The following is a 56,427-nucleotide window of genomic DNA, read 5'->3' as shown; positions in this document are numbered from 1 at the left end:
CGATCAGTTTGCGTACCGGCGCGATCGTGCGGTTCCCGCCATTCGCCACAGTGGACCTCCCAGGGGTTCCAGGGCCAGGCTAGGCCGCCGCGGCGGGCCAGGGAAGACGCAGCCGCCGCGCCGGCGCCGGGACCGGGTCGCTACGCTGACCGTACCCAGCCGAACCCCGTTTGAGTGCGCAGGAGGAACCCAGCGTGTCCAGCAGCAGCCCGGACGAGCGGTCGCTCGTACTGATCAAGCCCGACGCGGTGCGCCGCGGTCTGGTGGGCGAGATCCTGTCCCGTTTCGAGCGCAAGGGCCTGCGGATCGACGCGATGGTGAGCCGGACCATGGACGGCGACTTCGCCGACCAGCACTACGCCGAGCACGTCGACAAGCCGTTCTACCCGCCGCTGAAGACGTTCATGACCAGCGGCCCGCTGGTGGCGCTGGTGCTCTCCGGCGACCAGGTGGTCGAGGTGGTGCGCGCGATGATCGGCAGCACCGACGGCCGCAAGGCCGCCGCCGGCACCATCCGCGGTGACCTGTCGCTGTCGAACCGGGAGAACCTGGTGCACGCCTCCGACTCGGCGGACAGCGCCAAGCGCGAGATCGCGCTCTGGTTCCCCGAGCTGGCCTGACCGACACGCCGACGGCCCCGGCCCGCTCCTGGCGGGACCGGGGCCGTCGTGTGTCAGCGATCAGACCTGCGCCGGCGGCTGCGTCCGGCAGGTCACCGCGACCCGGTTCCACACGTTGATGGTGGCGATCGCCATCACCAGGTCCGCCAGCTCCTTCTCCGACCACACCTTCGCCGCGGCGTCCCAGACGTCATCCGGCACGCCGTGCTCGCCGAGCCGGGTCACCGCGTCGGTGAGGGCCAGCGCGGCCCGCTCCCGCTCGTCGAAGAACGGCGCCTCGCGCCACGCCGCGACAGCGAACAGCCGGCGGCTGTCCTCACCGGCCGCCAGCGCCTCGCGGCTGTGCATGTCCACGCAGAACGCGCAGCCGTTGCGCATCGACGCCCGCAGCTTCACCAGCTCCAGCACGGTGTGGTCCACGTTCGCCCGGACGTACTTCTCCAGGCCCAGCACGGCCTGGTACGCCTCCGGTGCCACCGCCGCCATGTCCATCCGGCTCATCGCCGCCTCCTTGAGGGTTCGGGTACGCGCACAGGACGGGGCACGGTGGGCGCGGTGTGACGGCCCGGCGGTGTGACGGTTGTCATGCCGGAGCGCTGGACAGCAGTCGTTGACGTGCCGGTCACCTCGACCGGAGTTCCCGGCCACCTGCGGCCGGTAGACCGGGCTGGCGACACTGCCGAGACCGGGAGAACCCATGACGCACTTCGATCGACGTACCCTGCTCCGCGCCGGCCTGGTCGCCGGTGCCGGAGTCGCCGGCGGCGCGCTGCTCGGCGCGCCCGGCGCGCCCGCCGCACCCGGCCTGCGGCGCAGCGGCCGGCCGCTGCTCACCCACGGCGTGCAGAGCGGCGACGTGACCGCCGACTCGGCGCTGGTCTGGACCCGCGCGGACCGGCCCGGCCGGATGCTCGTCGAGGTGAGCCGCCGCCCGGACCTGCGCGGCGCCCGCCTGGTGCGCGGCCCGGTGGTCGACCCCACCGGCGACCTCACCGGCAAGGTCCGCCTGCGCGGCCTGCCCGCGGGGGAGCGGCTGCACTACCGGGTACGGGTGGAGAGCCTGGACCGGCACGGCCTGTGCAGCGAGCCGCTGACCGGTTCGTTCGCCACCGCCCCCGGGCGGCACCAGCGGCGTGACGTGCGGTTCATATGGACCGGCGACATCGTCGGGCAGGGCTGGGGGATCAGCACCGACTTCGACGGCCTGGCGATCTTCCGGGCCATGCGGGAACGCCGCCCGGACTTCTTCCTGTGCAGCGGCGACACCGTGTACGCCGACGGCCCGCTGGCCGAGAGCGTGGTGCTGCCGGACGGCCGCACCTGGCGCAACCTGGTGACGCCGGAGAAGAGCAAGGTGGCCGAGACGCTCGCCGAGTACCGGGGGCAGTTCGCGTACAACCTGCTCGACGAGCACCTGCGGGCGTTCGCCGCCGAGGTGCCGCAGATCAACCAGTGGGACGACCACGAGGTGGTGAACAACTGGTACCCGGGGGAGATCCTGACCGACGACAGGTACGGCGAGAAGCGCGTGGACGTGCTCGCCGCCCGGGCCCGGCAGGCGTTCCACGAGTGGCTGCCGGTGCCGTCGGGCGGGCCGATGTACCGCAAGTTGTCGTACGGGCCGCTGCTGGACGTGTTCGTGCTGGACATGCGCACCTACAAGGACCCGAACGACGGCAACACGTACGCGGACCGCAGTCGCGGCCTGCTCGGCACGGCGCAGCGGGAGTGGCTGATCCGGGAGCTGCGCGCGTCCCGCGCCACCTGGAAGGTGATCGCCAACGACCTGCCGATCGGCGTGGTGGTGCCGGACGGGTCAGACGCCCAGGAGGGTGTCGCGCAGGGCGACCACGGCGCGCCGGCCGGCCGGGAACTGGAGTTCGCCGAGGTGCTGCGCGCCTCGCACCGGGCCGGGGTGACCGGGCTGGTGTTCCTCACCGCCGACGTGCACTACACCGCCGCCCACCACTACGACCCGGCGAGCGCCGCCGTGCGGGACTTCAGCCCGTTCTGGGAGTTCGTCTCCGGCCCGGCGCACGCCGGTGCGTTCGGGCCGAACGCGCTGGACGGCACGTTCGGCCCGAAGGCGGTCTTCGTGCACGCGCCGCCGCGCGCCAACACCTCACCGGCCGAGGGCTTCCAGCACTTCGGCGAGGTGACCATCGACGGCCCGTCGGCGGCGCTCACGGTCCACCTGCGCGACCGCTCCGGCGTCTCCCTCTGGACCACCACCCTCCCGGCCCCGTCCCACCGCTGACACACGGGGTGGAGGCGGGGTGGAGGCGGGGTGGGGTGGGGCGGGAGATACTCGGCGGCGCGGTGGGTGGGGGGTCGAGTACGCTTGAACGCACAGGCGACGACCCGGCCATCACCGGCGAGCCTCCGGAAGAACGGCCGGGTCACCGGCTCAGTAGAACCGGACGGGACGGCCCGTCACAGCCGGCCAACGAGCGGGCGGTCGCACCTCGGCCGCCAAGCGGGGTGGTACCGCGGGCCACGCCCGGAACGCCGGTCACGGCGTACCGGATTCGGCTCGTCCTCGCAGACCACAGACGAGTGAGCTGCTGAGGGAGAGCGACAGGCGATGGCCTATCCGTTGCACGACCCGACCGGCGCCGGTGTCCCGGCGAGCCCGGACCTGCCCGCGGTCGAGCGCCGGGTGCTGGAGCACTGGACGGCCGACAAGACCTTCGAGGCGTCGGTGGAGGCCCGCGACGCCGGCCGCGACGGCGAGAACGAGTACGTCTTCTACGACGGCCCGCCGTTCGCCAACGGCCTGCCGCACTACGGCCACCTGTTCACCGGCTACGTCAAGGACGTGGTGCCGCGCTACCAGACCATGCGCGGCAAGCACGTCGAGCGCCGGTTCGGCTGGGACTGCCACGGCCTGCCCGCCGAGGTGGTGGCCGAGAAGCAGCTCGGCATCACCACCAAGGCGGAGATCCTCGACCTCGGCGTGGCCCGGTTCAACGACGCCTGCCGCACGTCGGTGCTGGAGTTCACCCACGACTGGGAGCGGTACGTCACCCGGCAGGCCCGCTGGGTCGACTTCGCCAACGACTACAAGACGCTCGACCTGGACTACATGGAAAGCGTCATGTGGGCCTTCAAGACCCTGCACGACAAGGGCCTGGTCTACGAGGGCTTCCGGGTGCTCGCGTACTGCTGGCGGTGCGAGACGCCGCTGTCGAACACCGAGACCCGGATGGACGACGTCTACCGGGACCGGCACGACCCGACGCTCACCGTCTGGTTCGAGCTGACCGCCGACGAGAACGCGCCGGAACCGCTGCGCGGGCCGGTCAAGCTGGGCGTCTGGACGACCACGCCGTGGACGCTGCCGTCGAACCTGGCGCTCGCCGTCGGCCCCGACATCGAGTACGCGCTGCTGGAACGCGACGGTGAGCGCTACGTCGTCGGCGCCGCGCGCCTCGGCGCGTACGCCAAGGAGCTGGAGGGATACGAGCAGGTCGGCACCGTGTACGGCCGCGACCTGGTCGGACGCCGCTACACGCCGCTGTACGACTTCCTGGTCGAGCCGGCCGGGGAGAACGCCTACCAGGTGCTCGGCGCGGACTTCGTCACCACCGAGGACGGCACCGGGATCGTCCACCTGGCGCCCGCCTTCGGCGAGGACGACCAGAACACCTGCAACGCCGCCGGCATCCCCACCGTCGTGACGGTGGACGACCACACCCGGTTCACCGCACTGGTGCCGCCGTACCAGGGCGAGCAGGTCTTCGACGTGAACAAGCCGGTGATCCGGGAGCTGAAGGAGCGGGGGGTGGTGCTGCGGCAGGACACCTACACCCACTCCTACCCGCACTGCTGGCGCTGCGACACCCCGCTGGTCTACAAGGCGGTGTCGTCGTGGTTCGTCGCGGTGTCGACGTTCAAGGACCGGATGGTCGAGCTGAACCAGCAGATCAACTGGACGCCCGGCCACATCAAGGACGGTTCGTTCGGCAAGTGGCTGGCCAACGCCCGGGACTGGTCGATCAGCCGGAACCGGTTCTGGGGCTCGCCGATCCCGGTGTGGCGCTCCGACGACCCGAACTACCCGCGGGTGGACGTCTACGGTTCGCTGGCCGACATCGAGCGGGACTTCGGCGTACGCCTGACCGACCTGCACCGGCCGGCGGTGGACGACCTGGTCCGCCCCAACCCGGACGACCCGACGGGCAAGTCGATGATGCGCCGGGTGCCGGAGGTGCTGGACTGCTGGTTCGAGTCCGGCTCGATGCCGTTCGCCCAGGTGCACTACCCGTTCGAGAACCGCGAGTGGTTCGAGCACCACTACCCGGGTGACTTCATCGTCGAGTACATCGGGCAGACCCGCGGCTGGTTCTACACCATGCACGTACTGGCCACCGCGCTGTTCGACAGGCCGGCGTTCCGCAACTGCCTGAGCCACGGCATCCTGCTCGGCTCGGACGGCCGCAAGATGTCCAAGAGCCTGCGCAACTACCCGGACGTCTACCACGTGTTCGACTCCTACGGGTCGGACGCGATGCGGTGGATGCTGATGTCCTCGCCGGTGTTGCGCGGCGGCGACATGGCGGTCACCGAGTCGGGCATCCGGGACGCGGTGCGCCAGGTGCTGCTGCCGCTGTGGAACGTCTGGTACTTCTTCTCGCTCTACGCCAACGCCGACGGCTACACCGCGCGTCGCCGTACCGACTCGGCGAACGTGCTCGACCGGTACGTGCTGGCGAAGACGAACGAGCTGGTGGCGACCGTCGGCGCGCAGATGGACGCGTACGACATCTCCGGTGCGTGCGCGACGGTGCGGTCCTACCTGGACGCGCTGACCAACTGGTACGTGCGCCGGTCCCGGGACCGCTTCTGGGCCGGCGACGCGGACGCGTTCGACACGCTGTGGACCGTGCTGGAGACGCTGTGCCGGGTGGTGGCGCCGCTGGCGCCGCTGACCGCCGAGGAGATCTGGCGCGGGCTGACCGGCGAGCGGTCGGTGCACCTGACCGACTGGCCGCAGGCGGAGGAGTTCCCGGCCGACCACGAGCTGGTCTCCGCGATGGACAACGTCCGGGCGGTCGCCTCGGCGGCGCTGTCGCTGCGCAAGGCCAAGGGCCTGCGGGTACGGCTGCCGCTGGCGAAGCTGACAGTGGCCTCGCCCGTCGCCGACCAGCTGCGGCCCTTCGCCGACCTGGTCGCCGACGAGGTGAACGTCAAGGAGGTCGTGCTCACCGGCGAGGTGTCCGCGTACTGCCAGCAGGTCCTCACCGTGGTGCCGCGGGCGCTCGGCCCGCGCGTCGGCAAGGCCGTCCAGCAGGTGATCAAGGCGGTCAAGGCGGGGGAGTGGGAGCTGCGCGACGGCGCCCCGGTCGCCGCCGGGGTCACGCTCGCCGAGGGCGAGTACGAGCTGCGCCTGGTCGCCGCCGACGCCGAGCACTCCGCGCCGCTGCCCGGCGGTGAGGGAGTGGTCGTGCTGGACACCGAGGTCACGCCGGAACTCGCCGCCGAGGGGCTGGCCCGGGACGTGGTCCGGGTCGTGCAGCAGGCCCGCCGCGACGCCGACCTCGACGTCTCCGACCGGATCACGGTGGCCGTCTCCGCCTCCGAGGAGGTACGCGCGGCGGTCGCCGCGTACACCGGGTTCGTGGCGCGGGAGGTGCTCGCCGACAGCATCGACTTCGCCGAGGGCCTCGACGGCTTCGCCGGCGAAGCCGGCGAGGGCGAGCGCGTGACCGTGACGGTCCGCAAGGTGTGAGCGGACCGGGCCCTCCTGCACCCTCTCGGGTGGAGGAGGGCCCGCACCCAGCGAGTGGACTGCGGGCCACCCGCTCGGTGGCGGACGGCCGCGTCGGCTACCGTGACAGCGCCTGTTTCACGTACGACCGCCGGAGGACCCGTGCCCCTGCTCTACACCATCGGCAAGCTCACCGTGGCGCCCGCGCTCCGGTTGGCCTTCCGTCCGCACGTGGAGGGTTTGGAGCACATCCCGGCGACCGGCGGCGCGATCTTCGCCAGCAACCACCTCTCCGTCGCCGACGAACTGCTCCTCGGCACCGTGGTGCCCCGGCACCTGGCGTTCTGGGCCAAGTCGGAGTACTTCACGGGCACCGGCCTCAAGGGCGGCTTCTCGAAGTTCGTGCTCACCGGGCTGGGCGCCATCCCGGTCGAGCGGGCCGGCGGCCGGGCCGCGCTCACCGCGTTCGACGCGGCGATCCCGGTGCTCAAGGCCGGCGACCTGGTCGCCGTCTACCCGGAGGGCACCCGTTCCCCGGACGGGCGGCTCTACCGCGGGCGTACCGGCACCGTCCGGCTGGCGATCGCCGCGGGCGTGCCGATCATCCCGGTCGGCGTGACCGGCACCGACAAGGCCCAGCCCATCGGTACGCGGATCCCGCGACCGGGTCGTGCCAAGATCACCATGAAGTTCGGCAAGCCGCTGGACTTCACCGGCCGTCCCGACGACCGCACGTCGCTGCGCGCGATGACCGACGAGATGATGGCCGAGATCCAGAAGCTCAGCGGCCAGGAGTACGTCCCGCGCTACGCCCCGAAGCGCGCCGACCAGGCCACCGGCGGCCAGACCGGCGGCGATCAGACCGCCTGAGCGGTCAGGACTTCGGCACCACCACGCGCTGGCGCAGGTCGTTCAGCAGCCGTCCGCTGTCGTCCACCGACAGCCGGGTGAACACGCCGGTGGTGAGGCTGCCGTGGTCGGCCGAGACGCAGACCACCACCGAGTCGCCGTCCGCGCGGCCGACGGCGCAGCGCTCGTGGCGTCCCCGTACGCCGGTGTCCACCACCACCGGCTCCTGCAGGGCGTAGTCCCCGGCGAGACGTTCGATCTCCGACTTGGCGTCCGACTCCGGGCTGAACCGCAGCCCGGTGCTGCCGAACAACGTCACCCGCTTGCCGTCGCTCGTGCTGTAGATGCCGGCGAACGTGTCCTCGGCCAGCAGGTTCGACTCGCGTACCCGGGACTTCAGCTCCTCGGCGGCGGCCCGGCTGCTGTCGTCCTGGCGTAGCCGCATCGAGTCGATCTGGTCCGGGAGGGTGGCGCTGGCCGGGTACTGGGTGGAGATCGGCTGGAACCACCAGAGCGGGAGCCCGCAGCAGCAGGCGACGGAGAGCAGCAGCACCCAGGGCCAGCGGCGCCGGCGGCGGGTCCGCTTCGGCGGCTGCTGCCAGCCCGGCGGCGGTGCGACAGGCGGACCGGCCTTGCCCCGGCGCTGCTTCGGCGGCCGCCCGGGCTTCGCCGGCGGCGCGACGGGCGTCGCGGGCGGCAGGGGCCGGGCGGCGGGCTGAGCGGGATGGTGCGGCGGCGAGACCGGCCGGGCCGGTCCGGGGTACGGGGCGCTGTGCGGCGGGGGCGAGACCGGCCGGGCGGCGGGCGGCGCGGGACGGGCCGGTGGCGGGGCAGGGTGCGCCGCCGGTGGCGCCGGGTGGGCCGGGTGCGGATTGTTCGGCACGGCCCAGGGCGCGGTGTACGGCAGCGTCGGCGTCGGTGGCGGCAGCTCCGGGGCGTGCAGCTCCCAGCCGGTGGTGTCCACCCCCGCCCACGGGTCGACAGGCGTGGCGTGTTCCGGCGACGCGAGCGGCGGCACCGGGGTGGGCTCGGCGGACTCGCCCCAGGCGGGCCGGCGTGCCGGCGGTGGCGGGACGGCTGCCGAACCGCTCCAGCGGGGCGCCTCGACCCGGGTCGGGTTCGGGGCGTTCTCCACGCGGGTCGGGTCCGGCGTGTTCCCGGCCCGCATGGATTCCGGGGCGTTCTCGACCTTGGTGGGATCCGGCGTGGTCGCGGCCGGCGGTGGCTGCGCCGCGACGTCGATGCGGGTCGGATCCGGCCGGCCCCCGGTACGCGGAGCGGGGACGGGCGTGGTGCGGCCGGGAACCGCTGCGGATCCGCGCGCCCTGGTCACCGGGACGGGCGGGGTGGCGTCGATGTCGGCAGGTGTTCCGGCGTCGGCGGTCGGTGCCTCGCTGTCCGTGGGCGCGTCGGCCGGCGTTCCGGCGTCGCCGGTGAGGGCGTCGGCGGTCGTCGTGCTCGCCGGCGCGTGCTGGCTCGTGTCGTCGAGCGCGGCGGTGTCGGCCGGGTCTGCCGGCTCGCCCGCCGGTTCGGCTCGTTCGTCCCGCCGTGCCGGTTCGGCCTGCTCGGACGATTCGGGGCGGTCCTCCGGCAGCGCCCGTCCGTCCTGCTGCGCGGGCTCGACCTGCTCCGACTGCTCGGCGGGTGCCGGCTGCGTTCTCCTCGATGCCGGACAGGTCGTCGATCGGCCGGGGGGCGGGGTCGCCGGGCTCGGCGTGACCGGGACGTCGGGCGGGGAGGCGGGCGCCGCGCCGCCGGACGGCTGGTCACCGGGCTCGGCGCGGTGCGGCTGCTCATCCGGCGCGACGGCGGACGGCGGGCGGCGGGGCGTACCGTCGTGCGCCCTGCTCTCGGCGGCGCCGGACGGCTCCTCGGCCGTCCGGTCGTCGGCGCCCTCCGGCGTGGTGGACGGGGACGCCGGAGCCGAGGCGCCGGCGGCGTCCTCGGTGTCGGCGGCGGTCGCCGGCTCGGTGACGGACGGCATCTCGGCCCCGTCGGCCGGCCGGTCCGCCCCCGGCTGCGGCTGCGGCATCGCGGCTATCTCCTCTCGCGCCCGTTGCGAGGTTAGTACCGCCCCGCCACCCGGGACGAATCCCGCCCGCCCCGGGCCCCCCACTCCGGTGATCAAGGAGTTCGTGTCCGGTGGGAGCGCGGGACAGTCCGCGAACTCCTTGATCAACGCGGTGGACACGGGCGCGGGCGCGGGAGAGGGCGGGGGCACCGCGTACGCTTGGGCATCATGAGTGCCCCGTCCACGACCCCGCGTCCCACCGCCGCCAACTCGGTCTGGCCCCGGCTGGAGCCGTTGCTGCCGCAGGTGACCAAGCCCATCCAGTACGTGGGTGGAGAGCTGGGAGCCGTGGTCAAGGACTGGGACGCCGCGACCGTCCGGTGGGCGCTGATGTACCCGGACGCGTACGAGGTGGGCCTGCCCAACCAGGGCGTGCAGATCCTGTACGAGGTGCTCAACGAGCTGCCCGACGTGCTGGCCGAGCGGACGTACGCGGTCTGGCCGGACCTGGAGAAGCTGATGCGCGCCCACGGCGTGCCGCAGTTCACCGTCGACGCCCACCGCCCGGTGCGTGACTTCGACGTGTTCGGCGTCTCGTTCTCCACCGAGCTGGGCTACACCAACCTGCTCACCGCGATCGACCTGGCCGGCATCCCGATGCTCGCCGCCGACCGCACCGACGCCGACCCGGTGATCGTGGCCGGCGGGCACGCCGCGTTCAACCCGGAGCCGATCGCCGACTTCGTCGACGCCGCGGTGCTCGGCGACGGCGAGGAGGCTGTGCTGGAGATCACCGCCATCGTGCGGGAGTGGAAGGCGGAGGGCTCCCCGGGTGGCCGGGACGAGCTGCTGCTGCGGCTGGCCCGGACCGAGAGCGTCTACGTGCCGCGCTTCTACGACGTCGACTACCTGCCGGACGGCCGGATCCAGCGGGTCGTGCCGAACCGCCCGGACGTGCCGTTCCGGGTGCACAAGCGCACGACCATGGACCTGGACGCCTGGCCGTACCCGAAGAAGCCCCTGGTCCCGCTCGCCGAGACGGTGCACGAGCGGTACGCGGTGGAGATCTTCCGGGGCTGCACCCGGGGCTGCCGCTTCTGCCAGGCCGGCATGATCACCCGCCCGGTGCGGGAGCGGTCGATCACCACCGTCGGCCAGATGGTGCAGCAAGGGCTGGAGTTCTCCGGCTTCCACGAGGTGGGCCTGCTGTCGCTGTCGTCGGCCGACCACTCCGAGATCGGCGACATGTGTTCCGGCCTGGCCGAGCAGTACGCCGGCACCAACGTCTCGCTGTCGCTGCCGTCGACCCGGGTGGACGCCTTCAACATCGACCTGGCCCAGGAGCTGTCCCGCAACGGCCGCCGGACCGGTCTGACCTTCGCCCCCGAGGGCGGGTCGGAGCGGATCCGCAAGGTGATCAACAAGATGGTGTCGAAGGAAGACCTCATCCGCACCGTGGTCACCGCGTACTCCAACGGCTGGCGGCAGGTGAAGCTCTACTTCATGTGCGGCCTGCCCACCGAGACCGACGAGGACGTCCTGGAGATCGCCGACATGGCGCACGAGGTGATCCGGGCCGGCCGCGCCGCCACCGGGTCCAAGGACATCCGCTGCACGGTCTCCATCGGCGGGTTCGTGCCGAAGCCGCACACCCCGTTCCAGTGGGCCTCGATGGAGCGGCCGGAGGTCATCGACGGCCGGCTCAAGCTGCTCAAGCAGGCCATCAACAGCGACCGGTCGCTGGGCCGGGCGATCGGCTTCCGCTACCACGACGGCGAGCCGTCGCTGATCGAGGGCCTGCTGTCCCGGGGCGACCGCCGGGTCGGCGCGGTGATCCGCAAGGTCTGGGAGAACGGCGGCCGGTTCGACGGCTGGAGCGAGCACTTCTCGTACCAGCGGTGGGTGGACGCCGCCGCCGAGGTGCTGCCGGCGTACGGCGTGGACCTCGACTGGTACACCACCCGCGAGCGCGAGGAGCTGGAGGTCCTGCCCTGGGACCACCTCGACTCCGGCCTCGACAAGGACTGGCTCTGGCAGGACTGGCAGGACTCGCTGTCGGAGTACGAGCAGGACGACTGCCGCTGGACGCCCTGCTTCGACTGCGGCGTCTGCCCGTCCATGGACACCGAGATCCAGATCGGCCCGACCGGCCGCAAGCTGCTGCCGCTCACCCCGGTCAACGGGCTGAAGCTGCCCGCCGCCGCCCAGGGCTGAGCCCGCCCGCACGCACCGGAGCGCGGGAACCCGACACGGGTTCCCGCGCTCCGTCGTCTCCGGTGACCGCCGTGGTACGCGGGGTGGGGGTGCCCCGACTGGTCCTTCCTCGATACGCTGCGTCCGTAATGGACCGGCCGGGCCGGTAGCGGGGAGGACAGGCAGCATGGGCATCAATCCGCCGGACACCGGCGATCTGCACGTCAGCGTCGAGGACCTGGATGCGGCGGCCGAGTACATCGAGCGCCTCAAGCAGTACGTCGAGGACACCATCTCCTGGGAGATGGAGCGCATCAAGGAGAACATGAAGGGCGACAGCAACAGCCCGCAGATCATGTCCAACGGCACCCCGTTCGGCGCGTTCGCCGACGCCCGGTTGCAGTGGCAGGCGCTGGAACGCTCCACGGCCAACATGGAGGCCCACCTCAAGGGCCTCTCCGCCAAGCTGGCCGGCCTGAAGAAGGGCACCGAGGACATCGCCAAGGCGTTCCGCGACGCCGAGGAGCGCAACGCCGCGAACGGCAAGGACATCGAACGGCTGCTGGAGTCCGCTGCTCCGCCGCCCGGCGGCGCCGAGCCGCCCACCTATCCGTACCCGGCCTGAGAGAGGAGACGGTCATGGCTGGAGCAACCTGGGAACGCTGTGTCCGCGAGGTGACGCTGTCGGCGGATCCGTACACCGTCGGCGTGGTCGGCTCGGGGTGGAGCAACCTCTCCACCGCTCTCGGCCACCTGCGCGACTCCCTCGTCGGCCGGTCGTTCGTCGGTCCGATCGCGGCCGGCCAGGAGCGCCCGCACACCGGCGGCCTGCCCGGGATGCTCGCCGGCTGGAAGGGCAGCGGCGGCGACGCGTACCGCGAGCACCTGTCCGAGATCGGCAAGGACATCGAGGACCTCATCACGCACGCCAGCAACGTCAGTGGCGCGCTGTCGCGGATCGAGGGTGACATCCGCAAGACGGTGGCGAGCATCCCGATTCCGCTGATGGACAACTTCGGCTGGAACGAGTGGAGCCTGCCCGGCGGCACCGAGCTGGACGACGCCCGCGACGGGGAGAGCCAGTCCGGCTTCCTCGCTGCCCTGCGCAGCGACTACCAGGGCAACCAGTCCCTGTACGCCGACGGCGCGTTCCGCGACAAGGCCGACGACCTCGAAGCCACCATGAAGATCGACGGCAACGCCAGCGACCAGAAGCGCGGCGGCTGGTGGGACACCAAGTCGCACCTCGACAACTGGTACAACGACAACCAGAAGGCGGCCAACGCGGCGATGTCGCCGTTGCCGGCCGCGGTCGAGGCCGAGCGCCCCAAGCTGGCCGTACCCCAGCCCAAGAACGACTTCGGCGACGGCTACCGGGGCGACCCGCGTGTTCCCCCGTCGGGCGTACCCGGTGGTGGCCTGCCCGGTGGCGGCGCACCCGGCGGCGGTATGCCCGGCGGCGGTATGCCCGGCGGCGGTATGCCCGGCGGCGGCCCGATGCCGGGCATCGGCAGCACCGGCATCGGTGGTGGCACGCCCGGTGGCGGCTCGTACACGCCGCCCCCCGGTGGGCCCGGCGGCGGTCTGCCGGGCGGCGGCTCCTACACCCCGCCGACCACCGGGGGTATCCCCGAGCTCGGTGGCGCCCCCGGCTCGGGCACACCGGAGTACGGCAGCGGTCTGGCCGGCGCGGGCGGGCCCGGCACGGTCACCGCCGGCGGGCCGGGCACGCTCGGCCTGGGCGCCGGCGGCGTCGGCGGTGGCGCGGGTGGACTGAGCGCCGGTGGCGGCGGCTTCGGCGGCGGGGGCGCCGGCCTGGGCTCGGCCGGTGGGATCGGCGGCGGTGGGATCGGCGCGGCCGGCGGCATGGCCATGGGCGGGCTGCCCGGCATGGTCGGCGGCGGCAACGGCAAGGTTCCGCCGCTGACCAGCGCGGCCAGCGCGCTGAAGGCGGCGGCCGCGGCGGGCCCGGGCGGCGCGGCCGGTGCGCGTGGCGGGATGGCCGGCGCCGGAATGATGGGCGGCGGGATGATGGGCGGTCACGGCGGCGCCGGTCACGGCGGCGACGCGGCAGGGCACTCTTCATGGTTGACTGAGGACGACGATCCGTGGGGCGCCGGTGACGGTGCGTCCCCGGGCATCCTGCGATGAGGACGGACGGATGAAGGTGCACGTCGGCGCGCTCCGGCCGGTGGCTGCCGGCCTGTTTGCCGGACTGATGCTGCTGGGCGCCGCCCAGCCGGCGGTCGCCGCTCCGCGTCGCGCCGAGCAGTGGTACCTGGACGAGCTTCGGATCGACCGGGCGCACCAGATCTCCACCGGCCGGGGTGTCGTCGTGGGCGTGGTGGACACCGGCGTCGACGCGGGGCACCCCGACATGCGGGGCCAGTTGCTGGCCGGGGGAAGCACCCGCGATTCCGGCGACGGGCGGCGCGACCCGGACGGTCACGGCACCCACATGGCCGGGATCATCGCGGCCAACGGGACCGGGGTGGTGGGCATCGCGCCCGACGCCCGGATCCTGCCCATCCGGAAACCTGCCGGCGACGCGTTCACCTCGGACGACTCCGCGCGGGGCATCCGGATGGCCGTCGACGGCGGGGCGAAGGTGCTCAACCTGTCGTACGGCGGTGCCGGCGCCGTGGAGGAGGTCGAGGCGGCCGCGATCCGGTACGCGCTGGAGCGCGACGTGGTCGTGGTGGCCGCCGCAGGCAACGCCCGGCAGGCCGGCCCGGACGTCACCTCACCCGCCAAGATCCCCGGCGTGATCGCGGTGACCGGCACGGTCCGGGGCGGGGGATTCTGGTCCGGATCGGCCTCGGGGCCGGAGGCGGTGATCGCCGCGCCCGGCGACGAGGTCTACAACATCGGACCGGACCGGGGCTACGGCTGGGGTGACGGCACCTCCGACGCCGCCGCCGTAGTCTCCGGCGTCGCGGCGCTGATCCGGTCGAAGTACCCGAAGCTTTCCGCACCCGACGTGATCAACCGGATCATCCGCACCGCCCGGGACGCGGGACCGCCCGGCCGCGACCCCCGGTTCGGCTTCGGCCGGATCGACCCGGTGGCGGCGCTCACCGCCGACGTGCCGGGGGTGTCGGCGAACCCGCTGCTCGGGGCTGCCGTGCCGAGCGCGTCAGCGCCACCGGCCGCCGCCGAGGACGACAACTTCGACGTGACGAAGTACGGCGACCGAGGCGGCCCCACCGACCAGCAGGTGATGGTCATCGGCATCGGCATCGCCGTGGCGCTGGTGGTGCTGCTGGCGCTCGTGGCGTTCCTGATCTGGAACCGCCGCCGTCACCGGCGCGAGCTGGCCCGGGCCGCGATCCCGGACGACGAACTGGACCGGCTGAACGGGCAGGGCCCACCGGTGCCCGCCGGTCAGGCGACCGCCCCGCCGCCCGGCTACGGCACACCCGGCGGCTACCCGCAGCCCGGCGCGCACCCCCACCCGGGCGGGTATCCCCAGCAGGGCGGATACCCCCAGCCGGGGGCGTACCCGCCGCCGGGCGACGGCGCCTACCCGCCCCAGGGGCAGGCCCACCACGCCCCACCCGGCCAGAGCCCCTACGCCCCACCCGGCGACAACCGCTCCTGACCCACCCCGCTACCGCCCGGTCCCGCGCCCACCCCCACCCCCACCCGCACCCGCACCGCACCCGCACGCCCGCGCCCACCCACCCGGCCCGCCTCGGCCCGACGATCATGAAGTTGGCGGCACATTCGGAGATCGACTTCGCCGCTAACTTCATGATCAACGGGGCGGGTGCAGGGCGGGTGCGGGGCTGGTGCGGGGCGAGGGCGGGTGGGGTTTGGGTGGGTTTGGGGTGGGTGGGGTGGCCCCGGGTGTGGGGCGTGGTGGGCGCTGCGTCAGGATGAGACCGATACGCAGGCACAGCCGAGGAGCTCACGATCGCCAGAAAGCCTCAACCCGAGGGCGGCCAGGCCCCTGTCGTCCAGCGGGTCCGTATCCGGTACGCCAAGCGTGGGCCGTTGCGGTTCACCTCGCACCGGGACTTCGCCCGGGCCTTCGAGCGCGCGCTGCGCCGGGCCGGCGTGCCGATCGCCTTCTCCCAGGGGTTCACCCCGCACCCGAAGATCTCGTACGCCTCGGCCGCCCCGACGGGGGTGGCGAGTGAGGCCGAGTACCTGGAGATCGGGCTCCGTGAGCCGGTCGACCCGGCGAAGCTGCGCGAAGCCCTCGACGGCGCCCTGTCGCCCGGACTCGACGTGCTCGACGCGGTGGAGGCCACCGGTGGCAGCCTGGCCGACCGGATCGAGGCGTCGTACTGGCGCATCGAGTTGCCCGAGGTCGACCCGAAGGTGCTCGCGCAGGCGGTGGCGGCCTTCACCGCCGCCGACGAGATCCAGGTCGAGCGGATGACCAAGCAGGGACGGCGTACGTTCGATGCCCGGGCAGCAGTGGTATTCATCGATGTGATGGCTCCGGCTGAGACGCCTTCCGGGGCGGCGGCCGTACCGTGTGCGATACTCGAACTGGTCGTGCGGCAGGTCACCCCGTCCGTTCGGCCCGATGACGTCCTGTCCGGCCTCCGCGCGGTGGCCGCCCTGGAGCCGCCGGTCACCCCGAAGGTGATCCGGGTGGCGCAGGGCACGCTGACCGCGCAGGGCGAGATCGTCGATCCGTTGGAAGCGGATCGCGACGGGGCAACCATCGGAGAGCGCTGACCGTCGGTCAACGCTCTGGCAGGCAGACTTCGGCGGTCGCGCGTTTGCGCGCCCGGCGGAAACACCTTTGCGGCAACCCTGCGTGGCAGCGCTCACCCGCGCCCGGGGCGGCCAGAACTGGAGAACGTCCATGCTCGAGAACGAGCCCGAGGGCGGCGAACGGACCGGCGCAGAGCCGACCGGGACGACCGCCGACAGTGCCGCCACCGCCTCCGGCAGCGCCGCGAGCGCGACCCCGGCCGGCGCCGAGGGAGCCACCACGGAAGGCACCGTGGAGGGCGTCGCCGAGACCAAGCCGCCGGCCCGTAAGCGGGCCAGCCGCCGCAAGGCCGCTCCGCTGAACCAGCCGGAGCAGACCGACGCGCCGGTCGAGGCGTCCACCGCGGTGACCGGCAGCGGCGAGTCGCCGCAGGCCGAGGTGTTCGCACCGATCGCCGGTGAGTTGGACACCGCGCCCAAGACCACCCGGCGGCGTCGTAAGGCGACGCCGGCGAAGGCGGTCGAGGAGCCGGTGGCCGCAGCCGGGGTGGAGGCCGCCTCGGAGGAGGTCGTGCCGCCGGTCAAGGTGACCCGGACCCGTCGCCGCAAGGCCACGCCGGCTGCCGAGACCGTCGCCCCGGACGAGGCCGCCGCCGCGGGGCAGATGCCCGCGGACGGCATGATCGACGGGCCGGTGTCCGCGCCCGGTGGCGATCTGATCGCTGAGGGACGCGCCGACATCGACGGCGGCGAAGCCACCGCCCCGGGCGGGACCGCCACCGAAGAGAGCGCCGCCGGGACCGGCGGGCGGGCCCGTACCCGCCGGCGCGCCGCCACCGAGACCACCGCCGCCGGCGACAAGACCACCAGCGGGAGCAGGGCCGCCGCCGGTACGGCGAGCACCGGCGCCGCCGAGAGCACCGTCGAGGACGTCGAGGACGAGGACGCCGAGAGCGGGACCGTCGAGGACGCGGGCGCCGCTGCCGCGCGTACCCAGGAGGTCGACCTGGCCCGCAGCGGCGGCCCGGCGGACGCGACGGGCGCCGTGTCGACGGGCGCCGCCGTGCCGCGCGTGGCCGAGGAGCCGGCCGAGACGCCGCCGCCCACCAGCCGCCGCCGTCGTGCCGCGCTCTCCGCGCCGACCGTCCTGTTCATGGCGCCGCAGCCCGACGAGGCGCCCGCCGTCCAGGTGACGTACCCGGCGGCGGAGGAGCCGATCGAGGAAGCGGTCGAGACCGGCCGGCGCCGCCGTCGCGGCCGCCGTGAGGTCGAGCCGGTCGAGGCCGAGGTCGAGCCGGAGGTCGCCGAGGAGGAGTCCGCCGCCGAGGCCGAGGAGGCCGTCGAGGGGGACGAGGACGACGAGACGGCCGCGGGCCGGCGTCGCCGTCGCCGGGGCCGCCGGGGTCGTGGCCGGGGCAAGGGCGGCGCGGACGAGGCAGACGACGAGGACGGCGAGGAGCCCGTCGCGGCCGAGACCGCCGAGGGCGAGGCCGAGGAGCCCGCGGAGGACGAGGAGGCCGAGGGCGAGGGGATGACCCGTCGCCGTCGCCGTCGTCGCCGCCGGGGAGCCGGGGAGGCGGACACCGCCGCCGAGGACGGTGTGCCGACCGTCGTCAAGATCCGTGAGCCGCGCAAGCCGGTCGACGAGGTGCAGGGTGTCTCCGGTTCGACCCGGCTGGAGGCCAAGCGGCAGCGGCGGCGGGACGGCCGCGAGCAGCGGCGTACCCGGCCGCCGATCCTGAGCGAGTCGGAGTTCCTGGCCCGCCGCGAGGCGGTGGACCGGGTGATGGTGGTCCGCCAGCGCGGCGACCGCACCCAGATCGCCGTGCTCGAGGACGGCGTGCTCGTGGAGCACTACGTCACGCGGAACTCGTCCGGCACCATGGCCGGCAACGTCTATCTGGGCAAGGTCCAGAATGTCCTGCCGAGCATGGAGGCGGCCTTCGTCGACATCGGGCGCGGGCGCAACGCGGTCCTGTACGCCGGTGAGGTCAACTGGGACGCCACCGGCCTGGAGGGCCGGGCCCGCTCGATCGAGCAGGCGCTGCGCTCCGGCGACTCGGTGCTGGTGCAGGTGACGAAGGACCCGATCGGGCACAAGGGCGCGCGGCTGACCAGCCACATCGCGCTCTCCGGCCGGCACCTGGTCTACGTGCCGAACGGCAACGCCTCCGGGATCAGCCGCAAGCTGCCCGACACCGAGCGCAAGCGGCTGCGGGACGTGCTGAAGAAGCTGGTGCCGGACGGCGCCGGGGTGATCGTCCGGACCGCAGCCGAGGGCGCCAGCGAGGACGAGCTGGCGCGTGACGTCAAGCGGCTCCAGGCGCAGTGGGAGGACATCCAGGCCAAGGCGACCGAGGGCGGCGCCCCGGTGCTGCTCTATGAGGAGCCTGACCTGGTCATCCGCGTGGTCCGGGACCTCTTCAACGAGGACTTCCGCGAGCTGGTCATCGAGGGCGAGCCGGCGTACGACCTGGTCGAGTCGTACCTGTCGCACGTGTCGCCGGACCTGGTGGCGCGGCTGCGTCGGCACGCCGGGGTGGCGGACGTGTTCGCCGAGTACCGGATCGACGAGCAGATCCTCAAGGGGCTGGACCGGAAGGTCTTCCTCCCGTCGGGCGGCTCGCTGGTGATCGACCGCACCGAGGCGATGACTGTCGTCGACGTCAACACCGGCAAGTACACCGGCTCCGGGGGCAACCTGGAGGAGACGGTCACCCGCAACAACCTGGAGGCGGCCGAGGAGATCGTGCGCCAGCTGCGGCTGCGTGACCTCGGCGGCATCGTGGTGATCGACTTCATCGACATGGTCCTGGAGTCGAACCGGGAGCTGGTGCTGCGCCGGCTCACCGAGTGCCTCGGCCGGGACCGTACGAAGCACCAGGTCACCGAGATCACCTCGCTCGGCCTGGTGCAGATGACCCGTAAGCGCATCGGCGCGGGCCTGCTGGAGGCGTTCAGCGAGACCTGCGAGTGCTGCAAGGGCCGGGGCGTGATCATCCACACCGAGCCGGTGCCGGAGAAGCCGCGAGGCGGGGCGGGGGAGAAGGTCAAGGCGGTCGCCTCGGCTGTCACCGCGCCGGCCGAGGAGAAGAGCGGCCGGCGCCGGGGCCGCAAGGCCGCCGCGGACAAGCCCGCCGGGGAGGCCGCGCCGGAGGCCGCAGCCGCGCAACCGCCGGCCGCCGAGGCGCCTGCCGCACCGGCCGCCCCGGAGCGGACCGTCGCCGAGGTGGTCGAGACCGACGACGACTACTACGACACCCAGGGCTACGACCTGTCCCGGTTCGAGACGGACACACCGGCCGCGCCGGCGGTCGCGGACAGCCAGGAGGGCGACTCGGCCCGGCTGGCCGCCGCCGACGACCCGGACGCGATCGGTGACGGCGACAACGACGACGACAGCGGCGCCCCGCGCCGGCGGGCGCGCCGTGGTGGCGCCCGGCGGCGTACCCGGCCGTGAGGCTCTGACCTGCTCGAACAGGACCCCTGAATCCGGACGCTATGGGTGGATTCAGGGGTTCTGTCGTGTCCGCCGGCCACCGGGAGGGCGCGGACCGCGGGCCCGGTTTGGGGGCCGGGCCGGGTATGGCGTACGCTTGCCTGCGGCGCACTTTGGTGTGCCGAGTTCCCGCGTGCCCGCGCTGCCGGTGTCACGGCTCCCGGCGAGACGCCGTGGGAACGACCGCGAACGGTGTGACAGCCGACTGCGGTGGAATAGACGCCAGTAGCCTCAACGACAGGGAGTCCGCCTCCGATGTACGCGATCGTCAAGACCGGCGGCAAGCAGTACAAGGTCGCCGAGGGCGACGTGATCGAGGTCGAGAAGCTCGCCGGTGCCCCCGGCGACGCGGTGAAGCTCACCGCGGTGCTCCTCGTCGACGGTGACGACCTGGTGACCGACGCGGCGAAGCTCGCGAAGGTCGCGGTGTCCGGCGAGATCGCCGCGCACACCAAGGGCCCGAAGATCCGGATCCACAAGTTCAAGAACAAGACCGGCTACCACAAGCGCCAGGGTCACCGCCAGCCGCTGACCCAGGTCAAGGTGACCGGCATCTCCAGCGGGAAGTAGGTCGTCCTCCAATGGCTCACAAAAAGGGTGCGTCCAGCTCGCGTAACGGCCGTGACTCCGCGGCCCAGCGACTCGGCGTGAAGCGCTTCGGTGGTCAGGTCGTCAGCGCGGGTGAGATCCTCATCCGTCAGCGTGGCACCAAGTTCCACCCCGGTGACCTGGTCGGCCGTGGCGGCGACGACACGCTGTTCGCGCTGGCCGCCGGTTCGGTGCAGTTCGGCACCAAGCGCGGTCGCAAGACCGTCAGCATCGTGCCGCAGCAGTAGTTCTCCTGCGAAGCGGGCCGCGGACCTCGAGTCCCGGCCCGCTTCGCTTTTCCCCGTGCGGGGCGGACCCCGCTGGAAGGATTGGCGTCGTGACGACGTTCGTTGACCGGGTCGTCCTGCACATGCAGGCCGGCGACGGCGGGCACGGCTGTGTCTCGATCCACCGGGAGAAGTTCAAGCCGTTCGGCGGGCCGGACGGCGGCAACGGCGGCCACGGCGGCAGCGTGTCGCTGGTGGTCGACGCGCAGGTCACCACGCTGCTCGACTTCCACTTCCGGCCGCACCTGAAGGCCGAGAACGGCAAGGGCGGCGCCGGCTCGAACCGGGACGGCGCCAACGGCCGCGACCTGCTCATCAAGGTGCCGAACGGCACCGTCGTGCAGAGCCTCGACGGCGAGGTGCTGGCCGACCTGGTCGGCGTCGGCACCACGTTCGAGGCGGCTCGAGGCGGCCGGGGCGGGCGCGGCAACGCCTCACTGGCGAACGCCCGCCGCAAGGCGCCCGGCTTCGCCGAGCTGGGTGAGCCCGGCGACCGGCTCGACGTCGTGCTGGAGCTCAAGAGCGTCGCCGACGTGGGCCTGGTCGGCTTCCCCTCGGCCGGCAAGTCGTCGCTGATCTCGGTGATCTCCGCGGCCAAGCCGAAGATCGCCGACTACCCGTTCACCACGCTGGTGCCGAACCTGGGCGTGGTCCGGGTCGACAACCACACCTTCACCGTCGCCGACGTACCGGGCCTGATCCCTGGTGCGGCCAGCGGCAAGGGCCTGGGCCTGGAGTTCCTCCGCCACGTCGAGCGCTGCGCCGTGCTGGTGCACGTGATCGACACCGCGACGCTGGAGCCCGGCCGCGACCCGCTCGCCGACATCGACGCCATCGAGTCCGAGCTGTCCCAGTACGGCGGCCTGGCCGACCGGCCCCGGCTGGTCGCGCTCAACAAGGTCGACGTGCCGGACGGCAAGGACCTCGCCGACATCGTCCGCCCCGACCTGGAGGCGCGCGGCCTGCGCGTCTTCGACGTCTCGACCGCCACCCGCGAGGGCCTGCGCGAGCTGATGTACGCGATGGCGGAGCTGGTCGACCAGGGCCGCCGCGCCGCCCCGCCCGCCGAACCGACCCGGATCGTGATCCGCCCGAAGGCGGTCGACGACGCCGGCTTCACCATCGAGGCCGAGCCGGACGGCTCGTACACGGTGCGCGGCAGCCGGCCGGAGCGCTGGGTCAAGCAGACCAACTTCGACAACGACGAGGCAGTGGGCTACCTGGCCGACCGGCTGGCCCGCCTCGGCGTCGAGGAGAAGCTCGCCAAGGCCGGCGCGCAGGCCGGTGACCTGGTGCGCATCGGTGACCGGGAGTTCGACTGGCAGCCGACGCTCTACGCCGGTGTCGACTTCGTGCCCGGCAACCGGGGCACCGACGTGCGGCTGGAGGAGAAGTCGAACCGGCCGTCGGCGTCCGACCGGCTGGCGGCCCGCAAGGCCCGCCGGGTCCGGCCGGAGGACGAGGTCGAGGCCGCGCCTGCGGCGGAAGCGGACGCCGAGTAGCCGTTTCCGGGCCGGTGGCGGGAAACGTGCGCGAAATCCGGCCGATCTAGCGTACGGGCATGTTGATCGAGTCCCGTCCCGCCACCGATCCGGAGATCGCCGCGCTCGTCGTCGCCCAGCAGCGTGAACTGCGCGACGCGGACGGCGGGCTGGACGGGCAGGTCACGGTCGTGCACACCGACATCCACTACCTGGCCGCCGTGGTGGGCGGCCGGGCGGTCGGCTGCGGTGGGCTCCAGGCGCTCGACGCCGAGACCGGCGAGCTGAAGCGGATGTACGTGCGTCCGGCGTACCGGGGGCGGGGCATCGCCCGGCAGTTGCTGGTTGCGCTGGAGGAACTGGCGTTCCGGCACGGGCACCGCACGGTGTGCCTGGAGACGGGCACCTACCTGCCGGCCGCGATCGCGCTCTACCGATCAAGCGGTTACGAGCCGATCCCGGTGTACGGCGAGTACGTGGACAACCCGTACAGCGTCTGCTTCGCCAAGCGGCTGCCGGTGGCGGCCTGATCGGCGGCCTGACGCTCAGGCGCTGGTCTGCGCGTGCGGCGCGGTGACCGGCTTCGACTCCGGGCTGGCGTGCTGGCGCAGCACGACGCTGAGCAGGATCAGCACGCCGACGGCGAGGAACTCGCTCTGCCAGTTCTGCATCGACTGGAACCAGAAGTCGCTGGTGCCGAGGAACTGCCACGCGCTGATCGGGGCGGCGCCGCTCTCCAGCGTCTGCTCCTGGTTGTAGGCGGCCACGCCACCGAACAGGTGCCCCAGGAACGCGCCCCCGAAGATCATCAGGAGTGCGATGGCGAGACTGTTCCGGTAGACCACGAGCGGCAGCCCGCCGACGCGTACCGGCCACGGCGAGTCGGGGCCGGCGTGGTCGCGGTTGTCCTCCGGCCGGTCCGTCTGGTCCTCCGGCTTCGACTCGGCCGAGCCCTTCTGCACCAGGTACGCGGTGAGCAGCACGTAGCCGCCCATCTGGAGGAACTCCGACTCCCAGTTCTCGAACACCGCCTCGGCGAAGTGCCCGGTGCCGAGGTAGGCCCACCAGCTCAGCGGCTCGGCGCCGTACCGGCTCAGTTCCTCGTTGTGCACCTGCCAGCCGAAGACGCTCTGCAGCAGCAGGAAGACCAGGAACGCGCCGAGCATGGCGACCGAGAGCATGTTGTCGCGCAACCACCGTGGCATCGCCGGACCTCCTCGACCCGTTCGCGGTGGTCCTCCTGCCCGGCGACGGCCCGCGGCAAACGCCCGCTCGGCGTGTCGCGCCTGGTCAGGGGCGGTCGAAGGGTGCCTCCACCCGGGTGCCGGTGCCGAGGCTGTTGTTCAGCAGCAGGCCGGCGGCGAGCATGCCGAAACCGAGGACCAGGTGCAGCCAGTTGTCGGCGTCGTTCACCGGCACGAAGTTGGCAGCGGTGTCCCGGTCGATGGCGAACCCGTACAGCCACAGCACCAGGTAGAGCGCGCCGCCACCGGCCAGGAAGACCCGTGCCCCGGCCAGTCGCCGGGCCATCACCAGACCGACCAGCCCGAACAGCAGGTGCACCAGGTTGTGCAGCACCGACACCTGGAACACCCCGAGCAGCTTCGCCTCGGAGTGGTGCCCGGCGAACGTCAGCTCGCCGTAGTGCGTGGTGATGCCGGGAATGAAACCGAGCACGCCGATGAGCGCGAACAGGGCCGCCGCCGCGAGGGCGACCTTCTGCACCGCAGGCCGGGCGGTCGCGTGTTCGCGCAGGTCACGTGCCATCCCTGTCACCCCCGTGGAACTCGCCGCCGCCCGGGCGGGCGCGCACCCCATTGTCTGACCGGGGTGGGGCGCTCCCGCAGAGAATTCACGAATCAGGCATGGAGCCGTCGACCTGGGGTAGGGCGATTGTCACGCGGAAACAAATCCGCGTACCCCCCGAAGACACCCGCTGGGAACCACGAGCGGAAGGGACACCATGACTCAGGATCTTTCCCCCAGTTCGGCCACGTACCAGTCGACGAACGGTGGTGGTGGCGTACGTGACCAGGCCCGCCAGGTCGGCTCCGACGCCGCGAACGCGGGCGGCGCCGTGGCGCAGACCGCCAAGGAGCAGGGCCGGGAGGTGGTGGGCGAGGCCAAGCGGCAGGCCCGCGACCTCTACGGCGAGACCCGCAGCCAGGTCACCGCGCAGGCCGGTCAGCAGCAGCAGCGCGCCGCCAGCGGACTGCGCTCGCTCGCCGACGAGATGCGCACCATGGCGCAGCAGGGCGGCGGCTCCGGCCCGGTCACCGAGCTGGCCCACCAGGCGGCCGAGCGGGTGCACGGCGTGGCCGGCTGGCTGGAGCAGCGCGAGCCGGGCGACCTCCTCCACGAGGTGAAGAGCTACGCCCGCCGCAACCCGGGCACGTTCCTCGTCGGCGCGGCGTTGCTCGGCGTGGTCGCCGGACGGCTCACCCGCAACATCACCGCGCTCGGCGACGACAGCGCGGCGCGGCCGGCGTACGACCCGGACCGCACCGCCGTCATCCCGACCGCGCGTGAGATGCCGGACCAGGTGCCGCCGGGCGGCTACCTCGACCCGACGCCGGGCAGCTACGCCGAGCCGGACCCGGGCTACTCCGCGCCGGGCGCGACCTACCCGACCGGCGGCGCCCCGAACACCTGGGCCGACCCGGCGGGCGGCACCGGTCAGCCGCTGCCGCCGCCGGAGCGCACCGACCCGCTGCCGGGTGTCCCGTCGACCGGCGCTCCCCGCCCGTGACCGGCCGCACCGGCAGAAGGGAGGCGACGGCATGACCGTACCCACGCAGGACCCCGGCTATCAGGCGGCGGGTGCCCCGCCCCACGCCGACGAGGTGCGCGGCAGCTCGCTCGGCGACCTGATGCGTCAGGTCACCACTGACCTGTCCACGCTGATGCGCCAGGAGGTCGAGCTCGCAAAGGCGGAGATCCGCCAGGAGGGCAAGAAGGCGGGCAAGGCCGCCGGACTGTTCGGCGGCGCCGGCTTCGGCGGCTACATGGTGGCGCTCTTCGTCTCGATCGCGATCTGGCAGTTCCTCGACAACGTCATGGACTCCGGGCTGGCCGCGCTGATCGTGGCCGTCATCTGGGCCGCTGTCGCGGCGGTCCTGTACTCGATGGGCAAGAAGAACGCCGAGCGGATCCGCGGCCTGAAGCAGACGAACGACAGCGTGCAGCGCATCCCCGACGCGCTCAAGCCGCACCCGGAGGGAGTGACCCGATGAGCACCGATCCCGAGCAGATCCGCCGCGAGATCGAAGCCACCCGCAACAACCTCAGCTCGGACGTGGACGCCCTGGCGTACAAGGTCAGCCCGAGCCGCATCGTCGACGACCGCAAGCAGCGCGTCCGCAGCGCGCTGACGAACGTGAAGGACAAGGTGATGGGAACCGCATCGGATCTCGGCCACGGCACCGGCCACGCCGCCCACTCGGTGGGCGACCACGCCTCCTCGATGGCGTCCACGGTGGGCGACAAGGCGCAGTCCGCCGCCGCCACGGTGAGCGACGCCGCGCACCGGGCGCCGCAGGTGGTGCGGCGCAAGTCCGAGGGCAACCCGATCGCCGCCGGCGTGATCGCCTTCGGTGTCGGCATGCTGGTCTCCTCGCTGATCCCGGCCACCCGCCGCGAGCAGCAGGTCGCCGCGCAGGTCAAGGAGAAGGCCGCCGAGCACGGCGGGGTGGTGAAGGAGAAGCTGGGCGAGTTCGCCGGTGAGCTGAAGGACGAGCTGCGCGAACCGGCGCAGCACGCCGCCGAGTCGGTGAAGGCCACCGCGCAGGACGCCGCGCACACGGTCAAGGACGACGGCCGCGCCGCCGCCCAGGACGTCCGGCACAGCGCCGAGCAGGTGCGGTCCTGAAGGTCCGCGCCTCCCGTTAGGAAGGGCCCCTTTTCACCGCCCAGGCGATGAAAAGGGGCCCTTCCTTACACCTCGGCGCGCAACGGTGGTGGGGGCACCGCCCCGGTCTCCACCCAGAGCACCAGGTCGTCGGGGCGGCGCCGGGTCATCCGTCGGCGGAGAACCCGTGTGGAGTTGGCCGCCGTCCGCACCTGGGCGCCCGCGTAGGGCACCCCGCCGCGCAGCCGCCGGCCCACCGCCAGCCAGGCGCACAGCCCGCGTTCCAGCACCCAGGCGGGCGCGGCCAGGCTCGTGTGCGCCGGGAAGACCCGGGTGCCGCCGGCCCGCCGCCGGCCCAGCTCCGCCACTGCGACGGTCGCCAGCCCGGCCCGCAGCAGCAGCCCGGGCCGGCGGGTGGCGAGCGCGACAGCCGTCGCCGGCAGCACCGCCAGCGCGGCCAGCAGCCACACCGGCCGGGCCGTCTCGTCGTACGCCTGGCGGACGCGCTGCCCGAGGAAGTGCCCGACGGTGGGCGGCAGTCGTCGCACGTACAGCCACGCCGGGGTGGCGGTGCTGCCGCCGTACGCGCGCACGGTGCGGACCAGTTCCAGGTTCTCGAAGAGCACGTCGGGGTCGTAGCCGCCCATCGCCAGGAACGTGCTCCGCCGCACCGCGAGCGTGCCCGGCCAGTCCCCGCCGAACACGCGGGCCAGCAGCGTCCGGCCGGTGTCCCACCAGGCGTGCCAGGGCAGCGGTTCGAAGTGGTTCTGCGGCCGGACCAGGTCCATCCCGTCCAGCAGCTGGTGCACCGCGCACAGGGCCGCCCGGTCGTACCGCACGTCGTCGTCGGCGATCACCACGTGCTCGTGCCGGGCCAGCGCGACGCCGGTGAGCACGCCGAGCACCTTGCCGTTGCGCCCGCGCAGCGCCGGGTCCGGCGGTACGTGCCGGACCAGCCCACGCCAGGCGTCGGCGTGCCGGGCGAACAGCTCCGGCGCCGATCCGTCCACCACCACCACGTCGACCCAGCGGCTCAGCTCGCGCAGGTACCCGGTCAGCTCGTCCAGGCCCTCGCCGTCGCGGGCGCGCAGCGGCAGGACGTACGCCATCGGCAGCCGGACCGGCGCGGACGCGGCGCCCTCGTCGTGCGGGTGTGCGGCGGCAGGTCGGTTCACGTCGCCTCCCCCTCGTGTCGGGTCACGCGACTTGCCCGGAATGCGGCTGCTGAAACCGTTTCGGGCGGGCTGTGTCGGGTAGCGCAGCCGGATACGGACGGTCCGAGTCGGAGGGAGACGTGATGCCCAGCAACGCGACGAGATGGACGCTGGCCGGCGCTGCCGCGGTGGCCGCGCTCGGAGTCACCCGGACGGTGGCCCGTCGGCGGCACCGGCACCAACCCGACCGGGAGGACGGCTGGTACGTGGTGCGCCGCGGGATCACCGTGAACCGGCCGGTGGACGAGGTGATCGGGTTCTGGACCGACCGGGAACGGCTCGACCGGGGGCTGGCCGAGTGGGCCACGCTGGAGCAGCTCGACGCGAACCGGTGGCGCTGTGTGGCGGCCGACCCGGCCGGCGGCGGCACCGAGTGGCGGGCCGAGATCACCGTCGACGGACCGGGCCGGTTGAGCTGGCGGGTCACCGACGGTCCGGTCGCCCAGCGCGGCCGGGTCGAACTGGCCGCCGCCCCCCAGGACCGGGGCACCGAGATCCGGGCCGAGCTGCGGTGGCGTTCCGGGCCGATCCGGCGGGCGGTCGGCCTCGTCGGCGGCAGCGACCCGGACCTGGGACTGCGCACGGCGCTGCGCCGGATCAAGTCGCTGGTCGAGACCGGCCAGGTGCTCGACACCCGGCACGACCCGTCCGGGCGCAGCCCGCGCCAGGAACGGGCGACGGACAAGGTACGCGAGAAGCTGATGGCGGGAGGACGACCGTGAGGGCGTTGTGCTGGGAGGGCGTCGGCAAGCTGGCCGTGCGGGACGTGCCGGAGCCGACCATCAGGTCCGGCGGCGACATCATCGTCAAGGTGCGCGCGAGCAGCGTCTGCGGCTCCGACCTGCACCTGATCAACGGTTACCTGCCGGCGATGCGCGAGGGTGACATCCTCGGCCACGAGTTCATGGGCGAGGTGGTCGAGACCGGCCCGGACGTGCGCCGGATCTCCGTCGGCGACCGTGTCGTGGTCGGATCCGTGGTGGCCTGCGGCTCGTGCTGGTACTGCCGCACCGAGCAGTTCTCGCTGTGCGACAACTCCAACCCGCAGCCGGTCTTCACCGAAAAGCTGTGGGGCCACTCGCCCGCCGGCATCCTCGGCTACTCGCACGCGGCGGGCGGCTACGCGGGCAGTCACGCCGAGTACATCCGGGTGCCGTTCGGCGACGTCGGCGCGTTCACCGTGCCGGACGGGGTGCCGGACGACTCGGTCGTGTTCGCCTCCGACGCGATGCCGACCGGCTGGATGGCCGCCGACTTCTGCAACCTCAAGGGCGGCGAGGTGGTGGCGGTCTGGGGTGCCGGTGGCGTCGGCCAGATGGCGGCCCGGTCCGCGCAGATCCTCGGCGCCGAGCGGGTCGTGGTCATCGACCGGCTGCCGGAGCGGCTCGCCACCGCCGCGCAGCGCCTCGGCGTGGAGACGATCAACTACGCCGAGACCGACGTGCTGGAGGCGCTGCGGGAGATGACCGCCGGGCGCGGCCCGGACGCCTGCATCGAGGCCGTCGGCATGGAGTCGTACGACGTCGGCCCGGTCTACGCGTACGACAAGGCCAAGCAGACGGTACGCGCACAGACCGACCGCCCCACCTCGGTCCGGCAGGCGATCATGGCGGCCCGCAAGGGCGGCACGGTGAGCATCGTCGGCGTGTACGGCGGTCTGGTGGACAAGTTCCCGCTCGGCGCGGCCATGAACAAGGCCCTGGTGCTGCGGATGGGGCAGATGCACGCCCAGCGCTACATCCCGATGCTGCTGGACCGGGTAGCGGCCGGCGAGATCGACCCCGGCTACCTGGCCACCCACCCGATGTCGCTGGAGCAGGGCGCCCGGGGTTACGAGATCTTCGAGAAGAAGGAGGACGGCTGCCTGCGTACCGTGCTGCACCCGCAGGCCGCCTGACCGTGCCAGGGGTGCGCCCGGTTCAGCGCAGCGGGCGTACCCCACCGGCCGGGCGTGCGCCGTCGGCCGGGCGTACCCCGTCGAGCACCAGGCCGCCGGGCGGCAACGCCGGCATGGCGCCGAGGTCGAGCGCCAGGTCCTGCGGCGGTACGCGGTAGCTCATCGCGCCGGTCAGGTTCGTCACCGCCCGTTTCATCAGCTCGATCGTGATCCACTCACCGGCGCAGCGGTGGCCGGTGAAGTGGTCGCCGCCGCCCTGCGGGACCAGGCCGAACGGGTCGTCGCGCCAGCCCACGAAGCGCTCCGGGCGGAACCGTTCCGGCTCCGGCCACACGTCGGGGTGGTGATTGGTGCCGTACAGGTCGAGCAGCACCCGCCGGCCCTGCGGGAACGCGTACCCGCGCCACTGGAACGAGCGGCGGACCCGGGCCGCGGCGACCGGGAAGAACGGGTAGTAGCGGCGTACCTCCTGCACGAACTGCTCGGTCGCGGCGTCATCGCCCGGTAGCCGGTCCCGCCAGTGCGGGTGGTCGTGCAGCGCCAGCGCGGCGAAGACCACGTACCGGTCCACCGCGACGGTGGGGCGCAGCACGTTCAGCAGCTCCACAGCGGCGATCCGGCGCGGCAGCGGCAGCCCTCGTTCGTCCCGGTGCCCGGCCACCACCGCCAGTGCGCTGCCCTCCGGGGCGGATACCGCGCCCGCGCGTACCCGCTCGATCAGCTCGCCGGCCCAGCGTTGCGCGTGCCGGCGGCCGCGCCGTCCGCGCCAGTGCCGGGGGCCCACCGCGGCCGGCGCCTCGATCATGGCGTGCATCTCGGCGGTGCGGCGCGGCACGTCTGCCTCGGCCAGCGGAACCCCGGCCCAGGCCCAGACCGTACGGGTCAGGATCCGGCCCACCTCGTCGTAGAGCACCACCGGGCCGTCCTGCGCCCAGACCGGGATCCGGGCCTGCCACTGCTCGTCGAAGATCTCCCCGAGGCGGCGGATCGCGGCCGGCGTCATGATCGACATGAACATCGCCTTGCGGACCTGGTGGGCCTGCCCGTCGAGGCCCTGCACGCCGCCGACGCCGGTGAGCGTGCGCTGCCCGCGCATCGGCATGGCGCCGCGCCGGACGAACCGCTCCTCGTCGTAGAACAGCTCGGCTGCTTCCCGGCCGCGCAGGCAGATCGTCGGCTCCAACAGCAGCCGGGTCTGGAAGACGTCGCTGCCGAGGCGGTCGCAGCGGGAGCCGACGAAGCGGTAGCCCTCCCGGAGGAACGCCAGCGTGCTGTCCGGGCTCCGGTCGCTCGGCATGGTGCTCATCTCGGCTGCTCCTGACGCGGTTCGGCGGCGCTGCCTACCTACCCGGGCCGACGCGGCCGAACCCTCCATTCCAGCAGCTCCGGCCCCCTGGGGGAGGGGCCGGCCACGCGGGCGGGCGCTGGCCCCTCCCCGGGCCCGGAAAAGCTGGTTGGCTCGGGTTCGCGGACCGGCGGCGACCGGCCCGCCGCCCGCCGGCGCGACGTCCGGGGGCGTCATCGACGACGGGGGAGGGTACCGATGCGTGACGACAGGGCGGCACGACGGCACCGCGAGGCACCGGCCCGGCTGCGCGGCGACGGCCGCGACGGGCCGCTGATCGGCACGCCCCGGCGCGCCGCCGCCCGCCCGCCGCGCTACTTCACCGTGCACCTGGGCTTCGCCGCCGACGATCCGGCGGTCGCGCGCGAGCACGCCGTGGCGTACGCCGAAGCGCTCGGCCTGCTCCGCCCGGAGCTGGCGCTCGCCGCGGCGGCGCTGTCCCCGGCGGACGCCTGGCACCGCGCCGAGCGGCTGTTCTGCGACGCCGCCGGGCCCGACGGCGAGCGCTGCGCCGACGTGGCCGGTCACCCCGGCTTCCACCACGCGCCCGGCCCGGGCGGGCTCGGCTGGGGCGACGGTGACTGAGGTGCGCTCAGTCCAGGTCGAACTCGCCGTCCTGGGCGCCCGCGACGAACGCGTCCCATTCGGCCTGGGTGAAGACCAGCACCGGCCCGTCCGGCTCGGCGGAGTTGCGCATACCGATCAGGTCGTCGACGAAGGCCACTTCGACCGCTCCCTCGGAGGTGTCGCCCTCAGCCCGCTGCCAAACCGCCCGGGAGAGGTCGAAATCGCCCTTGGGGTGCTGACCCATCGCTGCTCCTCCATCGCCATGCGTAACGAGGCGGCCCGAGCGGACCACATCGGGCAGGATAAGCGGATGCCGAGCCTCACCCGTGCAGAGGCGACCGCGCGCCGCGCGTCGATCACCGTCGAGTCCTACGATGTGGACCTCGACCTGACCGGCGACGCCGAGCGGTTCCGCTCCGCCGTCACCATCCGGTTCCGGGCCACCCCCGACGCCGAGACCTTCGTCGACGTCAAGCCGCGCCGACTCCTCGCCGCCCGCCTCAACGGCAACGACCTCGACCCGGCCCTGCTCGCCGGCGACCGGCTGCCGCTGACCGGCCTGGCCGAGGACAACACGCTCACCGTCGAGGCCGAGATGGCCTACTCCAACACCGGCGAGGGGCTGCACCGTTTCGTCGACCCGGCCGACGGCGAGACCTACCTCTACGCGCTGTCCTTCCTGGACGACGGGCCGCGCATCTTCGCCGCGTTCGACCAGCCCGACCTGAAGGCCCCGGTGACGCTGACCGTCACCGCGCCGCCGGAGTGGACCGTCGCCGCCAACGGGCCGCTCGCCGACCGGCCCGCACCGGGGCGCTGGGAGTTCGCCACCACCGAGCCGCTGGCCACCTACTTCGTCTCGCTGATCGCCGGGCCCTGGCACGTGCTGCGCGCCGAACACGACGGCATCCCGCTCGGCCTCTACTGCCGGCGTTCGCTCGCCGAGCACCTGGACGCCGACGCCGAGGAGATCCTCACCGTCACCCGGCAGTGCCTCGACCGCTTCCACGAGCTGTTCGCCGAGCGCTACCCGTTCGGCAAGTACGACCAGGCGTTCGTGCCCGAGTTCAACGCCGGCGCGATGGAGAACCCGGGCCTGGTCACGATCCGCGACGACTACGTCTATCGCTCAGCGGTCACCGACACCCAGCGGGAGCTGCGCGCCACCACCATCGCCCACGAGATGGCGCACATGTGGTTCGGTGACCTGGTCACCATGAGCTGGTGGGACGACCTGTGGCTCAACGAGTCCTTCGCCGAATACCTGGGCACCCGGGTCACCGCCGAGGCGACCCGGTTCGACCGGGCGTGGACCACGTTCGCGAGCCACCGCAAGGCCTGGGGCTACACCGCCGACCAGCGTCCCTCCACCCACCCGGTGGCGCCGGAGGAGGTGGCAGACGCCGCACAGGCGCTGCTGAACTTCGACGGCATCTCGTACGCCAAGGGCGCCAGCGTGCTGCGCCAGCTCGTCGCCTGGCTCGGTGACGAGGCGTTCCTGGCCGGGCTGAACGCGCACTTCGCCGCGCACCGGTTCGGCAACGCGACGCTCGCCGACCTGCTGGCCGCCCTGGGTACGGCGAGCGGCCGCGACCTGGACGGCTGGGCGGAACGCTGGCTGCGCCGCGCGCAGGTGAACACGCTGCGGGTCGACACCGCCGTGGACGCCGACGGGCGGTGGACCGACGTGGCGATCGTGCAGACCGCCCCGGCGAGCCACCCGGTGCTGCGGCCGCACCGCATCGGTGTGGCCCACCACACCGCGGACGGCCCGGCGTACCGGTTCGAGGTCGACCTCGACCCCGACGCCGACGGCGGCCGGACGCCGCTGCCCGAGCTGGTCGGACGGCCCGCCACCGGGCTCGTGCTGCCGAACGCCGGTGACCTGACGTTCGCGAAGATCCGCCTCGACCCGGCCTCGGCGGACGCGGTGCCGCTGCTGCTGCCGGGGCTCGACGACTCGCTGGCCCGGGCGCTGCTCTGGGCCGAGACGCTTGACGCGGTCACCGACGGCGAACGGCCGGCCGGCGCGCTCGCCGGGCTGATCGCGGCGGCGCTGTCCGCCGAGACCGAGGTGACGATCGTCGAGGACGTGCTGCTGCTCAGCCGCCGGCTGATCGACCGCTACCTCGACCCGCTCGCCCGGGCCGCGGCGCTGGTGCGGGTGGCGACCGCATGTGGGGCGCTGCTCGACTCGGCGCCCGCGGGTGGCTCCCTGCAACTGGCGGCGGCGCGGGGTCTGATCGGCGCGACAACCGACACCGCCATGCTGACCGGCTGGCTCGCCGGCAAGGACGTGCCGCCGGGTCTGGCGGTCGACGCCGACCTGCGCTGGGCGGTGCTGCGCCGACTCGTGGTGCTCGGGGCCGCCGGTGCGCCGGAGATCGACGCCGAGGCCGACGCCGACCGCAGCGCCACCGGCGCCGAGCAGGCTGCCGCGTGCCGGGCCGCGTTGCCCGACGTCGACGCGAAGCGGGCCGCGTGGGAGATCGTCACGCGCAGCACCGAGCTGTCGAACCGGCTGGTCGAGGCGACCGCCGAGGGCTTCTGGCAGCCCGAGCAGGCCGAGCTGACCGCCGGGTACGTGGAGCGCTACTTCACCGACATGCCGGCGGCGGCGCGGCTGCGTACCGCGTGGGTGGCCGACGCGGTCACAGTGGCCGCGTACCCCCGCTACGCCGTGTCGCAACCCACCCGGGAGATGGCCGCGGCGCTGCTGGCCCGCGACGACCTCACGCCCGGCCTGCGGCGATGGGTGACGGACCTGGACGACGACATGCGCCGGGCGCTGGTGGCCCGGACGGCGGTGGCCGCCGCGTCGGCCTGACCGGGGCACGCCGGGCGGGGCCCACCCGCCCGGCGTGGCCGACCCCGCCCGAGCCCGCCCGCCGCGCGGCCTACGATCGCGGGGTGGAGGAAGACATCCGGCGGGTCGGCATCATGGGCGGCACGTTCGACCCGATCCACCACGGGCACCTGGTGGCGGCGAGTGAGGTGGCCGACCGGTTCGGTCTGGACGAGGTCGTGTTCGTGCCGACCGGGCAACCGTGGCAGAAGGCGGAGGAAGCTGTCACCCCGGCCGAGGACCGCTACCTCATGACGGTGATCGCCACCGCCTCCAACCCGCGCTTCCAGGTGAGCCGGGTCGACATCGACCGGGGCGGTCCCACCTACACCGTCGACACGCTGCGCGACCTGCACGCCGAGTACGGCCCGAAGGCCCAGCTGTTCTTCATCACCGGCGCGGACGCCCTGGAACGCATCCTCTCCTGGAAGGACCTGGACGAAGCGCTCGAACTGGCCCACTTCATCGGCGTGACCCGGCCCGGTTTCGAACTCACCGACAAGCACCTGCCGGCCGACTCGGTGAGCCTCGTGCAGGTGCCCGCGATGGCGATCTCCTCGACCGACTGCCGCGCGCGGGTCGCCCGGGGAGAGCCGGTGTGGTACCTGGTGCCCGACGGTGTGGTGCAGTACATCGCGAAGCGGCGTCTTTACCAGCGGTGATTCGCCCCTGTGTGTCCCGGTTCATGCCTGAAATCGACCAGAACTGACAAGTCGCCGCACCGCCGGGTGTGAGACGCTTGGAGGGTCGCACGGTTGATCGAAGGAGAACGGTGACAGTTTCCGAACGCGCGCACGAGCTGGCGATGGCCGCCGCCCAGGCCGCGGCCGACAAGAAGGCACAGGACATCGTCATCATCGACGTGGGCGACCAGCTCGCGATCACCGACGCGTTCCTGCTGGCCGCCGCTCCGAACGAGCGTCAGGTCCTCGCCATCGTCGACGCCATCGAGGAGCGCCTGCTGGAGCTGCCGGAGAAGGCCAAGCCGGTGCGCCGCGAGGGCGAGCGGGGTGGCCGCTGGGTGCTGCTCGACTACGTCGACATCGTGGTCCACGTCCAGCACACCGAGGAGCGCGAGTTCTACGCCCTCGACCGGCTCTGGAAGGACTGCCCGCAGATTCCCTTCGAGGACCGCGACCTGGCCGACTCGGCCGCCGGCACCGCCACCGCCGAATGACCCGCCTGATCGTCTGGCGGCACGGCAACACCGACTGGAACGCCGGAAGCCGCGTCCAGGGCCAGACCGACGTGCCGCTCAACGACCTCGGCCGGGAGCAGGCACGTGCCGCCGCGCCGGTGCTCGCCGCGCTGCGCCCGGACGCGATCGTCGCCAGCGACCTGCGCCGGGCCGCCGACACCGCCGCCGCGCTCGCGGCGCTGACCGGGCTACCGGTCCGCTCCGACGCCCGGCTGCGCGAACGGCACTTCGGCCAGTGGCAGGGCCTCACCCTGACCGAGGCGGCCGAGCGGTTCCCCGACGAGTACGCCCGCTGGCGGGCCGGCGACCCCGACCCCGGCGCCGGCATCGAGCCCCTGGGCGACCTGGGCGCCCGGCTCGGCGCCGGGTTCCAGGACGCCGCAGGCCTCGCCGTCGGCGGCACCGTCGTGGTGACCACGCACGGTGGCGGCGCCCGGCAGGGCGTCGGGCACCTGCTCGGCTGGGACCACACGGTGCTGCGCAGCCTCGGCTCGCTGGCGAACTGCCACTGGACCGAACTGCGCCACGACGACGTGCGGGGCTGGCACCTGCGCGCGCACAACGTCGGCCTGATCACCCAGCCGGCGCTCACCGACGCGGTCTGACACCTCCGGCCCCGGCACGTCACAGCGCCATCGGCTAGCGTGCCGGTCATGCCCGTCGCGGTCGTCACCGACTCCACCGCCTACCTGCCCCCCGACCTGATCCGCGCACGCGGCCTCACAGTCGTCCCGCTCACAGTCGTGCTCAACGGCGCGGAAGGACTGGAGGGCGTCGAGACCTCCCCGGCCGACGCCACCCGCGCGCTGAGCGGCCGGCGGGTCTCGGTGAGCACGTCCCGGCCCGCGCCCGAACAGTTCGCGCAGGTCTATCGCAGATTGCTCGCCGAGGGCGCCGACGGCGTGGTGTCGGTGCACCTGTCCGCCGAGCTGTCCGGCACCGTCGAGGCCGCCCGGCTGGCCGCCGCCGAGGTCGGCGACGACCGCGTCACGGTGGTCGACAGCCGATCCACAGGCATGGGCCTCGGCTTCCCGGCGCTCGCCGCCGCTGCGGCCGCCGCGCAGGGCGCCGACCTGACCGGGGTACGCGACGCGGCGCTGGACGCGGTCACCAGGACCACCATCTACTTCTACGTCGACACGCTGGAGTTCCTGCGCCGGGGCGGCCGGATCAACGCGGCCGAGGCGCTGCTCGGCACCGCCCTCTCGGTCAAGCCGATCATGCACATGCCGGACGGCGCGATCGTGGTGAAGGACAAGGTCCGCACCGCCAGCCGGGGCGTGGCACGCCTGGTCGACCTCGCCGTCGAGGCAGCAGGTGACGCCCAGGTGGACCTCGCCGTGCACCACCTCGCCGCGCCGCAACGCGCCGAGCAGTTGCTGACGGCGCTGACCGAGCGGCTGGGCGATCGCCTGCACGACACGTACGTCACCGAGGCCGGAGCCGTCGTCGCCGCGCACGCCGGGCCCGGGCTGGCATGCGTGGTGGTGCACCGCCGCACCCCATAGGGTGGCCGGATGAGCGCTCTGTCGTACGTCGTCACCGGCGGCGGGCGCGGCGTCGGACGGGCCGTCGTCGAACGGCTGGCCGCAGACGGCGGCACAGTGGTCGTGGTCGAGCGGGACACCAGCGCGCTGGACTGGCTGGCCCGCCACCCGCTCGCCGACCGGCTGCACGCCCTGACCGGCGACGCCGGTGACGAGGCGGTCACCGGCCGGGCCGCCGACCGCGCCGAGGCACACGCGCCACTGGCCGGCTGGGTCAACAACGCCGCCGTCTTCCGCGACGCCGACCTGCACCGCGCGCCCGCGAGCGAGGTCGTCGACCTGATCGCGCTGAACCTGCGCCCCGCCGTGGCCGGGGCTGCGACCGCCGTACGCCGGTTCCTGGCCGCACGCACCGGCGGCGCGATCGTCAACGTCTCATCCCACCAGGCCCGCCGGGCGGTGCCGGGGGCACTGCCGTACGCCACCGCCAAGGCCGCGCTGGAGGGGCTGACCCGGGCGCTCGCCGTCGACTACGGTCCGCGCGGGATCCGCGCCAACGCGGTCGCGCTCGGGTCCATCCACACCGAACGGCACGCCGCCTACCTGGCCGGACTCGACCCGGCCGGGGTGGAGCACGTCGACGCGGAGATGGCCCGGCTGCACCCGCTCGGCCGGATCGGGCGTACCGACGAGGTGGCCGAGGTGGTCGCGTTCCTGCTCTCCGACCGCGCCTCGTTCGTCAACGGCGCGACGGTGCCGGTCGACGGTGGGCGGGCCGCGCTCGGGCTGGACCCGGAGGCACGCTGAGCTTCGCCTTCCGGCCGCCCTAGCACAGTCAGGGCTGATCGGGCTCCTGTCCACAGCGCGCTGGCTGTCCACAGGTGGGAGTTCACCGGCCGACGGTCGACGAGCCGTCGCCGTAGCGTCCCGAGCCGTGCCAGACGACCAGGAGACGACGGTACGGCGGCGGCTCGCCCGGCTGTTCGGGTTCACGGATGCCGTCGCTGTTCCGTCGATCCGCGCCGGCCGGCTGGGGGAGTCCGGCCATCGAGCCGGAGAGGCCCAGCCCGGCCCGGATCTCGTCGAGCAGGGCGGCCGGCCGGCGCGGTCCTCCTGGCCGCCCGGCCTTTCCCTGCCCGGGCCGGACGGTGCCGTGCCGATCTTCACCGGCGGGTCCGGCGCGAGCCTCGGGGATGCCCCTTGCCGGGCCGGCACCCGCGACCCACAGCCGCCGGGCGAGCAGGACGCCGGTCCGCCTGCTCGGCGTCGGCCCGGTGCCCGAGGGCGGCTCGGGCGTGGGCCGGACGAGATCGAGCCGGGTTTCGGGCTGCGCCCCGGATTCCCGGAGCGCGACGGCGGGCGGGAGCATCCGTTCGGGGCTGATCCGGCCTCCGACGATTCGGACGCCGACGGCACAGGCGACGCTCCGGGATCCGGGCATGGGCTCGCGTCGCGGCTGCCCGGTCCTGGGGCGTTCGATCCCGGCCGCCGGGGTGTACGCGCGCTCGCGGCGGTGGCCGCAGTGGTGGTCCTGGTGGCCGCCGTCTGGGCGTGGCGCGCGCGTCCCAGCGCCGAGCCCGTAAAGCCCGTCACGGCGTCCTCCGAGGCGCCGGTGAGCGCGGCGACCGAAGCGGCTCCCGGAGCGCCGGTGGCGGTCGGCTCACCCGGTCAGGTGGTCGTCGCGCTCGCCGGCAAGGTCCGGCGTCCCGGCCTGGTCCGCCTGCCGGCCGGCGCGCGGGTGGCCGACGCGATCGAGGCGGCCGGCGGCGCGCTGCCCGGCGTCGACGTGGCGCTGCTCAACCCGGCCCGCAAGGTCACCGACGGGGAGCTGATCCTGGTCGGCGTCACCGCCCCACCCGGGCAGGCCGCGGCCGGTGGTGGTGCACCGGGTGGCTCGGCGGCACCGGCGGGCCCGGTCAACCTGAACACCGCCACGCTGGCCCAGCTCGACGCGCTGCCGGGCGTCGGCCCGGTGCTCGCCCAGCGGATCCTCGACCACCGGGACCGCAACGGCGGGTTCCGGTCCGTGTCCGACCTGCGGCAGGTCGACGGCATCGGCGACGCCCGGTACGAGCAGCTCAAAGAACTGGTGACGGTGTGACCGCCGGACGCGGGCCACGCCCCGCGCCCCTCGACGGTGACGTGGCCGGCCGCGACGTGCCCGACCTGCGGCTGGCCGGGCTGGCGGTGGCGGCCTGGCTCGCCGCGTTGGCCGGGCTGCACCTGAGTGTCCGGTCGAGCGTGTGGGTGGCCGCCGTCGCCGCCGCGCTCGCCCTGCTCACGGGCCTGCACCTGGCCGGCGTGCTCGGCCGGCCGGGCGTGACGGCCAGCCGCTACGGCTGGATCGCGGTCGCCGTACTGCTCGGCGTCCTCTGCGGGGCGGCGGCCACCGGCGCGCGGGTCGCGGTCCGCGACGCCGCCCCGGTCCGCGCGCTCGTCGCCGACAGCGCCCCGGTCACTGCCGAGCTGGTGCTGCGCGACGATCCCCGCCCGGTACGCGGCGCGCCCGGCCGGCAACCGATGCTGTTGGTCCGCGTGGATCTGATCCAGCTCACCGGCCCCGGCGGCGCCCGCGTCACCGGCCCGGTACGCGCCCTGGTGCTCGCCACCGACCCGGCCTGGCGTCCACTGCTTCCCGGCCAGCGTGTCGCCAGCCGGGGGAGGCTGGCCGCCCCGCGCGGCGGTGACCTGACCGCCGCCGTGCTCTCCACCGCCGAACCGCCCACGCTGCGCGGCGACGCGTCGTGGCCGCAACGGGCGGCGGGGGTGCTGCGGGCCGGGCTGCAACGGGCCTGCGAGCCGCTGCCCGACGCGCCGGGCGGGCTGCTGCCGGGTCTGGTGGTGGGCGACACCAGCCGGCTGCTGCCGGAGGTGGAGGAGGACTTCCGGGCCACCGGGATGACGCACCTCAACGCGGTGTCCGGGTCCAACGTGGCGATCGTCGTGGGAGCGGTGCTGCTGCTGGCCCGCTGGGCGCGCGCCGGTCCGCGTACCGCCGCCGTGCTCTGCGTCCTCGCGCTCGTCGGGTTCGTCATCCTGGTGCGGCCATCGCCGAGCGTGGTGCGTGCCGCCGCGATGGGCGCGATCGGGCTCGCCGCGCTCGCCGCCGGGCGGTCCCGGTCGGCACTGCCGGCGCTCGCCGCCGCTGTCACCGGGCTGGTCCTGTACGACCCGGACCTCGCGGGCGACCCGGGTTTCGCGTTGTCGGTCTGCGCCACCGGGGGACTGCTGCTGCTCGCGCCGGGATGGCGGGACGCGTTGCGGCGACGGGGTGTACCGGCCGGGCTGGCGGAGGCGCTCGCGGTGCCGGCCGCTGCGCAACTGGCCTGCGGCCCGGTGATCGCCGGGCTGTCCGCGACGGTGAGCCTGGTGGCGGTGCCGGCGAACCTGCTCGCGGTGCCGGCCGTCGCGCCGGCCACCGTGCTCGGCGTGCTGGCGGCGGTGCTGTCGCCGGTGTGGCCGGGCGGTGCGGAGTTCCTGGCCTGGCTGGCGAGCTGGCCGGCGCGCTGGCTGGTGGCGGTCGCCGCGTACGGGGCGGACCTGCCGGCCGGGAACCTGCCGTGGGCGGGCGGGGTGGCAGGAGCCCTGCTGCTGGCGGCGGTGAGTGTGGCGCTGCTGCTCGCCTTCCGGCGACGCCGGGCGCGGCGGCTGATCGCTGTCGTCGTGGTGGCGGTGGTGCTGGGTGCGGTGCCGATCCGGCTGCTCGCCTCGGGCTGGCCGCCGCGCGGCTGGGTGGTGGTGGCGTGCGCGGTGGGGCAGGGGGACGCGGTGGTGCTGCCGGTCGCCGCCGGCCGGGCCGTCGTGGTCGACGCCGGCCCGGAGCCGTCCGGCGTGGACGCATGCCTGCGCCGCCTTCGCGTACGCGAGGTGCCGCTGCTGGTGGTCAGCCACTTCCACGTCGACCACGTCGGCGGTGTGGCCGGGGTGTTCCGCGGCCGGCGGGTGGGTGCGGTGGTGGGTCCGTCCTGGTCCGAGCCGCCCTTCGGTGTCGCCCAGGTACGCGAGGCGGCCCGCGGGGCCGGTGCGCCGCTGACCCCGGTGCAGGCGGGCTGGCGGTGGTCAGCGGGCGCGGTGGACCTGGTCGCGGTCGGGCCGCCGTACCCGCTGCGGGGCAGCCGGTCGGATCCGAACAACAACTCGCTGGTGCTGGCCGCCACCGTGGGCGGGGTACGGATCCTGCTCACCGGTGACGCCGAGACGGAGGAGCAGCGGGCGATGCTGGAGACCACACCGGCCGCCGCGATCCGGGCCCACGTGCTGAAGGTCGCCCACCACGGGTCCGCGTACCAGGCGCCGGAGTTCCTGGCCGCGGTGCGTCCGGCGGTGGCGCTGGTGAGCGTGGGCGTCGGCAACGACTACGGGCACCCCAACGCCGGGTTGCTGGACCGGCTGACCCGGGCTGGTGCGCGGGTGCTGCGTACCGACACCGACGGGGACGTCGCGGCGGTCCGGGTGGATGCCGGCCTCGCAGTGGTGAAACGCGGCGCCGAGTCGGGACCGCCACGCTGAACCAGGGGAATCTTGTTGCGATAGATGGGGAATCAAGTCAAATGTCTGGATTTGCGCTGTGTGCGGGCTGCGCCGTCACAGTCCCCGATGAGCAGGCCCGGCCGGGTCGGAGGGCGTGCGAGTATGGGCGACGTGACCCCCGCCGACCTGCCTCCTATTGTGCTCGTCCTCGGCGACGAGGAGCTGCTCGCCACGCGAGCGGTCACCGAAGCCGTCGCCCGGGCCCGCGAGGTCGACCCCGACGTGGACGTACGGGAATACCAGGCCGGCACGCTCACCGTCGGCGAGATCGCCGAGATGCTCAGCCCGTCGCTGTTCGGCGGTCGCCGGGTGCTCGTGCTCCGCTCCGGGCAGGACGCCCGCAAGGACCTGTCCACAGCGCTGCTCGCGTACGCGAAGAACCCCGACCCGGACGTGCAGCTCGTGGTGCTGCACCTGGGCGGGGCCAAGGGCAAGGCGTTCGCCGACGGTCTACGGGCTGCGGGCGCCACAGTGGTGCCGGCGGTGAAGCTGAAGGGCGACCGGGAGCGGGCCGCCTTCGTGCGGGACGAGATCCGCCGCATCGGCGGCAAGTGCACGCCCGACGCGGCCGACGCCCTGGTCGCCGCCGTCGGGAACGACATGCGCGAGCTGGCCGCCGCCTGCTCGCAACTGGTCGCCGACACCGACGGGCGGATCGGCGCGGACACCGTCGCCCGCTACTACCGGGGGCGGGCCGAGGTCACCGGCTTCACCGTCGCCGACGCGACGATGGTCGGTGACGTACCAGGTGCGCTGGAGGCGCTGCGATGGGCGCTGCACGTCGGCGTCGACCCGGTGCCGATCGCCGACGCGCTGGCCGACGGCGTACGGACCGTCGCCCGGGTCGCCGCCGCAGGGCGGGGCAGCGCGTTCCAACTGGCGAAGACGCTCGGCATGCCGGCCTGGAAGATCGAGAAGGCCCAGGTACGCGCCCGGGGCTGGACGCCGGAGGGCCTGGTCGAGGCGATGCGGGTGGCGGCCGAGTGCAACGCGGCGGTCAAGGGCGGCGCCGACGACCGGGCGTACGCGCTGGAGCGGGCCGTGTTCTCGGTGGCCGCGGCCCGGCAGGGCGGCGCCCGGTGACCCGAGCGTGGTCGACGGTGGCCACGGACGAGGAGCGGTACCGCCCGCTCTACGCCCGGGTGCTGGGGCTGCGTTTCGTCAACCCGGGTGGGGTGCTCTGCTTCCTGTTCTTCGAGGGCGCGGTGGCGCTGGCCGTCCTGCTCGCGCTCGCCGAACTGGTGAGCTGGTGGGCGGTGCTGGTGCTGCCGATCGCGGTGGCCGCGATGGTCAAGCTCAACGACGTGGTGGCCGAGATGGTCGTCCGCACCGCGGCGCAGGTGCCCGAGCAGGAGCGGGATCGCTTCCGCCGCCAGATGGAGCCGGTGGTCGGCCGGGCCCGGGTGCCCACGAGCGCCCGTGCGTTGCCGGGCGGCGCGACGAGCATCGGGTCGCTGCCGCGCGGCGCGGCGAGTTCCCGTGCGTTGCCCGGCGGCGTGACCGCGGATTCCCGGGGCGTCCGCTACCACCATCCGCAACGCGCGACATTCGACCGCCCGAACGAGCGATAGCCGCAGCCACCGGGGTGCGCTCTCCCGCCGCCTCGCGCTGCGCCCTCCGGAGGTACCGCGGGCGCGCCGCCGGGGCGTGACACTCCAGGTCGGCGTTGTGCCGGCAGTCGCACGGAGATCTTGGACGATTTCGGCCCCTATGGGGGCCATTTCGTACCAAGATCTACGGGGTGATCGCACCGCGGCACGCGCGCGGCGCGGTGCGTGGCGGGCACCGCGGCGCTGCGGGGGAGTGCGGACAGGCGGAAGCCCCGTGGGCTCGTGGCCCCGGGGCTTCCGGTGGAATCTGTAGCGCTGGTCAGGCAGAGAACGAGGCGACGCGCTTGGCGATCGCCGACTTCCGGTTGGCCGCCTGGTTCGAGTGGATGACACCCTTGCTGGCAGCCTTGTCCAGCTTGCGGGTGGCCTCACGCATGAGCACGGTGGCCTTCTCGGTGTCGCCCGCCTCGGCAGCCTCGTGGAACTTCCGGATGGCGGTCTTCAGCGACGACTTGACCGACTTGTTACGCAGCCGGCGCTTCTCGTTCTGCCGGTTGCGCTTGATCTGGGACTTGATGTTCGCCACGCGACAGCCTCGTCTTGATAGCTCGGGTTGGTCTGCTTTCGCGCACGACGAGCATGCGTCATCGCCGCGCGAAAAGCCAGGCTACCAGGTCGGCCCCGGACGAGCCAAAACGCCTCCGGCCGGGGCCCACCCGACCCTCGTCACCAGCATGCCGCCGCACTCATGGACGCCGCCAGGCCGACCGGCGTTCCCAGGCTGGTTGGGCGGCGCGCCAGTTCGGGGAGGTGGCGGGGTCAGAGCCCGTGTGATGCCGCCTTTTCCCCGTGCTGGTGTGGATCAAGGGTGAGGGTCGGTGGACTGATTCGCCAGTTCGGGGAGGTGGCGGGGTCGGGGGCAGTGTGATGTGACCACTTCCCCGTGCTGGTGTGGATCAAGGAGGCGGTGGGATGCGGCCGCCTTGCCGAACCGGGGTGGATCACGGGGAACCGGCGGGGTGGGGCCGGCTCGCGGACCAGGTTGCTTGTTGACATGGCTGTCCCTCGTCAGTCAGGACCAGCCCTGCCGCTCGGCCAGCCAGCCGAGCGCCTGCTCCCCGCTCCACAGCTGGTGGGCGCGCAGGTGCGGGGAGGCGTTCGACGGTCCGGCGGCGGCACCGGTCAGGAAGTACCCGGCCAGTGCGGCGAGCGTCACGTCCAGCGCGTCGGCCGGCGCTCCCGCCGTCGCCGGGTGACCGGCGAACGCGGCGTCCGCGTCCAGGCCGCCGGCGTACGCGGTGAGCAGCAGCCCGGCCAGGTCGAACCAGGCCGGCCCGTGGCAGAGCCAGGGCCAGTCGCACAGCCAGGCGCGGCCGTCGGGGTCGATCAGGAGGTTGTCCACCCGCAGGTCGCCGTGGGCCAGCCCGGGGGCCGCGTCGGCGTACCCGGGCAGCCGCGACTCCAGCGCGACCAGCTCGGCCAGCGGGGCGCCGGCGGCCTGCTCGGGCGGCGGCTCCCGCCCGGCGGCCACCTCGCCCCACCAGAGGATGTCGTCGCGGGCCAGGTCCGCGAGGCGGGGTAGCCGGAGCGCGGCCAGCTCCGCGGGCGGCTCGGCGAGCGCGGCGGCCACTTCGGCGTACGTGGCGAGTGCGGCGTCCAGCTCGGCCGGCGCCCAGGGCAGCGCGGGGGTGTGCCCGTCGATCGCGTCGAGCGCGAGCGCGTACCAGCCGGACTCGGTGAGCGCCCAGCGCGGCCGGGGCACCGGCAGGCCGGCCGGGAGCCGGGCCAGGACCGCCGCCTCGTGGGCGTACCAGTCGACCAGGTGTCGTTGCCCGTGCAGCGCCGCCGCCTTGACGAACACGCTCTCCCCGGCGGGGCCGGTCAGCACGGCGGCGAAGCCGCTGGTGAATCCGCCACCCGTCACCCGTACCGCTGACGGTTCGCCGCCGATCCGGGCGGACAGCGCATCGCGCAGCCCGGCCGGCAGGTCGGCCCAGCCGGGCCGGACGGCTGTCGACCCGTACGGGACGGGCGGTAGGGAGATCGGGCGCACCGCACCATGCTGCCGCACCGGCGGCGCGCGGCGGACCGGCGTGTCGGTGGGCTCTGCCAGACTGCCTGCCATGAGGACCGACGAGTTCTGGCAGTTGATCGACGACGCGCGCGCCGGCGCCGGGGGAGAGCCCGACGCGGTGGCCGCCCGGGCGGTCGCGCTGCTGGCCGAGCGCGACCCGGAGGAGATCGTCGGCTACGCCCACCACCAGCGGCGGGTGCTCGCCGCCTCATACAAGGTCGACCTGTGGGGCGCGGCCTACCTGATCAACGGGGGTGCCTCGGACGACGGCTTCGAATATTTCCGGGGTTGGCTGATGACGCAGGGGCGGGCGGTGTTCGCGCGGGCGGTCGGCGATCCGGACGCGCTGGCCGAGCTGCCGCAGGTCCGGGCCGCGGCGCTCAGCGGCGAGGAGTTCGAGTGCGAGCAGATGCTGGCGGTGCCGTGGGACGCGTACCGGAAGGCCACCGCGTCCGACCTGCCGGCCGAGCGTGACCCGGTTCCGGTGCCCGACCTGAACGACTTCTGGGACTTCGACGACGAGGAGGAGGCCCGCCGCCGCCTGCCGCGGCTGGCCGCACTCTTCGTCGAGCCACCCGTGGAATAGCCGAGCCACCCGTGGAATAGCGGTGGAGTGAAGGGGGAGCCCGGGCGCGCGCCGGGCGACGTGGGACCATGGAGGGGGCCGGCGGCGCGCCGGCCCGCTCACGTCAGCCGACCAGAACGGACCGCTGTGCCACCGACGCTCGATCCCGGCGCGAACGCTCCTGGTGCCACCGACCCGGCGCGCATCCGGAACTTCTGCATCATCGCCCACATCGACCACGGGAAGTCGACCCTGGCCGACCGGATGTTGCAGCTCACCGGTGTGGTCGACCCGCGGCAGATGCGCGCGCAGTACCTGGACCGGATGGACATCGAGCGCGAGCGCGGCATCACCATCAAGAGCCAGGCCGTGCGGATGCCGTGGACGATCCGCGAGGGCGACCGGGCCGGTGAGAGCGCCGTGCTCAACATGATCGACACCCCGGGCCACGTGGACTTCACCTACGAGGTGTCCCGTTCGCTCGCCGCCTGCGAGGGCGCGATCCTGCTCGTCGACGCCGCGCAGGGCATCGAGGCGCAGACGCTCGCCAACCTCTACCTGGCGCTCGAGAACGACCTGCACATCATCCCGGTGCTCAACAAGATCGACCTGCCGGCCGCCCAGCCCGAGAAGTACGCCGAGGAGCTGGCGCACCTGATCGGCGGCGACCCGGCGGACTGCATCAGGGTCTCCGGCAAGACCGGCGAGGGCGTGCCCTACCTGCTGGACGAGATCGTCCGGCAGTTCGTGCCGCCGGTGGGCGAGGCCGAGTCGCCGGCCCGCGCGATGATCTTCGACTCGGTGTACGACGTCTACCGGGGCGTGGTCACGTACGTCCGGGTGATCGACGGCCGGATCTCGGCCCGGGACCGGATCAAGATGATGTCCACCGGCGCGGTCCACGAGCTGCTGGAGATCGGCGTCATCTCGCCGGAGATGGTGAAGGCCGACGCGCTCGGCGTCGGCGAGGTGGGCTACCTGATCACCGGCGTGAAGGACGTGCGCCAGTCCCGGGTCGGTGACACGGTCACCATCAACAACAACCCGGCCAAGGAGGCGCTCGGCGGCTACAAGGATCCGAAGCCGATGGTCTACTCGGGTCTCTATCCGATCGACGGCTCGGACTACCCGAACCTGCGCGAGGCGCTGGACAAGCTCAAGCTCAACGACGCCGCGCTGGTCTACGAGCCGGAGACCTCCGGCGCGCTGGGCTTCGGTTTCCGCTGTGGCTTCCTCGGCCTGCTGCACCTGGAGATCATCCGGGAGCGGCTGGAGCGGGAGTTCAACCTCGACCTGATCTCCACCGCGCCGAACGTGGTCTACCGGGCCATCCAGGAGGACGGCGAGGAGATCGTGGTCACCAACCCGAGCGAGTACCCGACCGGCAAGATCGCCGAGGTGTACGAGCCGACCGTGCGGGCCACGGTGCTGACCCCGAACGACTACGTGGGTGCGGTAATGGAGCTGTGCCAGGGTCGCCGGGGCAGCCTGCTGGGCATGGACTACCTCTCCGCCGACCGGGTGGAGCTGCGGTACACGCTGCCGCTGGCCGAGATCATCTTCGACTTCTTCGACCAGCTCAAGAGCCGCACCAAGGGTTACGCCTCGCTGGACTACGAGCCCTCCGGTGAGCAGGCGTCCGACCTGGTGAAGGTCGACATCCTGCTGCACGGTGAGCCGGTCGACGCGTTCAGCGCGATCGTGCACAAGGACAAGGCGTACACGTACGGCACGACGATCGCGGCGAAGCTGCGCACGCTGATCCCGCGCCAGCAGTTCGAGGTGCCGATCCAGGCGGCCATCGGCAGCCGGGTGATCGCCCGGGAGACCATCCGCGCGATCCGCAAGGACGTGCTCGCCAAGTGCTACGGCGGTGACATCAGCCGGAAGCGCAAGCTGCTGGAGAAGCAGAAGGAGGGCAAGAAGCGGATGAAGATGGTGGGCCGGGTGGAGGTCCCCCAGGAGGCGTTCATCGCGGCGCTGTCGTCCGACTCCGGCGACGGCAAGCCCGCCGGCAAGAAGTAGGTCGCCAGAGCCCACGAACCGGCCGGCGTCCCCTCGCAGGGGCGCCGGCCGTTCGCGTACCCAGGAAATTTTCAGCTGCTGGCAGCGCTCCCACCTGCGGGTTCGTCCCGGCCGGGGGAGCGGCGGTCGTTGCCGCCGGTTTCGGTTTTCGATGCGTCGGGCACTTAGCGGTCACGACAGCAACCGCACAGAACGTGCGAAATCGCTTTAGGAGGACCGACCGTGGAGTTCACCGTCTGGGGCATCATCACCGCGCTCGTCGTGGGTCTGATCGTCGGCGCGCTGGGCCGGCTGGTCGTGCCGGGCCGGCAGAACATGCCGATGTGGCTGCACATGGTGATCGGTGTCGGCGCGGCGCTGCTGGGCACCGTCCTGGCCCGTGCGCTCGGCATCGCCACGCAGACCGCCGGTATCGACTGGGCCGAGCTGGCCGTGCAGGTCGTGCTCGCCGCCATCGGTGTGGCCCTGGTGGCCGGCGTCGGCCGCCGCCGCAGCGTCTCGCGTTACTGATCGACGCATCACGCGCCTCGACGGGCGCCCGGCCCCACGGCCGGGCGCCCGTCGGCGTATTCGGCGCATTGAACCCCGTCGGTGTGCCGGGCCCGCCCGCCGCGCCGGGTTTCGGGGAGAAGCAGCAGGTCAGGGTACGTCTGAACAATTCGTCATCGGAGTCGGTTTGGATTTCCGGACGGTCGGGAACTTAGCGATCACGACAGTAACCACACAAAAACGTGTGACCGGATCTTAAGGAGGAGGGCGACCATGGAGCTCACCGTTTGGGGCATCATCACGGCGCTGGTCGTTGGTCTGATCGTCGGCGCGCTGGGCCGGCTGGTCGTGCCGGGCCGGCAGAACATGCCGATGTGGCTGCACATGCTGATCGGCGTCGGCGCCGCGCTTCTGGGCACGATCGTGGCCCGGGCCTCCGGCTTCGCCGAGACCGCCGGCATCGACTGGCGCGAGCTGATGCTGCAGGTGCTCTTCGCCGCGATCGGCGTGGCCCTGGTGGCCGGTGTCGGTCGTCGCCGCGGCGTCTCGCGCTACTGACCCCGCACTACGCGCCTCGACGGGCGCCCGGCCTCACGGCCGGGCGCCCGTCGCCGTGTGCGGCCCCTTGAACTGCCCGGACGGCATCGATGTCGGCCGGGCCTCCGGCTGCGATACGGTCGCCTGTGCCCTCCGTCACGAACACCCCCTGTTGTAAAGGAAATTTTCCTACTAAGGTGCGGCGGAGAAGGTTAGTGCCAAACGGCCCTGAGGGAGATATGGCGTGAACAGGTGGAAGCGGCTGGCTCCGGTCACCGCCATCGTGGCGTCGGCCGCGTTGGTGCTGACCGCGTGCGGTGGCTCCGGCGACGACGACAAGGCCGCCGACAACAGCAAGCTCACTGTGTGGATGATGGGTGAGGGCGGCGACGCCCAGACCAAGTTCCTCGACAGCGTCGAGGCGGAGTTCAAGAAGAAGCACCCCGAGACCGACGTCGTGGTGCAGTACATCCCCTGGCTCGAGGCGCCGAAGAAGTTCCAGGCCGCGCTCGCCGGCGGGGAGGGTCCGGACGTCACCGAGCTGGGCAACACCGAGACCCAGGGCTGGGCCGCGCAGGAGGCCCTGGCCGACGTCTCGGACAAGTTCAACGGCTGGTCCGAGGGCAAGGACATCCTGCCCGACCTGGTCAAGAACGCCCAGCTCGACGGCAAGCAGTACGGCGTGCCGTGGTACGCCGGCGTGCGCGCCGTCTACTACCGCACCGACTGGTTCGCCGAGGCGGGCGTGAAGACGCCGACGAACTGGGACGAGATGGTCGCCGCCGCGAAGGCCGTGCAGGCCAAGAAGCCCGGCACCTACGGCATCGCCCTGCCCGGCAACTCCGAGCTGCCGTTCTACTCCTTCCTCTGGGGTGCCGGCGGGGAGATCGCCACCAAGGAGGGCGACAGCTGGAAGTCCGGCTACAACACCCCCGAGGCGCAGAAGGCGGTCAAGTTCTGGACCGACCTGGTCACAGTGCACAAGGTCGCCCCGCCGGCCGCCGCCGGCTGGAACGAGGTCGACGCCCGTACCCAGTTCGCCACCGGGAAGGCCGCGATGGCGTTCGCCGGCAGCTGGCAGGGCGGCGCGATGAAGAAGGACAACCCCGACATCGAGAAGGTGTGGGGCACGTTCCCGATCCCCGGCCCGGACGGCAAGGCCGCCCCGGCGTTCGCCGGTGGCTCCGACATCGCCATCTGGAAGGACAGCGAGCGGCAGGCGCTGGCCTGGGACTACATGACCGTGCTGCTGAGCAAGCAGAAGGACAAGGAGTTCGCCAGCAGCCTCGGCTTCTTCCCGGTCTACCAGGACCTGGTCAGCAGCGGCGACTACGCCAACGACAAGGTGATGGCCGCGTTCGCGACCGCCATCCAGAACACCAAGCTGACCCCGCTCACCCCGAAGTGGGTCGAGGTCAGCCGGACCAAGACGGTGACCCAGGCGATGAACAGCTCGGTCATCAAGGGCCAGAAGACGGTCGAGAAGGCTACCGCCGACGCGGCCACCGAGATGGAAAGCATTCTCAACGCCAAGTGACCACGCTGACCGAGGCCACCGGCGAGGCCGCCGCGCGGGAGACCCCCGCGCGGCGGCGCCGTCGCCGGGTGGACCACCTTCCGTACCTGCTCCTCCTGCCCTGCCTGGCGATCATCGCCGTGCTGCTGCTCTGGCCGCTCGGCCAGGTCGTTTGGATGTCCTTCCACAAGCTGGACAGCGTCCGGCAGTTGCGCGGCGACCGCGAGTGGCCGTGGGTCGGCCTGGCCAACTACGCGCAGATCCTCGGCGACCCGTTCTTCCGTACGGTGCTGCGCAACACGGTGCTGTTCGCGCTCGCCAACGTGGCGCTCACGATGATCCTCGGCACCCTGGTCGGGCTGCTGCTCAACCGCCTGGGCAAGGGGATGGCCACGTTCGTGGCGAGCTGCGTGATGCTCGCCTGGGCCACTCCGGCGCTGACCGGCACGATCGTCTGGAAGTGGATCTTCGACGACACGAGCGGCCTGGTCACGTGGCTGTTCAACAAGCTCCCGGACGGGCTGTCCACGGCCCTGTTCGGGCGCAGCGACTGGACCGGGTACGGCTGGTTCAACGACCCGCTGCTGTTCTTCGCCATCCTGACGCTCGTGGTGGTCTGGCACTCGTTCCCGTTCATCGCGGTGAGCGTGCTGGCCGGGCTCAAGAGCGTGCCGACGGAGTTGCAGGAGGCGGCCCGGGTCGACGGCGCCGGGCCGTGGAAGGTGTTCTGGTCGGTGACGTTCCCGGTCCTGCGGCCGGTCTTCGGCATCCTCGTGGTGCTCTCCACGATCTGGGACTTCAAGGTCTTCACCCAGCAGTTCGTGCTGGCCGGCGGCACCCAGGACCGGTCCACGTTCATGCTGTCGATCTACTCGTACGCGGAGGCGTTCTCGCCGCCGCCGAAGTACGGCCTCGGCTCCGCCATCGCGGTCATCCTCACCGTGATCCTGCTCGTGGTGACCGCCCTGTACGTCCGCATGGTGCTGCGGCAGGAGGACGAATGATGAAGAAGATCGCCCTCAACGGCGCGGGCCTGCTGGTCGCGCTCTTCGCCGCGTTCCCGGTCTACTGGATGGTGGCGACGTCGCTGAAGCCCAACCGGGAGATCTTCTCGTCCACGCCCCGGCCGGTGCCGGCGGAGCCGACGCTGGAGCACTACCGGGAGATCCTCACCGGCAACCTGATCCCGGGCGTCACGTTCGCCGACTTCTTCCTCAACAGCGCGCTCGTCGCGCTGGCGACGGTGCTGCTGAGCGGGCTGGTCGCGCTGCTCGCCGCGACAGCCGTGGCCCGGTTCCGGTTCAAGCTGCGCACCACGTTCCTGATCATGCTGCTGGTGGTGCAGATGATCCCGCTGGAGGCGCTGGTCATCCCGCTGTTCCTGATGATCCAGCGGCTCGGCCTCTACAACACGCTGCCCAGCCTGATCCTCACGTACCTCGGCTTCTCGCTGCCGTTCGCGGTCTGGATGCTGCGTGGCTTCGTCGCCGCGGTGCCGAAGGAACTGGAGGAGGCCGCCGCCATCGACGGCGCCAGCCGGGCCCAGACGTTCCGCAAGGTGCTGTTCCCGCTCGTCGCGCCCGGCCTGGTCGCCACCAGCATCTTCTCGTTCATCACCGCGTGGAACGAGCTGATCTTCGCGTTGACCTTCATCAACGACCAGCAGAAGTACACGCTGCCGGTGGCGATGACGTTCTTCTTCGGCCGGGACGACACCGCCTGGGGCTCGGTGATGGCCGCGTCCACGCTGTTCACCCTGCCGGTGATCGTCTTCTTCCTGCTGGTGCAGCGCCGGATGGTCTCCGGGCTGGTCGCCGGAGCCGTGAAGGGCTGAGGGCCGCGGCCGGTCAGGCCGCGGCGAACACCTCGGCCCGCACCTCGGTGGCCGGGTCGCCCTTCACCCGGGCCCAGGAGCCCTGCTCGGCGGTCCACTCCAGGTTGCCGAAGCGGACCTTCTTCACGCCGTGGTCGTCGGCGTGCGAGACCAGCCAGTGCGCGTACCGCCAGCCGTTGCGGTCGCCGCCGGCCGGCAGGGTGAGCGCGGTCAGGTCGGTCGCCGTGGGCAGCCGGGGCAGCCCCCAGTCCAGCGACAGACTCTCCAGCACGGCGCTGGCGGCGGCCGGGCCGCGCATCGTCGGCGGCGAGGAGACAGTGCAGGCCACCGCGCCGGTCGCGTGGCCGAGCAGCGCGCGGGTCAGGACCTCCGACTCGTCCGCCCACTTCTCGTACGCCTCGGGGAACGCCGACCGCTGCACCCGCTGGGCGGCGTCGGTGACCCGCATCCGCTCCCAGCCCTTGACCTTCTTCAGCGCGGCGTAGAACTTGTTCGCCGCGTACCGCGGGTCCTGGACCTGCTCCGGTGTGCCCCAGCCCTGGCTCGGGCGCTGCTGGAACAGGCCGAGCGAGTCGCGGTCACCGTGGGCGATGTTGCGCAGGTGCGACTCCTGGTACGCGGTCGCCAACGCCACCACCACCGCCCGCTCGGGCATCCGGCGCTGCATCCCGATGGCCGCGATGGTGGCCGCGTTCGCCATCTGGTCGGCGCCGAGCACCACCTCGCCGTCCGCCTTCACGGTGCAGGTCCGGCTGGACAGGGGGAGCCGCAGGTGCTCGCCGAACTGCTTGGTCACGACATAGACCGCGAGCAGTGCCAGCACGCACACCGCCACCCCAGATGCCACGATCGCCGCTCGCGTCCGCACCCGCACCCCCTGTCCCGACAGTCCGACAAGCGTACGTCCCACCCGCACCGGCGCGTCTCGGCCGACCGGCGGGCCCCACCTCGGCCGCAATGGCTCCCGCGGGGCCCGCCGCGCACCTCAGTCTCCGGCGGGCACCCAGGCGGCGGGACGCTTCTCCCGGAACGCCATGACGCCCTCGCGTCCCTCGTCGGAGAGGAAGTACCCGGTCGACAGCGCGGCCAACTCGGCGATCTCGGCCCGCAGGTCGGTCCCGGCGGGCCGGCGCAGCAGCTCCTTCGCCCCGGCCAGCGCCCCCGGCGCGCCCTTCACCAGCGAGTCGCAGTAGCGCCCGACGGCGGCGTCCAACTCGTCGGCCGGCACCGCGGCGGTGACCAGGCCGATCTCGGCGGCGCGGCGGCCGTCGAACGTGTCGCCGGTCAGGTACAGCTCGGCGGCGGCCCGCTGGCCCAGCCGCGGCAGCACGGTCGCCGAGATCACCGCCGGAATCACGCCGATCCGCACCTCGGTGAACGCGAACGTCGCCTCCTGCGCGCAGACCGCCAGGTCGGCGGCGGCGATCAGGCCCAGCCCACCGGCCCGGGCCGGCCCGGCGACCTTCGCCACCACCGGCTTCGGGCACTCCCGCACCGCCACCAGCACGTCGCCGAGCATCCCGGCGGGCACCGTGCCGCTGGCGTACGCGGCGGCGGTCTCCTTCAGGTCGGCGCCGGAGCAGAAGACCGGGCCGGTGTGGTCGAGCACGATCGCGCGTACCGCGTCGTCGGCGACCGCGTCGGCCAGCCCGGCCAGCAGCTGGGTCATCAGGGGCGTGGAGAGCGCGTTGCGGTTGTGCGGGCTGTCCAGGGTGAGGGTGGTCACCCCACGGGCCGTGGCGACTCGCACGAGAGCGTCCGGAGAGGTCATGCCGGGCACACTAGTGGCCATGCCCGGCGTCCTTCCAGAAGGCGAACCCGTCCCGCGCGACGGATCGCTGCCCGCCACCGCCCGCCGCGACGTCGGCGCGCGCGGTTTCGGCGTGTACGTCCACGTGCCGTTCTGTGCCAGCCGGTGCGGTTACTGCGACTTCAACACGTACACCGCCGCCGAGCTGGGCGGCGGGGCGAGCCGGGAGACGTACGCCGACTCGGTGCTCGCCGAGCTGGAGCTGGCCGCCCGGGTGCTGGGCGACTCGCCGCCGCCCCGGGTCGACACCGTCTTCGTCGGCGGCGGCACGCCCACCCTGCTGCCCGCCGACGACCTGGCCCGGATCCTCGACGGCATCGACCGGGTCTGGGGGCTGGCCGCCGACGCCGAGGTGACAACCGAGGCCAACCCCGAGTCGGTGAGCCCGGAGTCGCTCAAGACGCTGCGGGCGGCCGGCTACACCCGGATCTCGCTCGGCATGCAGTCCGCCGCTCCCGGGGTGCTCGCGGTGCTGGACCGGCGGCACAGCGCGGGCCGGGCCACCGCCGCCGCGCTGGAGGCGCGCGACGCGGGATTCGAGCACGTGAACCTGGACCTGATCTACGGCACGCCGGGCGAGACGGCCGACGACTTCGCCGCCTCGCTGGCCCAGGTGGTCGACGCGGGCGTGGACCACGTCAGCGCGTACGCCCTGATCGTGGAGGACGGCACCCGGCTGGCCGCGCGGATGCGACGCGGCGAGTTGCCGTACCCCTCCGACGACGTGGCAGCGGACCGCTACCTGGCCGCGGAGGCCGCGCTCGGCGAGGCCGGATTCTCCTGGTACGAGGTGTCGAACTGGGCCCGCTCGGCGGCGGCGGCGTGCCGGCACAACCTGCTCTACTGGACCGGCGCCGACTGGTGGGGCCTGGGCCCGGGGGCGCACAGCCACGTCGGCGGCGTGCGCTGGTGGAACGTCAAGCACCCGAGCGCGTACGCGGCGCGGCTGGCCGAGGGCGCCTCGCCCGCGCTGGCCCGGGAGCGGCTCACTCCGGACGAGCAGCACATGGAGGACGTGATGCTGCGGGTACGGCTCGCCGCCGGCCTGCCGCTGGACGTGCTGGACGAACCCGGCCGGGCGGGCGCCGAGCGGGCCCGGGACGCCGGGCTGCTCGACGCCGGGGCGTACGCGCGAGGGCTCGTGGTGCTGACGCTGCGGGGCCGGCTGCTGGCCGACGCGGTGGTACGCGACCTGCTGCCGTGACCGGCACCGGCCGGCCGCCCCCTCGGCCGGCCGGCGGTGTCACTTGATGAAGTTGTAGGTCATCGGGTAGCGGTAGAGCACACCCTCGTTGGCCTTGACCCCGCCGATGATGCCGAAGATCAGCGGCACCAGCCAGACCAGCATCGGGACGAAGAACAGGATCCCGCAGGTGATGACCGTGATCACCCAGGCGAGCACGCTGGCGATGGTCCAGGTGATCTGGAAGTTCAGCGCCGAGACCGCGTGGGCGCGGACCGTCGGGGACTGCTGACCCCGGGCCATCATCGCGATCAGCGGGGCAACCCAGCCGAGCAGACCGCCACCGACGATGACACCGGCGGCGCCGCCGAAGTGCGCCACCAGGGCCCACGTCTTCTCGTCGTTGTTGGCGTAGGAGGCCGGGCCGTACCCGCCACCGGCGGGGTAGCCGGGCGTGCCACCCGGCGGGGGGTAGCCGCCCGGCGGGGGGTAGCCGCCCGGCGGGGGGTAGCCGCCCGGCGGGGGGTAGCCGCCGCCCGGGGGCGGGTAGCCGCCCGGGGGCGGATAGTCACCGGGCGGGGGATAGCCGCCGGCGCCCGGCGCCCCGGACAGTGGAGCGGTGGGCGGTTCGCTGCCCGGCGACGAGCCGTAGGGCGCCGACGGGTCGGGCTGGGGGCCGGAGTCCCCTGCCCCTGGAGGGCGAGGAGGTTCTGTCATGGTCGCCACGGTAGGGGCACCGGTCAACTCGCACCAGAGCGACACAGACCGACGATGACCGGCTGTTCGGCCCTGGTGGGCGGCGCTGTGTGGTGGGCCGCACCGCAGGTCCGTCAGGCGATCATCGCGTCGGCGGGGGTGCCGACGTAGACTGGCACTCGCTACAGTCGAGTGCCAGCCGCCCGGCGGATGCCGCGTGCCGGCCCGGCCGAGGTGCGTCAGGAGGTGGGGAATGGGTCTCGACGACCGCAAACTCGCCGTGCTGCGCGCGATCGTCGAGGACTACGTCGCCACGCAGGAACCGGTCGGCAGCAAGGCCCTGGTCGAGCGGCACCAGCTCGGCGTCTCGCCCGCCACCGTGCGCAACGACATGGCGGTGCTGGAGGAGGAGGGCTACATCCGGCAGCCGCACACCAGCGCCGGCCGGGTGCCCACCGACCGCGGCTACCGCCTCTTCGTCGACCGGCTGTCCCGGGTCAAGCCGCTCAGCCCGGCCGAGCGCCGGGCGATCGAGCGCTTCCTGGTGGGCGCTGTCGACCTGGACGACGTGGTGCACCGTACGGTCCGGCTGCTCGCCCAGCTCACCCGTCAGGTGGCGGTGGTGCAGTACCCGAGCCTGGCCCGGTCCAAGGTGCGCCACCTGGAGCTGGTGCCGATCTCCACCACCCGGCTGATGGTCGTCATGATCGCCGACACCGGCCGGGTCGAGCAGCGGCTGGTCGAGCTGCCCGCCCCGGTGCCCGCCGACGACGTGACCGACCTGCGCCGGCTGGTGAACGAGAAGCTGGTCGGCAGCCAGCTCGCCGAGACGCCGCCGCTGGTGCAGGCGCTCGTCGACGAGTCCGCGCCGCACCTGCGCCCGGCCATGACCACGCTGTCCACCGTGCTGCTGGAGACGCTGGTCGAGCGGCACGAGGAACGCCTCGCGCTGGCCGGCCAGGCCAACCTCACCCGGGGCGGCCTGCTCGACTTCCAGGGTTCGCTGCGCCCCATCCTGGAGGCGCTCGAAGAAGAAGTAGTGCTGCTCAAGCTGATCGGCGAGACCGAGCCGAGCACCACCCGGGTGCTCATCGGCGACGAGAACGAATTCGACAACCTGCGGGCCGCCTCGGTGGTCAGCACCGGGTACGGACCGGGCAGCACGATCGTCGGTGGACTCGGCGTGCTCGGGCCGACCCGGATGGACTACCCCGGCAATATCGCCATGGTGAGGGCCGTGGCACGCTACGTGGGCGAACTGCTGGCCCAGAACTGACCAGTCAGGGCCGACGGCCGGTTCCGGCCGACG

53 protein-coding genes (1 of these 53 only partly in view) are annotated in these 56,427 nt (G+C 73.1%); 39 read left to right on the top strand and 14 right to left on the bottom strand.

The annotated features are described in order from the left end of the window. On the bottom strand, positions 1-49 hold the start of the coding sequence (locus tag IRY44_RS23545) for a VOC family protein (RefSeq protein WP_194802383.1). Its footprint begins 1,295 nt before the window's first position; 49 of the gene's 1,344 nt are visible here — the first part of the coding sequence; the start codon lies at positions 47-49; its stop codon lies beyond the left edge, outside the window. 145 nt (positions 50-194) lie between these two features. On the opposite strand from IRY44_RS23545, the gene ndk reads away from it, so the two are divergent. Next, positions 195-620, top strand: a complete 426-nt coding sequence (gene ndk, locus IRY44_RS23540; RefSeq protein WP_013288023.1) for a nucleoside-diphosphate kinase — start codon at positions 195-197, stop codon at positions 618-620. 60 nt (positions 621-680) lie between these two features. On the opposite strand, the gene IRY44_RS23535 is transcribed toward ndk, so the two are convergent. Further along, on the bottom strand, positions 681-1,121 hold the full coding sequence (locus IRY44_RS23535; RefSeq protein WP_013288022.1) for a carboxymuconolactone decarboxylase family protein: 441 nt from the start codon (positions 1,119-1,121) through the stop codon (positions 681-683). Positions 1,122-1,317: 196 nt separating this feature from the next. On the opposite strand from IRY44_RS23535, the gene IRY44_RS23530 reads away from it, so the two are divergent. The 3 genes from IRY44_RS23530 (at position 1,318) to IRY44_RS23520 (ending at position 7,200) form a co-directional block, all read left to right on the top strand. Beyond that, entirely contained in the window at positions 1,318-2,877 is a 1,560-nt protein-coding gene (locus tag IRY44_RS23530; RefSeq protein WP_194802382.1) for an alkaline phosphatase, read from the top strand. Between the two features lie 327 nt (positions 2,878-3,204). Beyond that, positions 3,205-6,351, top strand: coding sequence for an isoleucine--tRNA ligase (ileS, locus tag IRY44_RS23525; RefSeq protein ID WP_194802381.1), 3,147 nt, complete (start codon positions 3,205-3,207; stop codon positions 6,349-6,351). A gap of 141 nt (positions 6,352-6,492) precedes the next feature. After that, a complete protein-coding gene (locus tag IRY44_RS23520; RefSeq protein WP_194802380.1) occupies positions 6,493-7,200 on the top strand; it encodes a 1-acyl-sn-glycerol-3-phosphate acyltransferase in 708 nt (235 codons plus the stop codon). Between the two features lie 4 nt (positions 7,201-7,204). Here IRY44_RS23520 and IRY44_RS30810 read toward each other — a convergent pair whose 3' ends face one another. Further along, positions 7,205-9,211, bottom strand: coding sequence for a hypothetical protein (locus IRY44_RS30810; RefSeq protein WP_269697490.1), 2,007 nt, complete (start codon positions 9,209-9,211; stop codon positions 7,205-7,207). Between the two features lie 207 nt (positions 9,212-9,418). Here IRY44_RS30810 and IRY44_RS23510 point away from each other — a divergent pair, with 207 nt between their 5' ends. The 10 genes from IRY44_RS23510 (at position 9,419) to IRY44_RS23465 (ending at position 22,439) form a co-directional block, all read left to right on the top strand. Further along, on the top strand, positions 9,419-11,404 hold the full coding sequence (locus IRY44_RS23510; RefSeq protein WP_194802379.1) for a TIGR03960 family B12-binding radical SAM protein: 1,986 nt from the start codon (positions 9,419-9,421) through the stop codon (positions 11,402-11,404). A gap of 166 nt (positions 11,405-11,570) precedes the next feature. Next, positions 11,571-12,008 carry a hypothetical protein gene (locus IRY44_RS23505; RefSeq protein WP_135241614.1) on the top strand — a complete coding sequence of 146 codons (438 nt, stop codon included), beginning with the start codon at positions 11,571-11,573 and terminating at the stop codon, positions 12,006-12,008. A gap of 14 nt (positions 12,009-12,022) precedes the next feature. Then, entirely contained in the window at positions 12,023-13,534 is a 1,512-nt protein-coding gene (locus tag IRY44_RS23500; protein WP_194802378.1) for a hypothetical protein, read from the top strand. 10 nt (positions 13,535-13,544) lie between these two features. Beyond that, on the top strand, positions 13,545-14,984 hold the full coding sequence (gene mycP, locus IRY44_RS23495) for a type VII secretion-associated serine protease mycosin (RefSeq protein ID WP_194802377.1): 1,440 nt from the start codon (positions 13,545-13,547) through the stop codon (positions 14,982-14,984). A 371-nt stretch (positions 14,985-15,355) separates the two neighbouring features. Further along, complete coding sequence (locus tag IRY44_RS23490; RefSeq protein WP_194802401.1) at positions 15,356-16,075, top strand: TIGR03936 family radical SAM-associated protein; 720 nt, start codon at positions 15,356-15,358, stop codon at positions 16,073-16,075. 130 nt (positions 16,076-16,205) lie between these two features. Further along, positions 16,206-19,514 (top strand): Rne/Rng family ribonuclease, encoded by a 3,309-nt coding sequence (locus IRY44_RS23485; protein ID WP_194802376.1) that lies wholly within the window; start codon positions 16,206-16,208, stop codon positions 19,512-19,514. Positions 19,515-19,808: 294 nt separating this feature from the next. Next, positions 19,809-20,123: a 50S ribosomal protein L21 gene (rplU, locus tag IRY44_RS23480; protein ID WP_018787289.1), complete on the top strand. Its 315-nt coding sequence runs from the start codon at positions 19,809-19,811 to the stop codon at positions 20,121-20,123. 11 nt (positions 20,124-20,134) lie between these two features. Beyond that, on the top strand, positions 20,135-20,389 hold the full coding sequence (gene rpmA, locus IRY44_RS23475) for a 50S ribosomal protein L27 (protein WP_013288010.1): 255 nt from the start codon (positions 20,135-20,137) through the stop codon (positions 20,387-20,389). 89 nt (positions 20,390-20,478) lie between these two features. Continuing rightward, positions 20,479-21,930, top strand: coding sequence for a GTPase ObgE (gene obgE / locus IRY44_RS23470; protein WP_194802375.1), 1,452 nt, complete (start codon positions 20,479-20,481; stop codon positions 21,928-21,930). A 59-nt stretch (positions 21,931-21,989) separates the two neighbouring features. Further along, positions 21,990-22,439: a GNAT family N-acetyltransferase gene (locus IRY44_RS23465; RefSeq protein ID WP_194802374.1), complete on the top strand. Its 450-nt coding sequence runs from the start codon at positions 21,990-21,992 to the stop codon at positions 22,437-22,439. A 15-nt stretch (positions 22,440-22,454) separates the two neighbouring features. Here the strand turns inward: IRY44_RS23465 and IRY44_RS23460 are convergent, their stop codons facing one another. Together IRY44_RS23460 and IRY44_RS23455 are read right to left on the bottom strand one after the other, a co-directional pair. After that, on the bottom strand, positions 22,455-23,114 hold the full coding sequence (locus IRY44_RS23460) for a DUF6766 family protein (protein ID WP_194802373.1): 660 nt from the start codon (positions 23,112-23,114) through the stop codon (positions 22,455-22,457). Positions 23,115-23,199: 85 nt separating this feature from the next. Next, positions 23,200-23,664 (bottom strand): DUF4383 domain-containing protein, encoded by a 465-nt coding sequence (locus tag IRY44_RS23455; protein WP_194802400.1) that lies wholly within the window; start codon positions 23,662-23,664, stop codon positions 23,200-23,202. 208 nt (positions 23,665-23,872) lie between these two features. Here IRY44_RS23455 and IRY44_RS23450 point away from each other — a divergent pair, with 208 nt between their 5' ends. From IRY44_RS23450 to IRY44_RS23440, 3 genes are read left to right on the top strand one after another with little or no spacing between them, the layout of a single operon-like run. Beyond that, on the top strand, positions 23,873-24,658 hold the full coding sequence (locus IRY44_RS23450) for a hypothetical protein (RefSeq protein WP_194802372.1): 786 nt from the start codon (positions 23,873-23,875) through the stop codon (positions 24,656-24,658). Between the two features lie 31 nt (positions 24,659-24,689). Beyond that, a complete protein-coding gene (locus IRY44_RS23445; protein WP_018787295.1) occupies positions 24,690-25,142 on the top strand; it encodes a phage holin family protein in 453 nt (150 codons plus the stop codon). Continuing rightward, entirely contained in the window at positions 25,139-25,777 is a 639-nt protein-coding gene (locus IRY44_RS23440; protein WP_194802371.1) for a DUF3618 domain-containing protein, read from the top strand. Before IRY44_RS23445 ends, IRY44_RS23440 begins: the two co-directional genes overlap by 4 nt. 65 nt (positions 25,778-25,842) lie before the next feature. Here IRY44_RS23440 and IRY44_RS23435 read toward each other — a convergent pair whose 3' ends face one another. Next, complete coding sequence (locus IRY44_RS23435) at positions 25,843-26,931, bottom strand: glycosyltransferase family 2 protein (RefSeq protein WP_194802370.1); 1,089 nt, start codon at positions 26,929-26,931, stop codon at positions 25,843-25,845. Positions 26,932-27,053: 122 nt separating this feature from the next. Here IRY44_RS23435 and IRY44_RS23430 point away from each other — a divergent pair, with 122 nt between their 5' ends. Both IRY44_RS23430 and IRY44_RS23425 read left to right on the top strand, forming a co-directional pair. After that, positions 27,054-27,692 (top strand): cyclase, encoded by a 639-nt coding sequence (locus IRY44_RS23430; RefSeq protein ID WP_194802369.1) that lies wholly within the window; start codon positions 27,054-27,056, stop codon positions 27,690-27,692. Then, positions 27,689-28,867 carry a zinc-dependent alcohol dehydrogenase gene (locus IRY44_RS23425; protein ID WP_194802368.1) on the top strand — a complete coding sequence of 393 codons (1,179 nt, stop codon included), beginning with the start codon at positions 27,689-27,691 and terminating at the stop codon, positions 28,865-28,867. Before IRY44_RS23430 ends, IRY44_RS23425 begins: the two co-directional genes overlap by 4 nt. Before the next feature lie 22 nt (positions 28,868-28,889). Here IRY44_RS23425 and IRY44_RS23420 read toward each other — a convergent pair whose 3' ends face one another. After that, positions 28,890-30,173 (bottom strand): cytochrome P450, encoded by a 1,284-nt coding sequence (locus tag IRY44_RS23420; RefSeq protein ID WP_194802367.1) that lies wholly within the window; start codon positions 30,171-30,173, stop codon positions 28,890-28,892. 237 nt (positions 30,174-30,410) lie between these two features. On the opposite strand from IRY44_RS23420, the gene IRY44_RS23415 reads away from it, so the two are divergent. Beyond that, positions 30,411-30,797 (top strand): hypothetical protein, encoded by a 387-nt coding sequence (locus IRY44_RS23415; RefSeq protein ID WP_194802366.1) that lies wholly within the window; start codon positions 30,411-30,413, stop codon positions 30,795-30,797. Between the two features lie 7 nt (positions 30,798-30,804). Here IRY44_RS23415 and IRY44_RS23410 read toward each other — a convergent pair whose 3' ends face one another. Then, positions 30,805-31,023, bottom strand: a complete 219-nt coding sequence (locus IRY44_RS23410; RefSeq protein WP_013287999.1) for a DUF397 domain-containing protein — start codon at positions 31,021-31,023, stop codon at positions 30,805-30,807. 66 nt (positions 31,024-31,089) lie between these two features. Between IRY44_RS23410 and pepN the strand changes: the two genes are divergently transcribed. From pepN to IRY44_RS23380, 6 genes are all read left to right on the top strand, one after another. Then, the gene (gene pepN / locus IRY44_RS23405; RefSeq protein ID WP_194802365.1) at positions 31,090-33,606 is read left to right on the top strand and encodes an aminopeptidase N; all 2,517 of its coding nucleotides are present in this window, start codon (positions 31,090-31,092) and stop codon (positions 33,604-33,606) included. A gap of 83 nt (positions 33,607-33,689) precedes the next feature. Then, positions 33,690-34,286, top strand: a complete 597-nt coding sequence (nadD, locus tag IRY44_RS23400) for a nicotinate-nucleotide adenylyltransferase (RefSeq protein ID WP_013475510.1) — start codon at positions 33,690-33,692, stop codon at positions 34,284-34,286. Between the two features lie 110 nt (positions 34,287-34,396). Then, positions 34,397-34,801, top strand: coding sequence for a ribosome silencing factor (gene rsfS / locus IRY44_RS23395; RefSeq protein WP_194802364.1), 405 nt, complete (start codon positions 34,397-34,399; stop codon positions 34,799-34,801). Further along, on the top strand, positions 34,798-35,427 hold the full coding sequence (locus IRY44_RS23390) for a histidine phosphatase family protein (protein ID WP_194802363.1): 630 nt from the start codon (positions 34,798-34,800) through the stop codon (positions 35,425-35,427). The genes rsfS and IRY44_RS23390 overlap by 4 nt, the downstream gene beginning before the upstream one ends. A 48-nt stretch (positions 35,428-35,475) precedes the next feature. Then, positions 35,476-36,330 (top strand): DegV family protein, encoded by an 855-nt coding sequence (locus IRY44_RS23385; protein WP_194802362.1) that lies wholly within the window; start codon positions 35,476-35,478, stop codon positions 36,328-36,330. 9 nt (positions 36,331-36,339) lie between these two features. Continuing rightward, a complete protein-coding gene (locus IRY44_RS23380; protein ID WP_194802361.1) occupies positions 36,340-37,116 on the top strand; it encodes an SDR family NAD(P)-dependent oxidoreductase in 777 nt (258 codons plus the stop codon). 82 nt (positions 37,117-37,198) lie between these two features. Here the strand turns inward: IRY44_RS23380 and IRY44_RS23375 are convergent, their stop codons facing one another. Continuing rightward, positions 37,199-37,678 (bottom strand): hypothetical protein, encoded by a 480-nt coding sequence (locus tag IRY44_RS23375; protein ID WP_194802403.1) that lies wholly within the window; start codon positions 37,676-37,678, stop codon positions 37,199-37,201. On the opposite strand from IRY44_RS23375, the gene IRY44_RS23370 reads away from it, so the two are divergent. The 4 genes from IRY44_RS23370 to IRY44_RS23355 all read left to right on the top strand — a co-directional run bounded on the left by IRY44_RS23370 (position 37,619) and on the right by IRY44_RS23355 (position 42,410). Next, the gene (locus IRY44_RS23370; protein ID WP_194802399.1) at positions 37,619-38,410 is read left to right on the top strand and encodes a ComEA family DNA-binding protein; all 792 of its coding nucleotides are present in this window, start codon (positions 37,619-37,621) and stop codon (positions 38,408-38,410) included. The genes IRY44_RS23375 and IRY44_RS23370 overlap by 60 nt on opposite strands. Then, a complete protein-coding gene (locus IRY44_RS23365) occupies positions 38,407-40,818 on the top strand; it encodes a ComEC/Rec2 family competence protein (RefSeq protein ID WP_370584994.1) in 2,412 nt (803 codons plus the stop codon). Before IRY44_RS23370 ends, IRY44_RS23365 begins: the two co-directional genes overlap by 4 nt. A gap of 123 nt (positions 40,819-40,941) precedes the next feature. Next, the gene (holA, locus tag IRY44_RS23360; RefSeq protein WP_013287990.1) at positions 40,942-41,922 is read left to right on the top strand and encodes a DNA polymerase III subunit delta; all 981 of its coding nucleotides are present in this window, start codon (positions 40,942-40,944) and stop codon (positions 41,920-41,922) included. After that, positions 41,919-42,410, top strand: coding sequence for a hypothetical protein (locus IRY44_RS23355; protein ID WP_194802360.1), 492 nt, complete (start codon positions 41,919-41,921; stop codon positions 42,408-42,410). The genes holA and IRY44_RS23355 overlap by 4 nt, the downstream gene beginning before the upstream one ends. A gap of 298 nt (positions 42,411-42,708) precedes the next feature. On the opposite strand, the gene rpsT is transcribed toward IRY44_RS23355, so the two are convergent. Both rpsT and IRY44_RS23345 read right to left on the bottom strand, forming a co-directional pair. After that, positions 42,709-42,975: a 30S ribosomal protein S20 gene (gene rpsT, locus IRY44_RS23350; RefSeq protein ID WP_013287988.1), complete on the bottom strand. Its 267-nt coding sequence runs from the start codon at positions 42,973-42,975 to the stop codon at positions 42,709-42,711. Positions 42,976-43,461: 486 nt separating this feature from the next. After that, entirely contained in the window at positions 43,462-44,514 is a 1,053-nt protein-coding gene (locus IRY44_RS23345) for a phosphotransferase family protein (RefSeq protein WP_194802359.1), read from the bottom strand. On the opposite strand from IRY44_RS23345, the gene IRY44_RS23340 reads away from it, so the two are divergent. The 7 genes from IRY44_RS23340 (at position 44,513) to IRY44_RS23310 (ending at position 51,429) form a co-directional block, all read left to right on the top strand. Continuing rightward, on the top strand, positions 44,513-45,049 hold the full coding sequence (locus IRY44_RS23340) for a DUF4240 domain-containing protein (RefSeq protein ID WP_135241591.1): 537 nt from the start codon (positions 44,513-44,515) through the stop codon (positions 45,047-45,049). The genes IRY44_RS23345 and IRY44_RS23340 overlap by 2 nt on opposite strands. Before the next feature lie 126 nt (positions 45,050-45,175). Further along, complete coding sequence (lepA, locus tag IRY44_RS23335; protein WP_194802358.1) at positions 45,176-47,053, top strand: translation elongation factor 4; 1,878 nt, start codon at positions 45,176-45,178, stop codon at positions 47,051-47,053. Positions 47,054-47,275: 222 nt separating this feature from the next. Beyond that, positions 47,276-47,563: a GlsB/YeaQ/YmgE family stress response membrane protein gene (locus tag IRY44_RS23330; RefSeq protein WP_116507974.1), complete on the top strand. Its 288-nt coding sequence runs from the start codon at positions 47,276-47,278 to the stop codon at positions 47,561-47,563. Positions 47,564-47,815: 252 nt separating this feature from the next. Beyond that, positions 47,816-48,100 (top strand): GlsB/YeaQ/YmgE family stress response membrane protein, encoded by a 285-nt coding sequence (locus tag IRY44_RS23325; protein ID WP_030503112.1) that lies wholly within the window; start codon positions 47,816-47,818, stop codon positions 48,098-48,100. Positions 48,101-48,323: 223 nt separating this feature from the next. Continuing rightward, positions 48,324-49,616: a sugar ABC transporter substrate-binding protein gene (locus IRY44_RS23320; protein ID WP_194802357.1), complete on the top strand. Its 1,293-nt coding sequence runs from the start codon at positions 48,324-48,326 to the stop codon at positions 49,614-49,616. After that, entirely contained in the window at positions 49,613-50,599 is a 987-nt protein-coding gene (locus IRY44_RS23315; RefSeq protein ID WP_194802356.1) for a carbohydrate ABC transporter permease, read from the top strand. Before IRY44_RS23320 ends, IRY44_RS23315 begins: the two co-directional genes overlap by 4 nt. Beyond that, positions 50,596-51,429 (top strand): carbohydrate ABC transporter permease, encoded by an 834-nt coding sequence (locus IRY44_RS23310; RefSeq protein WP_013287980.1) that lies wholly within the window; start codon positions 50,596-50,598, stop codon positions 51,427-51,429. Before IRY44_RS23315 ends, IRY44_RS23310 begins: the two co-directional genes overlap by 4 nt. A gap of 13 nt (positions 51,430-51,442) precedes the next feature. Here the strand turns inward: IRY44_RS23310 and IRY44_RS23305 are convergent, their stop codons facing one another. Continuing rightward, entirely contained in the window at positions 51,443-52,303 is an 861-nt protein-coding gene (locus tag IRY44_RS23305; protein WP_194802355.1) for a hypothetical protein, read from the bottom strand. A gap of 111 nt (positions 52,304-52,414) precedes the next feature. Continuing rightward, entirely contained in the window at positions 52,415-53,200 is a 786-nt protein-coding gene (locus IRY44_RS23300) for an enoyl-CoA hydratase-related protein (RefSeq protein ID WP_135241587.1), read from the bottom strand. Between the two features lie 19 nt (positions 53,201-53,219). Here IRY44_RS23300 and hemW point away from each other — a divergent pair, with 19 nt between their 5' ends. Then, positions 53,220-54,443 carry a radical SAM family heme chaperone HemW gene (gene hemW, locus IRY44_RS23295; RefSeq protein WP_194802354.1) on the top strand — a complete coding sequence of 408 codons (1,224 nt, stop codon included), beginning with the start codon at positions 53,220-53,222 and terminating at the stop codon, positions 54,441-54,443. A 39-nt stretch (positions 54,444-54,482) separates the two neighbouring features. On the opposite strand, the gene IRY44_RS31185 is transcribed toward hemW, so the two are convergent. Beyond that, positions 54,483-55,139 (bottom strand): DUF4870 domain-containing protein, encoded by a 657-nt coding sequence (locus IRY44_RS31185; RefSeq protein ID WP_194802353.1) that lies wholly within the window; start codon positions 55,137-55,139, stop codon positions 54,483-54,485. Positions 55,140-55,371: 232 nt separating this feature from the next. Here IRY44_RS31185 and hrcA point away from each other — a divergent pair, with 232 nt between their 5' ends. Further along, a complete protein-coding gene (hrcA, locus tag IRY44_RS23285) occupies positions 55,372-56,394 on the top strand; it encodes a heat-inducible transcriptional repressor HrcA (protein WP_135241584.1) in 1,023 nt (340 codons plus the stop codon). The last annotated feature ends 33 nt before the right edge of the window (positions 56,395-56,427 follow it).

The sequence above is a fragment of the Micromonospora sp. ANENR4 genome, assembly GCF_015354395.1.
GTDB classification, from domain to species: domain Bacteria; phylum Actinomycetota; class Actinomycetes; order Mycobacteriales; family Micromonosporaceae; genus Micromonospora; species Micromonospora aurantiaca.
Note: the sequence above shows the minus strand (reverse complement) of the source record. Positions and strands in the feature narration are given on the sequence as shown.

What these genes read in the sequence shown, in the direction of transcription:
- IRY44_RS23535 (WP_013288022.1), bottom strand. Translation starts at nt 1,121, where the DNA reads ATGAGCCGGATGGACATGGCGGCGGTGGCACCGGAGGCGTACCAGGCC.
- IRY44_RS23530 (WP_194802382.1), top strand. Translation starts at nt 1,318, where the DNA reads ATGACGCACTTCGATCGACGTACCCTGCTCCGCGCCGGCCTGGTCGCC.
- ileS (WP_194802381.1), top strand. Translation starts at nt 3,205, where the DNA reads ATGGCCTATCCGTTGCACGACCCGACCGGCGCCGGTGTCCCGGCGAGC.
- IRY44_RS30810 (WP_269697490.1), bottom strand. Translation starts at nt 9,211, where the DNA reads ATGCCGCAGCCGCAGCCGGGGGCGGACCGGCCGGCCGACGGGGCCGAG.
- IRY44_RS23510 (WP_194802379.1), top strand. Translation starts at nt 9,419, where the DNA reads ATGAGTGCCCCGTCCACGACCCCGCGTCCCACCGCCGCCAACTCGGTC.
- IRY44_RS23505 (WP_135241614.1), top strand. Translation starts at nt 11,571, where the DNA reads ATGGGCATCAATCCGCCGGACACCGGCGATCTGCACGTCAGCGTCGAG.
- IRY44_RS23500 (WP_194802378.1), top strand. Translation starts at nt 12,023, where the DNA reads ATGGCTGGAGCAACCTGGGAACGCTGTGTCCGCGAGGTGACGCTGTCG.
- mycP (WP_194802377.1), top strand. Translation starts at nt 13,545, where the DNA reads ATGAAGGTGCACGTCGGCGCGCTCCGGCCGGTGGCTGCCGGCCTGTTT.
- IRY44_RS23485 (WP_194802376.1), top strand. Translation starts at nt 16,206, where the DNA reads ATGCTCGAGAACGAGCCCGAGGGCGGCGAACGGACCGGCGCAGAGCCG.
- rplU (WP_018787289.1), top strand. Translation starts at nt 19,809, where the DNA reads ATGTACGCGATCGTCAAGACCGGCGGCAAGCAGTACAAGGTCGCCGAG.
- rpmA (WP_013288010.1), top strand. Translation starts at nt 20,135, where the DNA reads ATGGCTCACAAAAAGGGTGCGTCCAGCTCGCGTAACGGCCGTGACTCC.
- IRY44_RS23465 (WP_194802374.1), top strand. Translation starts at nt 21,990, where the DNA reads ATGTTGATCGAGTCCCGTCCCGCCACCGATCCGGAGATCGCCGCGCTC.
- IRY44_RS23460 (WP_194802373.1), bottom strand. Translation starts at nt 23,114, where the DNA reads ATGCCACGGTGGTTGCGCGACAACATGCTCTCGGTCGCCATGCTCGGC.
- IRY44_RS23450 (WP_194802372.1), top strand. Translation starts at nt 23,873, where the DNA reads ATGACTCAGGATCTTTCCCCCAGTTCGGCCACGTACCAGTCGACGAAC.
- IRY44_RS23445 (WP_018787295.1), top strand. Translation starts at nt 24,690, where the DNA reads ATGACCGTACCCACGCAGGACCCCGGCTATCAGGCGGCGGGTGCCCCG.
- IRY44_RS23440 (WP_194802371.1), top strand. Translation starts at nt 25,139, where the DNA reads ATGAGCACCGATCCCGAGCAGATCCGCCGCGAGATCGAAGCCACCCGC.
- IRY44_RS23430 (WP_194802369.1), top strand. Translation starts at nt 27,054, where the DNA reads ATGCCCAGCAACGCGACGAGATGGACGCTGGCCGGCGCTGCCGCGGTG.
- IRY44_RS23420 (WP_194802367.1), bottom strand. Translation starts at nt 30,173, where the DNA reads ATGAGCACCATGCCGAGCGACCGGAGCCCGGACAGCACGCTGGCGTTC.
- IRY44_RS23415 (WP_194802366.1), top strand. Translation starts at nt 30,411, where the DNA reads ATGCGTGACGACAGGGCGGCACGACGGCACCGCGAGGCACCGGCCCGG.
- IRY44_RS23410 (WP_013287999.1), bottom strand. Translation starts at nt 31,023, where the DNA reads ATGGGTCAGCACCCCAAGGGCGATTTCGACCTCTCCCGGGCGGTTTGG.
- pepN (WP_194802365.1), top strand. Translation starts at nt 31,090, where the DNA reads ATGCCGAGCCTCACCCGTGCAGAGGCGACCGCGCGCCGCGCGTCGATC.
- IRY44_RS23390 (WP_194802363.1), top strand. Translation starts at nt 34,798, where the DNA reads ATGACCCGCCTGATCGTCTGGCGGCACGGCAACACCGACTGGAACGCC.
- IRY44_RS23385 (WP_194802362.1), top strand. Translation starts at nt 35,476, where the DNA reads ATGCCCGTCGCGGTCGTCACCGACTCCACCGCCTACCTGCCCCCCGAC.
- IRY44_RS23380 (WP_194802361.1), top strand. Translation starts at nt 36,340, where the DNA reads ATGAGCGCTCTGTCGTACGTCGTCACCGGCGGCGGGCGCGGCGTCGGA.
- IRY44_RS23375 (WP_194802403.1), bottom strand. Translation starts at nt 37,678, where the DNA reads ATGCTCCCGCCCGCCGTCGCGCTCCGGGAATCCGGGGCGCAGCCCGAA.
- holA (WP_013287990.1), top strand. Translation starts at nt 40,942, where the DNA reads ATGGGCGACGTGACCCCCGCCGACCTGCCTCCTATTGTGCTCGTCCTC.
- IRY44_RS23340 (WP_135241591.1), top strand. Translation starts at nt 44,513, where the DNA reads ATGAGGACCGACGAGTTCTGGCAGTTGATCGACGACGCGCGCGCCGGC.
- IRY44_RS23345 (WP_194802359.1), bottom strand. Translation starts at nt 44,514, where the DNA reads ATGGCAGGCAGTCTGGCAGAGCCCACCGACACGCCGGTCCGCCGCGCG.
- IRY44_RS23325 (WP_030503112.1), top strand. Translation starts at nt 47,816, where the DNA reads ATGGAGCTCACCGTTTGGGGCATCATCACGGCGCTGGTCGTTGGTCTG.
- IRY44_RS23310 (WP_013287980.1), top strand. Translation starts at nt 50,596, where the DNA reads ATGATGAAGAAGATCGCCCTCAACGGCGCGGGCCTGCTGGTCGCGCTC.
- IRY44_RS23300 (WP_135241587.1), bottom strand. Translation starts at nt 53,200, where the DNA reads ATGACCTCTCCGGACGCTCTCGTGCGAGTCGCCACGGCCCGTGGGGTG.
- hemW (WP_194802354.1), top strand. Translation starts at nt 53,220, where the DNA reads ATGCCCGGCGTCCTTCCAGAAGGCGAACCCGTCCCGCGCGACGGATCG.
- IRY44_RS31185 (WP_194802353.1), bottom strand. Translation starts at nt 55,139, where the DNA reads ATGACAGAACCTCCTCGCCCTCCAGGGGCAGGGGACTCCGGCCCCCAG.
- hrcA (WP_135241584.1), top strand. Translation starts at nt 55,372, where the DNA reads ATGGGTCTCGACGACCGCAAACTCGCCGTGCTGCGCGCGATCGTCGAG.